Raw genomic sequence first — 51,781 nt, forward strand, 5'->3', positions numbered from 1 at the left:
AGCGCGGGGCGCGGCTTTGATGAAAGGTCAGCGCCGGAATTCGTTTCCCACCACTCACCCGAGGAATAACGAATTGCGAAGTCGTGGACCCGAGCCACAGAACGGTACCTCAGATATCGGAAAGCTCGAATTCCGGCGTGCGGAGGTACCGGAGCCGAACGGCCCCCGGGGCCGGGCGGCGGAACCGTCCACCGGCCCCGGCCACGCTTCCCCCGCTTTTGAGCGTCACGGTCGGCACCACCCGAGACTCAGAGCCGTTGCTGCTGTCCCCTGCCTGCACCGGACCACGGTGCCGCACGCGAAGCGAGCTCAGCCACGGAGGCCGGCTCCCACGATCTGGTGGTTGTCGACGGCGACACGCCCGCCGCTGCCAGCTGCTTGTCCCGTACGCACCGTGGCGTGTCAGCCGGGGTTCGCGTGGTGGTTGAGCTCTAGTGACACATAAGAGCGTTCCGCGCCGAAACCGGCTCTGACCTGCGGTGATGCGAAACCGTTTGTTCTAGGTTTCCAGAACAAACGCGTCCCGGGTGTTCTGGAGATCCAGAACAAACATCGGTCACGCCTGACGGTACGTCAGGTAACTGTGAGCCACTGTTTGTTCTGCCCCTCCAGAACAAGCCGGTTTACCTAGTGCTACCGTGCTGCTCGAAACGTTGATCATCTCTGGAGGACTGTGCTGATGGAACAGCTGCCGATCGTCCGCCCCGGCGAGCGCGTGGTTGCGCGGTCGGACGGCAAGGGCGGCTTGATCCTGGGCGTGGAGAAGATCAAGGGCCGGGAGTTCGCCGCGAGCGCGGAGTGCAGCGGCTACGTGCTGGACGCCCGGCTGCTGATGGACGTGCTCGGCAGCCTGAAGATGCCCGGCTCCTGGTTCCAGGTCTGGTGCAAGCTCGTGGCGCTGCAGAACGCCAACCGCGCCGACGACCAGACCCGTGCCGCCGCCCGCGGCTTCGTGAAGACGAACCAGCGCGACCTCCAGGCGCGGTGCAACTTGTCGGCGGCCTCGGTGAACGAGGCGTCGCAGTTCTTCGCGCACATCGGCTGGATGCGCACCGCCAAGCGCGGGGTTCTCCAGCTGAACCCGTGGCTGACGGTCGCCGGCACCTCCGGCGAGCAGGAGAAGTGGCAGGCGCTGTGGAACGGCGCGGAGGGCCCGGCCTGCATCATCCCGCACGCCGACTACCCCACCGAGTGGCGCCAGGCGCGGGAGGCGGAGAAGAAGGCCGCAGAGGCCGCCCGCCGCAAGGAGAAGGTCGTCACGCTCCGGCAGCGTCGGCCCGTGCGCAAGGCGAGCGCATGACCTCGCGCGGCATATCCTCGATACAGCGTCGACCTGATCGAAAGTGGTGAGGCTCCGTGAGCAGCTCTTACGTCCCCAGCCCTCCCACAGAGGCACCCGTCATGATCTCCCGTGACGTCCTGCGCCTCCTGGCCCTGGTCGACGTCTCCACCGCCGGCCGCCGCGTCCTGGACCAGCTGCTGTACCTCAGCGACCCGGAGACCGGCACCGCCGCGATCAGCCAGAACGAGATGTGCTCCGAGCTGGGCGCCAGCAAGCCCACCGTGAACCGCGGCTTCAAGGAGCTCCGCGAGTGCGGACTCGCCTGGAGCCTGGAAGACGGTCTCTACCAGCTCCACCCGCTACTCACCGGCGGCGCGGTCTCCTCCCCCGTCATGCCGGTCCCGGAGATCCGAGCCGCCGAACCCGAACGCTTCACCGAGCAGCGACGGGCCCGGTTCGCCGCGCAGACAGCCAACCTCGCCGCCACCGGCTGAACACCCCACCGAGGGCCCTCACCGGCCCTCCAGCGGCCTCCTGGCCCCGCGAAGACCCCAAGGCGCTGCACCCCTGGTGTAGCGCCTTCTTCATGCCCGCCCGCGATCAAGCCGGTAGCACTGGCTAAACCGGGTTGTTCTGGTGCAGCAGAACAAACGCCGGGGCGCTCCGTGCAGCAGCGGCCACCGCGAGTCGAGCGCTCGGTAGCACTAGGTGAACCGGGTTGTTCTGGTTTTCCAGAACAACCCGTGGTCCGGTGCAGCAGGGAGCAGCAGCGCCCGCTGCTACTGGGAGGCCAGCCTTGCTGCACGAGCAGCACCCGTGTGCCGTCTGGACTGTGCGAGACCGCGCTGCACGCCGAGCCCGCCTTGCAGCAGCCGAGCAGCACGACCAGGAGCACGAGCAGCACCAGGAGCAGCGGGCCGGTGCAGCGAGCAGCGGGCCGGTGCAGCGAGCAGCGGCTTCTTAGCTGGTCAGACCTCGATGTACGCGACGACGACCACGGTGCGCAAAGCCGTGACCCAGTACAGCAGGCGCACGCTCTCGACTTCGTCGGTGTACTGGCGCAGCTGGGGGCCGGCGGAGTCGCCGGGCAGCGCCTCGCCGATGTCGGGGTTGACGGAGACGACGACCAGGGCGCGGTCGAGGGCGTGGATCTCCGCCTCGCTGGTGATGTTCTCCAGCTGCTTGGCGGCGGAGTCGGAGAAGGCGATCCGGGCGCGGCGCGGGCCGTGCTGCGGGGCCATCAGGCGACGGCCGGCCTCTGTGCGGCGAGCCGGGCGAGGTGGGCCTCGCGCAGCTCCTCCCACGGCGTGCAGTCCTCCACCGAGGGCAGGCCGTTGGTGGCGATGTCCTCCAGGACGGCGGCGAGCTGGTCGGCGTTCTCGCGGGTCTTCGCCGCGTACGCACGGACCGCGTCGGCGGCCGCGGGCTCCAGCTGCTGCCGGGCGTGGTCGGCGGTGGCCGGCTGTTCGCTCATCGAGGGCTCCAGGGGGCAGAACTGGCGTCTGCTCCAACGGTATCGGCCGCTCCGGGCCCTGGGGACCACTCCGGACGAACCGGCTCGTACGAGGACGCGGACCCAGGCCAGGGAGACCCATCTCCCGGCCCGCTACCCGATGACACAGATCAGCTGAACAGTGACACAGTGAGCGTGTCCACCTGGGAAAACAGGGGGTCGATGACACAGATCGGCCCACTGTTCAGGCAGGCGAAGGATCAGACCCGGATGCGCACCGTAGTCGCTCCGGGAACGGTGTCACGCTGATCGGCGAGTGGCCCGAATCCAGGGGTCGGGCCCGTGATTCCGGGCCGAACCGCCAGCGTGACACCCCAACGTGACACCCGGATCGGGGCACGTGACACCGGCGAGCGTGACAGCGTGACAGCCACCCTCGGTGATCACAGGCGCGCCGGAGCGGACCGTGCGAATGCTGCGCTACGACCGGACACGGGCAAGGAACACAGCGAGGGCACCAGCGGCCTCGGGTTCGGTGGTGGCGAGCCGGGCCGCGAACGCCAGCTGGTCGACGTCGACGCCGGGGACCAGACGGGCCAGTTCGGCGAGCAGCGCGGCGTGCGCGAGGACCGGCGGGGTGAGAAGACCGGCGGCGGCCTCGCGGGCGGCCGGGTCGCGGTAGTGCCCGAGGTGCGCGGCGAGGGCGTGCGCGAGCCAGGCGTCGACGTCGGCCTGGACGTACCCGCCGGCTCGCCGGGTGAGTTCGTCGCGGACAGCTTCGTCGCCCTCGCGGGGCTCGGTCTGCTCCAGCGTGCCGAGCTCGCGCAGCGCCAGGAGCTCATCGGCGCGGGCCGCGATCCGGGCGGCCTCGCGGTGCTCGGCTTCCCGGGCGGCGGCGGCCGCGGCTTCGGCGGCAAGCTCGGCTCGGACGACGTCGTCGGCCTCCGGGTCGTAGACGGTGCCCGGCGCCGCGTCGGCGAGCAGCTGCGCGATGCGCTCCCACTCCGCGAGCTCCGCAGGGCCGCGGACGTCGTCCGCCAGGTCCTCGTGCCTGGAGTCCTGCCGGGCGTCGAACCGGGCGTCCTCGAGGGCCGCCGCGACGGCGCCGGCGTCCATGCCCTTCGCCCGTCGCCGTACGACGCGGCGGCCGATGCGGGCGGGGTCGACCGGCTCCCGGGGCGCGGCGACGCGCGGGGCGAGCGGACGGCGCGCAGTGCGCCGGGGCGGCCAGGGCGTGGTCATCATCGGCCTCGTATTCGTGATGCGGGATTCGGGGCGGGCCGCCGCCAGAGCGCTGTACGGCGGCCCGCCGGATTATTTATAGCAGGCCCGGAATTTGACCGGGTCAGAATAGGAACTCGATGGCCTGGACGTGCGTGAAATCTGCGCGCAGGCCATCGGCGCGGGTGCCCCATTCCGTGAAATACGACTCGGTGATGGCCTCCGCGACGATCGGATGCAGATCCTCCTCCGTCGCTCCGGCTTCCTGTAGCTCCAGGATCTGCTTCGCGTAGGTGGGTGAGATCGGGGTGGTGATGGTGCGTATGCGGCCGTCGTCGGAGCTGCCTGTGCAGGTGAATCCGAAGTACGCGGTCACCTCCACCATCATCCCGCTGGAGGTGGACGCCTGTTCGCGTGCCTGTGCCCTGACCTGCGGTTGCCACTCGGATTCGGTCTCCTCCACCAAGGTCGCCTGGAGGCGCTTCTGTGGCTTCTTCAGCTTCCCGGCGCGGTAGCGCTCGATCGTGCGCGTCGAGGTGCCCACGCGCTCCGCCAGGCTCCTGGCCGACCCCTTCATCCGCGTGAGGAGGAATTTCACCTGTGCATTTGCGGACTTCGGCGCGGGCCGGGTGAACACCTTCCGCTTCGCCCGCGCGAGGGCCTCCAGGATCTTGCCCCGGCTCGGGGCCGACTGCTGCTGCTCGTGCTCGCTCATACCTCCTAGGGATCACGGATCACCTGTGGACAGACTCCGGGCACCGCGGCTTCAAGTCGCCTGCCAGTGAGGGGCGTTAGGCCGGAGGCCGGGTGGGGGAGGGTTGCGGTGACAAGGGGAGGAACGCCGTGGGGAAGCGGAACGGGGCGCGCAAGGGCGCCCGACGGTCAGGGAATCCGGCACGCCGCGAGGCGGAGCGCCTGTTCTCGGGGGACGTGATGGGCGAGCGCATGTACGCCGCCTCATCCCCCAACGCCGGGGTCGCGGTGCAGCCGGGCGAGATCATCCCCGTGGACGTCCCGGCCTTGCCGGACGGCGTGATGCTCCGGGACGCCGAACCGTCCGACGCGGCGGCGTTAGAGCCCGTGATGCGGCTGGCCGACCCGGACAACCCCGATGGCTCCTGGCGGCAGCTTCCCACCGCGATCCGCCAGAGCCTGGAGGCCGACAAGTACACCCGCGTCCGCGCGGTGCAGGAGACCGAATCCGGCGCGCTGGTCGGCGGCACGATGACGCTGCCGGCGGCGTGGGCGTTCACCCACCCCATGCTCATGGGGTCGCCCAACGCGCACATCATCGCCGGACTGGTCGCCACCCTGGACTCCCTCGCGGTGGTCGAAGCGTGGCGCGGCAAGGGCATCGCCCGCGCCCTGGTCGCCGACGTGGAGCGCGCGGCCGGCGCCCACGAGAAGGGGAAGTTCGGCGCGGCCATCCTGTACGTCACGCACGAGCCGGAGCTGACGGACTTCTACGCCGGGCTCGGCTTCACCCTCTCCCCCGACGGCATCGGCATCCCCACACCGGCCGGCTTCATCTGCCACGGCCCGATCAAGGGCTTCCGCTTCTCGGTGAAGCCGCTGCGCACCGGCGTCCAGATGCAGCCCATGCCGACCCCCTACGGGCGGCAGCTGGTCATCCGTGGCGTCCTGCCCGGCCCCGCGCACTGAGCCGGTGACCCGGGCGAGCCGCCCTCGTTGAGCACGGCATCGCGTGCATGACCATCCGACCCCCGCGGATGCGCGAGCGAGCCCGGACCAATCGGTCCGGGCTCGCGGGCTGTTCGGGGCGTGGCTGCTACAGGTCGAACTCGAGGTGTTCGACGTCGGTGAACCGGACCTCCTCCAGGCTTCCGGCGCGGCGGCCGCCGTCCTGGAAGTAGACCTCCTTGAGCGCTTCGGCGGCGATCTCCCGCAGGCGGTCGTCGCTGGCACCCTGCTCCTGGGCCTCGAAGAGGCGGGCGGCATAGCGGGGCGGCAAGGCGACGGTCAGGTGCCGGATGCGGTCCTGGTCCGTCGACCCGATCGGCGCGGTGTAGCCCATGCGGGCGCGGGCGTCGATGACGATGCCGCCGGTCGTCGCCGCCTTCGCCTTGGCCTTCGCCCGGATCTGCGGCTGCCACCGCTTGGTCACCTCGCGCTCCAGGCGCGCGGCGAGGTCGGCGCGCGGCTTCTTGGCCTTGCCCGCCACGTACCGCTCCACCTGCCGCTGGGACATGCCGAGCAGTTCGGCGACCGCCTTCGTGCCACCGAGCTGCTTGACCATGTACCGCATCTGCGGGCCCGCGGACTTGGGCGCGGGGCGGGTGAACGCCTTCTGCACCGCCTTGTCCAGGCCGTCCCCGAACATGCTCATCGCCTGCGTACTCCCCTACTCGCCGTTGTCGACGTCGGTGACGGTGCCGTCCTTGATGTACCGGGCGAGGTTGAGCTCCGGCGCGTTGAACCGCTCGCGGACCTCTTCGCCCCACAGGACGTCCTGGGTGCCCTCGTGCTTGACCAGGCCCGGGTTGATGCCGAGCTTGAACCCGCCGGGCAGCGGCTTGCCCTCCCGGTAGGGCAGGAAGTCCAGCGGGCTCGGTCCGTTCGCGGCGTAGACGACGCAGTCGGACAGGATCGCGATGGGGTACTGGCCGGTGAAGGCGGCGTGCTTGACGATCTTGCGGTGCAGGTTGATCCGGGTGCGGGAGATGACCGCCGCCCGGATGTCGGGCCGCCACGTCGGCCGGGAGAGCGCGCGCCACGGCTCGCCCGGCCGCCAGCCCTCGCCCCGAGGCCGCTCGCGCAGCTTGCCCAGGCCGCCCTTCACCGTCGCCTTGACCGCCGAGACGACGATCGCCAGCTCCGGGTCACGGGCCTTGTAGCCGTCCATCGCCGCGAGGAAGTCGGCCGGGGCCAGGTCGGCGTCGACGCCGAGGTCGGCCATCGTGGCGAGGAACGCGTCGCGCAGCCGGTTGTACCAGCCGTCCAGGTAGCGGCCGTTGTCGTAGCGCACCCATGCCTCCAGCGGGCGCACCTCGTAGCCGAGCTCCACCGCGTACGCCACGGTGGGCGTCGCGTACCAGGCCGGGCCCTCGGGCCGCTCGCCCTTCGGCGTGAACGGGCTCGGCAGCAGGCTGCCGTCCAGCTCCACCCACTCCTTGCCGACCTTCACGCGGGACAGGTCCACGTGGCTCAGGTCGACCAGCCACGAGCCGGGCAGCTTCGGGTCGAACGCGGGAGCCTTGACGTACGTCGCCTCACCGAGCCCGACATTCAAGCCGTTGGCTCCGGCCGCGAAGGCCATGTTGACGTCGATGCCGACCAGGTGGCGCAGGGTGCACTCCGCGTCGGTCATCGGCCGCGCCCAGTCGTACGCCTCCTCGAACAGCTTCTCCGCCGGTCCGCGCACGTGGAACCGGGGCAGGTCTTTGAGGACCGGGTGGCCGTCGGGGACCTCGCACGGCGGCCAGTTCATCGGGTCGATGGCGTCCTTGCCCAGTGAGCCGGGGGTCTTGTCGTCGGCCTGGCGCAGGACGCCGGTCTCCTCATCGCGGACGGCGTAGGTCGGCGGGTGCAGGGCGGTCATCAGCTCCAGGCCGGTGACAGCGGTGGAACCGCGCGGCGTCATCACCCGCGACGCGTACGCGCCCAGGACCCGGGCGAGCTCCGCCGGCGGAAGCTGCGCAGCGTCGCCCCAGTGCCGGGTGTCCAGCGCGTTCCACGACGGGATACACAGCTGCACACACTGGCGGTCCGAGCCCTTGGCCGGGCGGTAGATCCGCGCCCACGGCCCGAAGCCCCTCTTCGTGAGCTGCCAGTCGGCGCGGGTCAGCTGCTTGATGACCTTGTGGCCCTCCGGGATCCGCCCCGCGTGCCGCTCCTCCTCGGTGAGGGCGACGGGCAGGCCGTAGCGCTCCAGGGCGGCCTCGGTGAGCACGATCAGCGGGTCGGCGGGCTTGCCCGGTCCGGACAGCTTCGGCTGCCCGAGCTTCGCCTCCTTGAGCGTCCAGTCGATCAGGGACGGCAAGGACTTGGCGGGCACCTCCAGGACCAGGCCGCCGACGCAGTACGCCAGGACCTTCCCGTCCTCGATGTCCAGAACCGCCAGCGGCCCGTTCTCAAACCGCGGGTCGGTGCCGCCCGCCGGGGTTCCGGCCGGGGCCGCCTTCTTCGCACCGGGGCGGCGCGACGTCGACGTGCTCCTGGTGGTGCTCGCCGGGCGGGTCGCGGCGGCCGGAGCAGCGGCGGCAGGGGCCGGGGCGGGGGTCTGGGTGTTCTCGGTTGCAGTCATGACCGCAGCCTCGGACGCCTCCTCTGTGGACAGAGGACGGGCTTCCGTCGGGGCGGGGGCGCTGGTGAACGTGGCGGGCACCGGGGCCGGGTAGAGCTCCGCGAGCTGCTTGAGCAGTCGCGCGTACGCCTCACGCTCCGGGCCGCGCGGCTCGGTCGGCTTCTTGGTCGACTCCCAGGCGGACACCGTGGCCCGGCGGACCTTCAGCGCGCCGGCGACGTCGTCCAGCGTCAGGCCGTGCGCGACCCGCAGCCGCTTGCGCTCCTCCGCCGACGGCAGGGCGGAGCGGGACGCGACCAGCGCGTCGACCGCGTCGAACATCTCGGACATGGAACACCTCCTGACCCACACTCTACCCCATGAACCGTAAGGTTCGCGTACATCTACCGTACAAACACCGTACGAACCCTCTTGAGGGTGAGGCGACGTTTCATGCTGACGTCCGCAGCGGGGCCCGCTGAGGCGTCACCGCCGCCACCGTCCCGGCCTCCCTCGCCGCACGCTCCGCACGGGCCCGGCGCAGAGCCGCGGCGCGCGAGACGTCGGCCTGGCGGCGGCGCTCGGTGCGGGCCTGCTCGATCGGGGCCGGCGCATCGTCCGCGACGGCATCGGGCTCGGGGAACGCACGGCGGGACAGCTCCCGCATCGCAGCGGTCTGCCGCTCCACCGCCTCCGCGATGTGCGGGTCCACCCGCGACGGCGGCACCGCCTCCTGGTGCGCGGCGAGCGCGCGGCGGTAGCCGCCCGAGGCGGTCTCCCGGGTACGCGGCGGCCCGGCGGGCGCGGCCACGGGCTCCGGGCCGGAGTCGGCCGGCTCGGTCACCGCCACCGTGCCGGGCGCCAAGATCCGCAGGGACCGGACGACCGTCCGGCCCGCCGACTGGTTGGCGGCCGCGATGATGCGGGTCTGCTCCAGCCGGGCCTTCGTCGCCCAGGCCGCCGACTCCGGACACACCGTGAGCTGCCCGGCGTCGGCGTCGTACGACACGGCGGCGACGTGCCCGGCGAGCTCGGGGGCGATGGCCGCCCACCGCTCCCGCAGCGTCGCGCCGGCGGCCGGGAGCTCCCACGCGCGCTCGGTGACCAGCGCGCCGATCGCAGCCCCCAGGCCCATCGGCTCGCGCCCGTCCCGTCGAACCGCACGGACCGGCCGCGGCTTCGCCTTCGCCTTCTGGCCGCCGCCGTTGGCGCGCGCCGCCTCCATCGCGGCCCGCAGCGCGACCCGGGCCAGGTCGACGCCGGACACCTCGCTGCCGCTCATGCCTGCCCCCACGGGGTGTAGCCGAGGTTCAGGTGACCGAGGCCCGAAAGGCGCTGCACGGTCGCGACGAACGACCTGGTGAACAGGCGCTGCGCGGAGTGCTCGCCGTACCGGGCGATGTGGTCGTGGACGATCTGGTGGTCGTGCGCGGCGCGGGTGCGCCAGTCGAGTACCTGCTCGCGGGTCAGGTCCTCGAGGACCAGCTCCTGGTCGTCGTCGACGTCCGCGACCTCCGGGCCCGGGACCACGGCGGCCGGACGGGGCGCGGGCAGCACGACCGGGGCCACCGGCACGGCCGGGACCTGGTCCTCGGGCTGCGCGGCCGCGGCTTCGGCACGGGCCTGAGCTGCGGCGGCCTGCCGGGCGCGGACCTGGTCCCACTCGTGCACCTGCGCCCACGCCCTGGCCGTCACGTCCTGGTGCAGCTGCTTGGCGGTGGCCGCCCGCCGCTCCGCCTCCGAGGCGCCGGGCATCGCGGCGTCGACGGCGGCCGCGACCGCGCGGCGCTGGTCCCGGCGGTCGGCCTGCTTCTCCTCGCACCGGGGGCAGTCCTGCCCGGAGTCGAGCAGCACCCGGTCGTCGCACCGCACGTCGCCGCACTGCTGACGCTGCGGCAGACCGACGCCGATCAGCCAGCCCACCGGGTCCTTGATCGGCCCGGCCAGCCGCATCTGGTCGGCCAGACGCCGGGCGAGCCGGTCGGCGAGGACCTGCGGCGCGTCCGCGCGGCCGGCGAACCCGACCACCCTGCCCAGCTCGCTGCGCGCGGCGGCCTCCACCAGGCGGCGGCCGGCCGGACGCTCCAGCCGCGCCCACACCAGGTCCACCGGCGCCAGAACGGCCCGCAGATCCTCCGGCGGCAGAGGCACCCTCCCCCGCTGCTGCCTGCCCTGACCCGCACCGTCCACGACCCGCACCGCACCGTCGGCCACCGGCCCGCGGCCGGGCTTCTCGCTGATCATCGACGGGGACTTCTCCTGCTGTTCCCCGCGGAGCGGGCCGCCGTCCTCGCGCACGCACGCGCGGTCCGGCAGACCGTGGTTCCCACCACGGCCTTCGCCGGAAAAGCCACCAGAGAGCGCAAGAGAACCCCCAGGAGTAACCCCAGAAGCGTGGAGAGCGTGGTGCTGTGCAGTTGCGGTGAGGTCTGCCGATCCGGCCACCCCGCCCTGTCCGGCGCCCTCGATCCCAGTCGTCACAAGGGTCTCGCCCGTCTCGTCGGACTCAAGATCTCCGGATGCAGTACCGGCGAGGTCTGAAATCAGGGCCTTGGCGACCCGGCGGGCCTCCCGCACGGCCACACCGTGGGCCTTCGCGACCGGCACCAGGCGCACCCGCGACTGCGCGTTCAGGCCCGAGCTGGTCTCCTTGCGCACCACGTCCGCGACGCCGTGCTCCTGGAGGCGCTTGAGCACCTTCGCCCCGGCCGCCGCCGTGCAGCCCAGCAGCCGCGCGACCGTCGCCGCCGGACGCCCACGGCCGGTGTCCACCGACCCGGGGCACAGCTGCAGCCAGCCCGCCGAACCCGCCGTCAGCACCATCAACAGCAGCCCGAGCCGATCCGTCGCAGCACCCCGGCCCGTACGACCGGCGAGCAGCCCGGCCGGGACCGGCGCCTTGTCCTTCGGAGCCCACCCCGGACCGAACAGCACCTCGCACAGGCTCAGCAGCACCGCCAGCTCGGAGCGCGACAGCGCCAGCGGGTGCCGCCGGTCGCCGGCCTTCTGCGCCCGGTACATCGGGATCACCCAGCACTCCAGGCCCGTCGCGTGCCCGAAGGCGTTCGTCGCGACGTTCGAGCCGAGGAACCCGGCAGCGCGCAGCTCGGGCAGCACCGTGTGCGCGACGGTCGACTGCGACACCCCCAGCCACCGACCGAGCTCCGCCGCCCAGATCGACGTCTCGAAGTCCTTGCGCACATCCGCCTTCGCGGTCAGCACGACCGACGCCAGCCGCGCGCCGTCCGACGCACCGGCCAGCGCCGGGGACGCCACCAACGCGCGCACCGCCGCGAGCAGCCGGGCCCGCATCGTCTTCGACAGCTGGAGCGGGTTACCCAGCTCCAGCCGTGCGACCGGACCGGCCTGCGCCGGAACCGACCGCAGCCGACGACGCGACGCCCCGCCGGCGAACTCCGTGCGCGGGCGCGGGAGCACGGCGGCCGACGCCGCCGCGGCGCTCATCGGCCCACCCGAACGGACGAGAAAGAGATCATCTCGGCAGCCTTGCGCAGGTTGCCTGTGGACAGAGTCCGAGCAGCGGCGAAACCCCTGCTCCCTCCCGCCCGGCGGGCAGGAACTTCGGATCGCGTCCCGCCCCACGGGACGGAGCTCCGGAGCACCGCGGCGGCCGGCGCCGCCAGGAGGACATGGGCCCCCCTCTTGGTATAGGTGTCGCGGACCGGGGGGCGTGTGACACTCCACCCCGAAGAATCTTCGTGATTAATGCCGTGAACAGGGCAAACGGGGTGAGCGAATCCCGTCACGCGGGAAAGGCGGGGGGCTCGAACCAGGCTGAATCGGACACGGTCGAGCTGACAGAAGACACCGATCTCGTGCACTATGGCGGGGACACCAACCTTCATATGGATCGCCCGACCGCGACCAGGCCCCTGCCAAGGGACCCGACCACGGCCGAACGGTTCGTCGGATGGACACCAACCGGGCCCCCGAGCCCGACGGCCTGCCAAGGCCGCCGAACGCGGAGAACCGGACGGACACACATCTGGTGGCTCAACAGAGGCCCCCTGCCAAAGGGGCTCCTGGAGAGCCGGGGTGGCCCGCTTGCCAAAGCGGACCGGGTGGAGCAACCCGCTTGCCAAAGCGGGGTGGTGCTGAATGGAAGAGACCCAGCTCGATGAGCTGGAGCCCAGAACCGGGGCCAACCGGGATCTGAGCGCCGACCTGGACGGTGTGTCCGGTCGGAAGACGGGCCGCGCGAGGCCAGTGGATGCCACTCCACCTGTCGGCGCGCGCGGCCGATGGCCGCTAGGTCATGGCCGACCCCCTCGAATGCGAGAGCGGAGTCGGCGCATATCCAAAGGCGAGTCCGATGGTGTGATCGCAGAAGAGGAACGGCGCAGATGCGCGTGCAGTTCCGCAGACGCGGGTACTCTTCATCCCGCGATCACCTCCCATCAGGTGTCGCCCAAACGGAGCTTCGCCCCGTTCGAGAGCCCTGGGACCCTGCACGGTCCTGGGGCTTTCGCCGTTTCCGATGATCCACAGCCTAGCCCTAGAACCGGACAGAGCTGTCGGACGAATTCGAGCAACGTCCGAGCTGCCAGGAATGTTGAACTCGCCTGCCGGGAGGCGCGCAAGGAAATCCCCGTCAGGCGGGAAGCCCGGCGGGACAGTGTTGTCAGCCACCAGTTCTCCCTGGTCAGCGGGTAGTGACGTGGTGAGTGTGGCACGCGACTTGCCGCGGCGTCTGGTGACATTCGCCGGTGACATTTGGATGTCACCGGCGAATGTCACCCCCTCTGGCATTGCAACGATCGGCAGCACGCCGCAGGAAGACACAGCACCGTCGATAGGCCCGCCACCGTCCGGAATGGCCGTCACGCGAGCCTGCCCAGATGGGAGTTGACCGCCTTGGCGGCTCCAGCAAGTTCGGGGAGCTCCACCACGGTCACCCCGGCCTGCACCAACTGCTCGTAACCGACGCAGTCGTCGACGAACAGACTGGGCTCGCGCCAGGCGATGACAACGCGCGGAATTCCGGCCGCAAGGATCCGCTGAGCGCACGGGGTGCGCGGCGAGCGCCGCTGGGAGCAGGGCTCCAGCGTGCTGTAGATGGTCGCCTCGGTGAGGCGCGGGTCGCCCTGGGGAAGCTGAGCGAGGGCGACCTCCTCCGCGTGCTCGTGAGGGTCGGTCGCGCGGGAGTAGCCGGCAGCCAGCTCGGTGCCGTCCGCGCCGACGATGACCGCGCCGACCGAGTAGGCGCCTGTAGCTGGAGGGCACAGCGCGGCGAGGTCGATCGCACGCCTTATCCAGCGCAGGTCCTGGTCTCGGCCGGGCGCGTACATCAGCCGCGCTCCTTCGGCGCGTAGCGGATGAGCACGACATCGTCGATCGCGCGGACCTCCAGCACTCGCATCCGGGCGGTCGATCCGCCGGGGTAGTCGGCGGCGCCGAGGAAGCGGGCCGCCTCCGGCTGCCCGACCAGCAGAGGGGCGATGGCGAGGTGCACCTCGTCGGCGAGGTTTTGCGCCATGAGCTGGGTGTGGATCGTGCCGCCGCCCTCCACCATCAGCTGGCGGATGCCGCGGCGCCCGAGCTCATCGAGGACCAGGCCCCAGTCGAGGTCCGGCCCGACACTGACGACGTCGGCGAGGTCTCCGAGCGTCGCGCGGACCTTCTCCACCGCGTCGTCCACGGTGATGACGAGCTTGTCGCCGCCGAAGTGCCAGAACTTGAGGTCAGCGGAGAGGTCACCGGACTTGGTGACCGTGACCTTGAGCGGGTACTCCGGCTTGCCGTCGGCCACACGCTGCGCGCGCCGCTCATCGCTGTTCACCAGGAGGCGCGGGTTGTCCCGGCGCATGGTGTTAGCGCCGATCAGGATGGCGTCGGACTCCGCGCGGACCTGGTCGACGCGGTCGAAGTCCGGGGCGTTGGAAAGGCGCAGCCGCTCGGGGCTGGTGTCGTCCAGATAGCCGTCGACCGACATGGCGGCGGACAGCACGACGTACGGGCGGGCAGTCATCTGCTCAGGCTTCCGTTTCAGTCTCGTGGAAGAGGGTGGAGTCGAAGGCGGCGCGGAACTCGGAGACGACCGGTTCGCGCCGCCAGGGGATCAGGGCCTTGTCGAGGCGGGTGAGCTCGTTGGTGATGCGGCCGGAGCCGGTGTCTTCCGCCACGGTGAGCGCGTGCATCCCGATGGTGGCGGCCTGCTCCGGGGCGTGGGCGCCGGCCAGCGCGACGGCCTGCCGCGCCATGTAGACGCCGCGGTCGCGGTGGTATCCGTCGGGCATCAGTCGGATGGCGTCGGCGAACGCGTCCGCGGCCTGGTCGTGCTTGCCGAGGGCCTCCAGGCCCTGGGCGCGGTGGATCTCTACGTATGACGCGTTCAGCCAAACGCCCCAGGGCGTCGGGTCGGCGGCGGCGCCATCGAGGGCGTTGCGGACGTCGTCGATCGCCCGCGCGCTCTCGTCAGCGTCACCGCGCAGGGCGTGCCCGTACGCCTCGTACGTGCGGGCGACGGCGGCGAGCCGGCTGCGCGGCCGCGCCATCCGCTGGGCGGCTTCGGCGAGGTCGACCACGTCGACCAGGTCCCCGGTGTCGCCAGCCAGTTGGGCCTTGCGGGCCATGACGTACGTGCTGAGGTCGCCGTCGCCGACGGTCTGCGACCACTGCATCGCTCGGTCCAGCCAGTACGACGCGGCTTTCGGATTGCCCAGGTCCTGGTAGAGCCAGGAGAGGAGCTCGCCGTACTGGGTCTGCAACTCCATGAGGTCATGCCGGTCGACACCCTTGGCGTCACGTCGGAGCACCTGGATGACCTCGATGTGGTCACGGACCGCGCTGACTGCCCGGTGCGGCCCGAGCAGGTTGTCGGTGTCGATCAGCACACGGCGGGTGCGGCGCAGGTGCTCCACCGGTGTCGAGCCGTACGCCGATGCTGCACGTGCCTTGCGGACCAGCCCTGGTACGGAGCCCGAAGTCGCAGATGCCGGCGAACCGACACCGACCGCCGCAACGGCTCCCAGCCCCACCCCCGCGCGCAGCAGCGCACGCCGATCCAGAGCCACCCAAACCACCGACCCATCAGCTAGACGACACGGGACAGAGATCCCTTCACCGTCCGACGCTGCCTGGTCCGGTAAGGCCAGGGCCAGATCCACAGAGGACTTGGCCACATGAACCGATGGATTGGCCACATGGCCACGGTCGTCGTCGAGGCTCTCCCACAGCCGGAACAGCATGCCGTTCGCGCCCAGCTCGCGGTCGAGCAGTGCGGCCTGCGCACGGTCAGCCTTCCGCTCTGCGCGCTCGAATCGTGCCAGGTGGCTGTGGTCGATCCTGGCTCGCTCGGCCAGGCCCCGCAGGCTCAGGCCGCGTGTCTTTCGCAGCTCGCGCAGCTGGTATCCCCAGTTGTGCAACGGCGAGACCCACGGGGTCAGCTCGTTCGCCTTCTGCGCCATCCCGCCCCAATCCCTGTGGCCAGTGTGGCCAGTTCACTCGGCCACATGTCAGATCTGGAACTCGCGTCTCCCCCGCAACTAGAACCGACTTGAGCAGTCGAGCCCGGTCAGGGGGTGTGGTCAGTGGTCGTCGTCAGGTTCTCCGTCGTCGTCAGCGAGTCGAGCGCTCGCATGGCGGCGGATCGAGTAGCCGATCTCGAATTCTTCGGCGCTCATCCTGGTGTCGTTGAGCTCAACCACCCTGCCGTCGGGGCTCGTTGCGACTCGCACGACGCGCAGGAGCGGAACGCCTACGTCGGCCGGAAGGTTCAGCGCCTCCGCCTCTTCGGGGGAGGGCATGCGAGCCGAGACACCCTCGCTCCAGCGCAGCGGACGGTGTCCCATCTCCTCCAGGCGGTCGTAGATGCCGCCGGGACCGGTGTCGGCCTCCGCGAGCTGGGTGCCGCGGGCGATGTCGGCAGGGAGGTAGCTGGTCGCCAGTTGCTTCGGCTTCCTCGTCTCGGGGTCGCCCATCACTCGGTCTCGGATCAGGACCTCAGCACCGGTGTCGAGCCCCATGAGGCCGGCCAAGTCGACGGGGATCACGCCCCAGCGGATGGTCGGGGCCTCCAGCGCCGCCCAAGTCTGGGCGGTCTGGTCGAAGAAGTAGCCGATCTCATCGCGGAACACCTGCCGCGACCGGGTGATGCGCCGCTTCTCCGGACGCTCGCGCACGATGGTGCCTCTGCGGCGCACCGCGACGACCAGGCCCTCCTGCTCCAGAAGGGTGATTGCGCTTCGCACCGTCTGGTAGCCGGCGCCGTACTGGTCCTGAAGTTCGGTCAGCATCGGCAGCTTGTCGCCCGGCAGGTACCGCCCCTCGCTGATCTGCTGCCGCAGGTCAGCGGCGATCTCGCGGTACGAGACGGGCATCGGAGCCACCTTTCGGAGTGCTGCTCGGATCTGATTCTAGGGCTAGCTCTATCAGGCAGCGATGGGCGAGCACAAGCGATCGACACGAATAGAGCTATCGCTATTGACTCGGGGCGGCTCCATGGTCTCTACTAGTCGATAGCGATAGCCCTAACGCTCCGTTGAGCAGGGGTTACGCCCCTCAGCACCACCGCAAGACCGCAGTAGTCGTCCGCCCCTCGGGGCGGCCGGAGTAGCCCTCCTCAGCTCGCTGGGATCCGAGGGCGCGAGAGCACCATCGAACTCCTCCGGAGCCTGACGGCCGCGACAACTGCGTGCACGTCGCAGCGCTGTGCGCTGTCTGTCCTGCGGGACGCCGGCCTCGTGCCGTGCGGCCCGGAGGGCGGAGAGAGCATCGCGACCCGCGCCCCCGCCACTCCGTCCGTGAGGAGTTCAGATGTCTGCTTCGACCCTTGAGCGCACCGCCCGCCCCCGCCGGAGCCGGACCCGCTCCCGCACCGTCAACTCCCGCCCGGCGCTGGCCCTCTCCACTCTCAAGCCCCACCAGTACGACCTGCGCCCGGCCTGCGCGTCGCTGGTCTGCCCCGACTGCGAGACGTGGGTGCCGATCACCGGCCTCCAGACCAAGAAGCCCAAGGTCGTGCCGCACGACACCGGCCGCGCAGGCAAGGACGCGGCCGTCCGCTGCCGCCTGGGCAGCAACCGCCTGGTCACGGTCAACGTCACGGTCCGGAAGTGGCAGGAGCGACTGGAGGACGGTCACGCGGAGACCGGCCACCGCCGGAAGACCACCGTGCTGCGCAAGCCGAAGACCGCGGTCGCCCCGGCCGTCAGCCAGATCGCCGCGCAGAAGCAGACGCCGGCGGATGACGAGCCCGGCGACGGCCGCCCCCTGTGGCTGCTGCGCGAGATGAAGTGGGCGTCGACCGAGTCGGCGGTCCGCGACGCCGACACCCGCCGCGCGCAGCTGCCCGACGGCGATGCGCCGCTCGGTGCGCCGCCGGTGCCGCTCACGACGCTGCACCCCAAGCGCCGCGCGAGCTGACCCCGCTCCGGACGAACGACCAAGGCCCCGGCCACCCCGCAGAGGGGAGGCCGGGGCCTTGGCTGCTCGTACAAGCAGTCAGCTCCCCAAGTGGGGAGTGATCGCGACAGCCCTTGGGATTGCGGCCCGGGGACTGTCCAGGACCTGACTCGGAGGACCTGATGCAGCTCAGCATGACACGCACCACGGCGCAGCCGCGGGCCGGGATCATCGACGACATCGAGCGCGAGGACGACTCCAAGGGCTACGAGCCCGAGGACGCCGCCCGCGTCGACGTCGCCCTGGTCCTCGTTCTCAACCTCGCTGCGGTGCAGACCGGTTGGGCGGTGGCGGCATGACCGACGCCGAACGCGAGGCGCTCTCGCAGAAGAACCGGGAGCAGAACCAGCGGTCGGAGAGGCACCAGAAATGAGCGCCCGACCGACCGACGACCTGTTCGTCCGCTACATGAAGGCTTTCGAGGACTCCACCGAGCACACCGGCGGCTGCCCGGCCTGCCAGGGCGAGACGCCGTGTGCTGAGGGGGTGCCGATCCACGATCGGTTCGCTCGCCTCCAGGACGCCTACAACGCACGCCAGAAGCAGCAGCGCTGATCCCCGGCCCTGCCCGTCGTCCCCGCGCCGTCCCGGCCGGGGCCGGCGGAGAGCGCCGGGAGTTCCCGCCCGCTCCGGCCGTCCGGCCGTCGACACAGAACAGCCCCAGGGTGGCCGCCCCGGGGCTGTCTCTCGCACTGGACCTTCTGGGAGGCCCTGATGAATCGCACCTCCATCGTACGCACCCCGTACTACGGCGCCGTCTCCACCGCTGCCGCGCCCGAGCGTCCCCGCGCGGCCTGCGCTGATGAGGACCCGGAGCTGTTCTTCCCGATCGGGGACAGCGGCCCGGCCCTGCTCCAGGAGGAAGAGGCCAAGGCTGTCTGCCGTCGCTGCCCGCTGATGGAGTCCTGCCTCCAGGGCGCGCTGGAGCGCGGTGAGGCCGCCGGGGTGTGGGGCGGGCTGTCCGAGAAGGAGCGCCGCTCCCTCAAGCGCCGCGCCGCCCGCAACCGCGCTGCCTGACCCGTTCTGGCGGCTGCCTGATCCGCCCGCACCGACCGCTGCACCACGGCGGCCGGGACGGGCGGTGACGGGGAGCCGGACAGCGCGAGTAGTCCACGCGCGGGAGCCAAGGGCAACTCCCCTCCCGCCTCGCAGCGCACCACCACGCCGCTCGCCCGCATGCCGGGCCGCCGGCCTTTCCCACGGCTCCGCCCGGGAACGACCTCGAGCTTGCTGCTCTCCACTGGAGGACCGATGGCGCACACCATCCCGCTCAAGACACCGCTGGACGACACCGGCCTGCCCCACCGCGCGACTCCGGCCAGCCCGGCGGATACCGCCCCGGCCGATGCCTCGCGGTACTACCACCCGCACTTCGTGGACGCCCGGCCCGCTCCGGACGGCGGCAGCATCGCCTTCCGCTTCAGGGCCTTCACCGGCTTCGAGTCGCAGCCGGAGATGCCGGCCGCCGCGTACGACGACCCGGCGATGAACTGGGAGCTGCGCGACCAGCTGCGCGACCAGTACACCGCCGCCCGCGTGCTCTGGTCCCAGTCCCGACTGCGCCGCCAGGCCACGCCGCTGCTACACAAGGCGGCGCCGCTCTGGTCGGCGTGGACGGCGGCTCGGGACGAACTGGTCGCCACCTTCGCGCAGTTCTGGAGTACCGGAGATGGACACTGGCGGGCGCAGCTGATGCGCCTGACGGACGCGGAGCGCGCCGCGAGTGAGGCCGCTGACGCTTTCGACGGTGTCGCTCTCCAACTCGCTCAGGCCGCCGCCGACCAGGTCGACGTCGCCGGGTGGGACGAAGCGCTGCCGCTGGCGAAGGTCGCGGGGGAGCTCGGGTACGACGCGTCGGACTGGAAGATCCACCACGTCGACGACTACACCCACCCGCTCCCGCAGTACCGCATCGTCCGGGACGGCGTCGACCGCTGGGGTCGCGCCACCCCGCTGGCCGCTTCGGCGACGCAGCTGATCGAGGAGCAGCGGGAGCGGCTGCGCGAGGTCGCCACCCTCGCCGGTGACACCGACCCGGCCCGCCGCGCGCTCGTCTGACCCTGCCACGGGCCACTGCTTCGCGCCCGCCCGGCGGGAGCCGCATCGAGTTTCGAGTCCGCCCCGTGACGCTTCGCGAGACCGGTCGCCCGCCCCCCGGGCCGCCGGCCTTTTCGTGCGCGCGGAGCGGGTAGAGCCGGTGCCAGTTTCGTGATCAACCGACCGCACCGACCCCCGCTTCGGGAACGCGCCGCCGCGTTTCGGGAGCAGCCCCCGCCGTTTCGCGCACGCCCTGAACGCCCCCTCGGAGGCCCCACATGACGATCACCGACTGGCCGCGCACCGCGGCTGAACCCGACCCCGACACGAGCGCACCGGCCGCCGTTTCGGGAACACCTCAGCCGGTTTCGCGGACGACCGGCACCGTTTCGGATGCGCCGGAGTTCGTTTCGGATACGGAAAGCGGAACCGGAACGGGCCGCTCCCCGGCGAAGCTGACCGGTACCCAGAAGTGGACCACCGGAGCGATCGTCATCGCCGCGCTCGCCCTCGCGGGCATCGGCCTGTACCTGTCCTTCGAGCACGTCGCGGACTTCGCGTTCAAGGAGCTCCGCTTCGGCTCGCTGGGCAAGGGCCAGCTGTTCGCGGTCGGCGTCGACGTCGGCATCATGGTGATGATCGCGGTCGACCTGCTGATGGCCTGGCTCAAGCGCCCCATCAGCTGGATTCGTTATCCGGTGTGGCTGCTGACGGCCGCGACGGTCGTCCTCAACGCGGCGTCCGGTGCCCCGGAGGGCGCCTGGAAGCTGATCGACTACGTCGCGGCCGGCGCGCACGGCGTCGTGCCGGTCCTCTTCATCACCGTGGTGGAGCTGGGCCGTGACGCCATCGACCGCGTTGTCCGGCCTGAGCAGGCCGAACGGGACTCGATCCCGTTGCTGCGGTGGATCCTCGCCCCGATCGCGACGGCCCGGATCTTCCGCCGGATGCGGCTGTGGGGCGTCACCTCCTACCCGGAGATGATCCGCCGTGACCAGCAGCTCATCGCGTACGAGCAGTGGCTCAAGCGCAAGTACAAGGGCGACATCTCCAAGGCGTCCGAGGATGAGCTGCTGCCGATGAAGATGGCGCCGTACGGCTACACCGTCGACCAGGCCCTGGCGATGCCCGATGAGCAGGAACAGGCAGCTCAGGAGCGTGCGGAGGAAGCCGAGCGTCGCCGCCTGGACGCGGAGACGCGCAGCGAGGTCGCCAAGGCGGAGTCCGAAGCCGAGCGGCTGCGCGCCAAGGGCAAGGTGGAGTTGGTCCAGGCGGAGGTCGACGGCCAGACCGGCCAGGCCCGCGCCTACGCCCGAGCCCAGGTCAGCGCCGCAGAGCGGGCCGCCGCGCTGGAGAAGGAGGCGCTGGACAACGCGGTGGTCGCCGAAGCCCGAGCACGTGAGGCGGAGGCGGAGCGCAAGGAGTCCGACGAGCGCGAGGCCAGGGCCGCTGCTGATCTTCGGGCGGCGGAACTGGAGCGGCAGGCAGCCGAGAAGCGGAAGGAAGCTGCGGAGGCCGACCGGGTCGCTGCGGCGGAGGCTCAGGCGATCGAGACCCAGACCATCGCCGAAGCCCGCAAGGCCGCTGCCGAAGCGAACCGGCGTGCTGCCGAAACGGAGAAGGCTGCTGCCGAAACGCGGCGGGCCGCTGCCGAAGCCGACCGCAAGAAGGCTGAGGAGGAGCGCCTCCAGGAGGTCGCTCTCGCCGACGCCGCGCGTGCCAAGCGGGAGGCCGCCGAAGCCGAGCGGGCTGCTGCCGAAACGCGGCGGGCTGCTGCCGAAGTCGAGCAGCGCGCGGTCGAAGCCGAGGACGTCGCGAAGCTCAAGCCGCGCGAGCGGGCGGTCCGCCGGGTCGCCCGGATGATCCTCGTGGCCGGCGGCGACGCCGACCGGCTGCCGCTGGCCGACATCCAGCACGAGCTGGCGGTCACCTCGCCCGGTACGGCCTCGGAGTACCGCCAGGAGGCAGCCGAGCTGCTCGCCGGCGGCTACCGCCCCTGATCCACCGTCCGGCACACACCAGTGAGGGCCAGCCCGCGGGATTCGGGCTGGCCCTCGCTGCGACTGCCGGAAGCAGTCACAGCCCCCACAAGTACACCAGGAGGGAATCCCCGCCGTGAACAGCGAAAACGACCCGAACTACTCCCCTCTGCGCGACGTTGCGCAGAGCCCGGAGGCAACCGCCCGGTACCTGGCCGACGTTCAGCGGGTCCTGCTGGACATCGGCAAGAACCTGGAGACCCTCGCGCACGAGACCCGCGTGCACCTGCGCGACACGCACGTGGAGGGCGACCGCTGGTACCACGCCAGGCTGCGCGCGATGCCCGTGGAAAAGGCCCTCGGGCAGGTCCTCAAGAACCTGAACAACCTCACTGAGGGCCTGGAAAAGAGCGCCTATAAGCGCCGTGCCCACGATGAGGCCGTTGTGAATACGGCCAAGGACAGGAAGGAAAAGGAGCTGGAAAGGCAGCGGAAGAAGAACCCGCCGAGCCTCCAGGCCGCACCCAATCCGCCCCAGCAGGGTGCGCAGACCCAGAATTCCGGGTATGGTGGCCCCACGTCGATTTACGACCTCGGTAGGAGGGAGTCGGCGTGACGCGCCCCCTCAGCAGCATTGAACGCTCCATTCAAGGGCGGAACAGCTGGCTGCAGGAAGAAGAGCGCAAGGCGATCGAAAGTCGCGGGGAAGTCGGCCGGATGGAATTCTGGCTCCGCGTTACTCGGTCCGAAATCTCCAAGGAAATCAAGGCCGGACGCGGCGACGTCATCGCCGCATTCACGCTGGTCTGCCGCCTCTTCAAGCTCGTGCTGGAGAAGCGGCAGGCGGGCGACCCGCGGCTGTTCGACCACCTCATGCAGTACGCGGACACCGTCCTGAAGCAGCACGGCCCGCGTAGCTGAGCGTCACCCACGAAGGCCCCGCCGGGCTCCGGCGGGGCCTCGCGCGCGTAAAGCGTGCACACGTGCACGTGCACGCGCGTGCACACGAGACCCCACTGTCTGTCAAGTCCCCTGGAAGGGAGGTGCCCTGTGTCCGACGAGTCCGACGACACCGGCGGCGGAACCCTGGTCCACGGCCCGTGGAGCGGCGATTCCACGTACTCGCTGCCGCCGACCCCGGATTTCATCGACACCATTCCGCCGCCGGAAGACATTCCGGCCGCTCCCCCGGAGACCCCGGAGGAAACGACGATGGAGCTGCCGACGATTCCGGCTGCTCCGGACCCGGCAATGGCGCTGCGCTCGGACGGGATTTCCCCGCCCGAAGCAGACGATGACGCGGATATCGAATTCGAAGGCGAATACGTTCAGCCGCGTTCTCTCGCTGACCGTCTCGGTGACTGGCTGGAATTCCGGCTGGAAACGGCGCGGGCCAATCACGAAAGCGAAGCGCCTTTCCGTGAGGCTGAAATAGCACGGAAGGCGGCGCTGCTGGAGGGCCGCACCGCGCAGGAAGTCGCGATGATGGAGCAGAACGGAAAGCTCCACGCCGCGATGATGAAAGCGAAGGGCGACAAGGCGGCGGCGCGCGGAAAGGCCGACGCCGACCGCACGAAGTCGTCCAGCTCCGGCCTGGGGGCGGACAAGGGCCGCTCGAAGGCCGGCGGCGGGGGCGGGTCCTCGCGCGGCGGGGGCGGCAGCGGTCCGTCCCGCAACAACTCCGGCGCCGGGCCGAACCGGTCCGGCGGTTCGCGCGGCTCCAACTCCGGCGGCCCCGGCGGCCGTTCGGGGACCGGATCGACCGGGGGCGCCGGAGGCGGCAAGGGCGGCACGAAGGGCCCCCAGTCGGGCTCTGGCGGCCGCGCAGCCGGTTCCGGGCGCAGCGGTCAGTCCGGGGGGTCGAAAGGCGCTCAGACGGGCTCTGGCGGCTCCGGCCGGAACGGCAACTCCCGGGGTGACGGCGCCAGTCAGGCGTCCGGCGCCCGTGCCGAGCGGGCCCGCGGCCGCCAGGAGCGCGCCGGGGTCCGGCAGGCCGGGCGGCAGGAACGGCGCACCGCCGGGCACGCCGCCGGTGTCGCGGACCGGAGCAAGGACCGCGACCAGGCCCGCGCCCAGCAGCAGCAGGCGTGGGAGGACCGCCGGGCCAGGAAGGCGCAGCGGGCTGAGGCTCGGAAGGCGAAGCGGGAAGCCGCGGCGTCGGCCGACCCGGGCCGCACCACGCTGGGCAAGGCCGTCGGCGAGGAAGCACAGCGCCGCTGGGACAAGCGCCGCGCCGACGCGAAAGCCGCCGCGGACGCGAAGGACGCCAAGGCGGCCGGCACCGAGAAGGTGAGCCTGACCAAGGATAAGGACTCCAAGGCCAAGGGCACCGACGGCAAGGACGCCAAGACCACCAAGGACGCCCCCGACGGGGCCTCCAGCGCCGCGAAGGACGGCAAGGCGGGTGATACGCCGGGCACCGACTCAACGGCCGGTGACGGGGCGTCTGACGGCGCGAAGAAGCGGCGGCGGTTCCGGCGTCGGCGCACTGGCAGCACGGGCCGGGCCGGACGACGCGGACGTACCCGCCGCACCGGCCGCACCGGCCGGACGGGACGCGGTCGTACGGGCCGCACGGGTCGTACCGGTCGGCGTGGCCGTCCGGCGGACAGCCCGTTCGGCGCGGAGGACTCCACCCCGACGGTGGAGTGGCCCGACCGTCCCACCCGCCCGCCGCGCGCCGACGCCAAGGGCGGGGACGACATCGTCGACGCGGACATCGTCCCCGACGAGCCCGCGGCCATGACGACCGGCGTGCGGGGCCTGCCGCCCGCGCCGGAGCGGCACACCGCACGGCCCGGCACCAGTCGGCCGACCAGCACGGAAGGGAGCAGCGTGAGCAGCTCGGAGGTCAGCAGGCCGTCCGGCGGGGGTGGCCTCGCCGCCCAGCACCGCACGGACATCACGTTCGACGAGTACCTGATGGAGATGGCGAACATCGCCATCCAGGCCGCCTCCGACCAGGAGCGGGCCGAAGCCCTCGCGGAGGCCCTCGACAAGGTCGCCGACGCCCTGCGGGACATGGCCACCGACCTGATCGGCGACCACAACGTCACCACCGAGGTCACCGAGCTCATCTCGGACCTGGCCGACGCCGCGGCCCGCATGAAGCAGCAGGCCGAACGGTGCGCGACCGAGTGCGGGTTGGCCCTGGAGGCCGCCAAGCTCGCGGCCTCGATGGTCGCCCGCATCTACGGCCAGGACATGGCTGCCAAGGAAGACGCGGGCCTCAAGTACGTGTCGGCCGCCGCCCACCACGACTAGGAACAGGGAGGAAACCCGCTGATGAGTAGCGATCTCGCACCCCGCCCGAGCAGCGCGGCGCCCGCCGTGGCCGACGGCGACAACCGCTACAAGGCCGTCCAGGCCAAGCTCGACACCCTCGGCCAGGCGCTCGACGACGCCGGGCTCGGCCTCGAGGAGCTCATGCGCAGCATCATGAGGAACGCCAAGCGCGCTGAGGACGCGGCCCGCGACGTCGGCAACGCCGAACTCGACCCGAAGTTCGTGGAGCTGACCAGCAACGTCAGCGTCGCCCTCGGGGGCGCCGGGGTGCAGGTCAAGAAGCTGCACGACACCGCGCAGGAGACCGCCGACCTCACCTACGAGACCAAGCGCACCCACTCGAAGCTGTACGGCGCGCTGGACGACATCCGCTCCAACCGGCGCGAGAAGACGCCCCGGCCCGGGTTCTTCAACCGCTGACCGCTCCCCTCACTCACCCCTCACACGGGCGGCCCCGCACCACGCGGGGCCGCCCGTGCTCATTCGCCGAAGGAGAAGCCGGTGACCACGCCGCGCAGCGTCGCGCTCGAACGCCTCGCCTACACCCTCGCCGCGCCCGTGCTGGCCGTGGCTCCGAACCTCTACCCCGACAGCCCCGTCAACCAGGTCGTGCAGCTCGCCGGCGCGGCCGGGATCGGCGGCTGGTTCCTCGCCGCCAAGAGCGATGAGCCCGGCGCCGGACGCAAGATCCTGCGCTGGTCCCCGCTGGTCCTGGCCGCCGCCGTCGACGTCGCCGCTGGGCACACCACCGGCTTCGGCCCGTACTGGCTGGACGGGCTGCTCGCCGCCGGATGGGCGGCGGCCGGCTACCTGGTGATGCCGTTCTCCCGGCACACCCGCCGCCGCCACCGCCCCGCCCTCGCCGCTCCGGCCCCGCAGCCGGCGCCCGCCGAAGTCCTTGAGGAGTCGGTGGCGCAGCCGGACGACGGAGCCGACCTGCTCACCCGCGACGCCCGGGTGCTGTGGGAGCAGGCCGGGATGCCCGGCCGCACCCACATCGTCAAGGCCACCCGGCACCCCGGCCAGCAGCACGACATGACGATCCTGCTGCGCGCCTCGGAGACCGGACGGCCGATCACCGGCCTGTCGGAGGCCGCGGTCGCCGCGCCGTTCGGCGTGCACTCCAGCGACGTCGTCCTGGCGGAGGTCGCCATCCAGCCCGGCCGCCAGGGCGGCCCCGGCTGGATGGAGGCCCACATCACCCCCGACGCCAACCAGCGGCGCCGCACCAAGCCGACCGACCAGGAACGCTGGACGGACAAGGTTGGCGGGCCCAAGGGCGGCGCCCCCGGCTCCGAGCTGGTCCACAAGACCCGCGACGACGAACGCGGCGTCACCTTCTACCGGGCGAAGATGGCCGACCCCACCGAGACCCCGCGCATCGACCTCGCCAAGGTCTGCCGCGCGCTGAAGCTGCCCGAGGACGACTCCTGCGTGTTCGTCCTCATCGACGGCGCGGAGTTCCTGATCAGCGCGTTCGATGAGCCGCCGCTGTCGCAGATCTTCTCCGCCACCCGCGAGCTGCTCACCCCGGACGCCAAGGGCATGTACGTGTGCGGGTTCACCATCACCGGCCAGCCGGTGAAGACGATGGTGTACCAGCACGACAAGAACGCCCCGGCGCACGGCCTGACCCTCGGGGTCAGCCGGTCCGGCAAGACGCAGTTCTTCGCGATCCACATGGCCGCGCAGTCCCTGGACGGCCAGGTGGTCTGGCTGGGCACCGTCCGCAAGGACGAGAAGACCACCGTGCTCGGTCGCTACATCGACCGGCAGGGCTCGAACGCGCTGTGGATGGCCCGTTCGCTGCGGGCAGCGAAGGCGCTGTGCGAGATCCGCGCCGATATGCCCTGGCCGCACGACGGCCAGCCGCACGACTACAAGCCCGGCGACCCGCGCTGCCCGTACCGGCAGCTGAACGTGTACGGGGATGAGTTCATGACCGCGGCGCAGGACGCGGACTTCGGCGAGTTCATCCAGAAGGACGGCGAGGACCTCACGGTCACCGGCCTGAAGTACGGCATCGGCTTCAACCCGGCCGGACAGTCGCCGTTCGCGCACAACGGGTTCTCCACGGAGATGAAGGACAACCTGCGGCAGAACTCGAGGCCGGTCATCTTCAACATGGGTTCGCCCGGCGCCACCCGCAAGGCGGCGGAGGGCACCATGGAGAACGCCTACGACGTGCCGACCATCCCGGCCCGCTACTCCCGCACCGAGGGTTCCGCGATCGAGCGGGCCATGCGCGGCGAGGCCGACCCGGAGAACGGCGTCAGCACGGGCGGCGTCGCGGTCATCGTCCTCGACAACGGCCGCGCCGTTCTCATGCGGTCGCTGTACGCGGACTTCGACACCGACCTGTCCGAGCTGTTCCCCGACGAGGTCAACCGGCTCACCGACCACGAGATCAGCGAGCTGGAGAAGCGCGGCCTGTGGTTCGACTGGAACGAGCCCGTGAGGCCCGGCGAGTTCTGGCCCGAGCCCGACGAGGACGACGACGGCGAGGGCCGCTCCCGCCGGCGCGGCGGAGGCGGCGGCAAGGGCGGCGGCGGGCGCGGCTCCAAGGGCGGCGGTCGCCGCTCCGAGCAGGTCGCCTCTCCCCGCCAGGCGCTGGAGGCCATCAAGAGCCTCACCGACGCCTGATCACCCCCACCCATCCCCGGGGCCGGCCAGCCCGAGCACGGCCGGCCCCACCCGACCCCTTGTGAAGGAGCACCACCACCGTGGCCCTGTCCATCTCCGCCGCCGTGCTGCTGGGCATCATCGTCGTCGTCCTGGTCAAGGGCGGCTACGTCCGCGTCGGCTCCGCGCTGGCCTGCACGCTGTTCGGCTTCACCCTCGCCGCGACCGGCCTGGCCCCGACCATCAACAGCGGCCTGGTCTCGCTCGCCGGACTGATCTCCAGCTTCTGACTACGCCTCGGTCCACGGGGGGTCGGGCGTGTAGTTGAGCCCCTCGCAGAAGCGGCAGTCCCACTCCGCGGGGACCTCCCACTTGTCGACCCAGAAGCCGACCTGCTTGCCGACGAAGAAGTTGTCCCCGCCGCACCACCCGCACTCGAAGACGAACTCCACCCGATTCCCTCCACCGCGCCTGTCGGATCGAGGATGCCCGGGGCGCCGGTGCGGTGACTACCCACCCGTCAGCCCCAACTCACCCGCTGCACAACGCCGGAGGGCGCCGCCGGACACGACTCCGGCGACGCCCTCCGCCGTTGCGCGCGGCCACTCCCCCACGCGCCCTCCCGGCCATCACGGCCAGGAGGGCGCGCCCCTTCCCGCGTGATCGGAGACCCCCGATGGACCCCCTGAACACCACCCAGTCCGGCATGCCCGAGTCCGAGGCCGCGGCCGAAGCCCGCCGCCTGCTCGACGAATGGGCGAGCAAGCCCGTACGCCACCACCCCACCTCGTTCCGCGACGACACCGAGACGCCGGCCTTCGGCACCGCCCCGCCCGTGAAGCAGGAGGACCACCGGATCGTCCCGGCCTGGGCGGCCGGGATCGCGGTGGCCTCCATCGGCGTGGGCGCCGGGGTCACCGGCATCGGCTGCGGTGCCTGGCTCGTGCTCCAGGGCCTGGCCTCCGTCACGTTGAACAGCGTCCTCATGGTCACCCTGCCCTTCGCGGGCCTGGCCATGGCCGCCACCGCCATCGGCGGCGCGATCAGCAAGGCCCGCGCGGCCGTCACCAAGAACGTCTTCGAGGGTCCGGTCACCCACCACACCGAGATCCACAACAACAGCACCACGCGCGGCGCGTTCTTCGCCCGCACCCGCAACGAGATCCGCTGACCGGCTCCGGCCAGCGCGCACCGCCCACTCACCGATCCCTTCGCCGAAGGAGCAGCTACGCCATGCCCAACAACGACAAGCCGGTCAACGGCCAGGAAACCCCGTCCTTCCTCGACGTGCTCAACCAGCTGCCGCCCGTGCCGCCGGCCCCCGAACTGGACGGCAAGCCCGGCGCCCGGCGGCTCGCCCGGCTGCGCGCCGCGTGGAAGGAGTCCTGGGAAGAGGGCGGCTTCCTCTACCAGCGGTGGGAAGAGGTCTTCCAGGCCCGGCACGCCAGCTGGCACGAGGTCGCCAACTGGATCAAGGCCGCCGCGCTGTTCGGCGGGCTCAGCCTCATCGTGCTGATGCTGGACGCCGCCGGCGACATCGCCTCCGCCACCCTCAAGGGCCTGTCCACCGTCCCGGCCACCAGCGCCGGTGACGGCAGCGGCCTGTGGGGCACGGTCGACCACCCCGTCCGCGTCTTCCTCGCCGACCAGGCCGCGCACCTGTCCGTCGCCCCGGCCGCCCTGTACGCGTTCTGGCAACTGACCGGGCTGCTCGGTCTGGTCGGCGGGTTCTTCGGCAACGCCGGAGCCCGCATCGCCTGGCTGCTGTTCGGGATCGGCAGCCTCGCCATGATCTGGTCCACCGCCCCGGCCGGAGGCCGCGCCGCCGCCACCGGGCTCGCCGCCCTCATGTGGGCACTGGCCAGCATCTTCGCCCTGCGCGGCTTGACCCTGCGGCCCATCGTCCACAACCACCCGCCGCAGTACCAGTTCAACCCCGCGATCCACCTGCACGCCACCATCCCCGCCCCCACCCCGGCGGGCGACGACCTCGGTCCCGACAACATCCACCCGCTCCAGCGCTGACCAGCGCCGCCCCGTCCACACCACCACCGCGCACCGAAGGGAACCTGATGAAGCCGCAGCTGGAGCAGACCGAGTTCTGGGTCGGCACCTTCCACGGGAGCCACGACGGCCTCCCCGCCAAGGTCACCGCGACCCGCGACGACACCCGCCCCGAGCCGTACACCTGGACGTGCACGTGCGGCGCGTCCCGCTCCTTCCCCACCGAGCACGACGTGTTCCCCACCGCCTGGCGGCACACCCACCCGACCCGCTTCGACCGGCTGCGGTCGTGGGCCGCCCGCCTCTTCCGCACCGCCCGCTGACCTGACGCTCTGCCTGGCCCTCGCCCGCCCCGCCTCCGGGGCCGGCGAGGACCGGACAGGCCGCCCGGCCGCACGCACCACCCCACCCCGAGCGAGAAGGAGACCCCGTTTTGGCTGCGAAAGCCCCGGCCGTCATAGGAGTGCTCACCGAGCCCCCGGCGCCGACCTGGTGGAAGGTCAACCGCCACAAGGTCTTCGGTGTCACCGGGCTGCTGATCGGCTACCTGGTCGGCACCCACCTGCACGGCGCCCCGGCGCAGCAGCCGGAGACGCCCCGGCCGGGCCACACCACGCCCGCGCCAGCGACGCCCGGTGAGCACTCCACGCACACGGCCCACGGCCTCGCCGCATAACCCAGCCGCACCACCACTGCACCCCGCCGACACCAGCACGACGTCGGCGGGGTGCAGCGCTGTTCACCGACGACTGGAGGAACTGCTCGTGCTCATTCCCCGCCCGCGCCGCCGGATCGGCCGGCCCCGCCCGCAGCGTCCCGGCCCCCGCTACCCGCACCGCCCCGACCGGCTGCCCGGCGCCTGGAGCAGGTGATGCCGCGCCCGAGGAAGAAGCGCCGCCGCCGCGAGGTGACCCGGGTGCCGCGCAGTGACGCGGCGCTGCCCGAGTACGACCGCAGCACGGTGCCCGAAGGCTTGGTCACCCGCAGGCAGTTACGAGAGATGGGGCTGAGCCCCGGCGGCAACGAGGGCCCGGTCGCGATCCTGCGCTGCAGGCTGTGCGCGACCCGCCCGCAGTGGTCCTGCCGTCACCCCACCCGCGGCTACCTGCTCCGCGTCGACCTGGCGGTGCCCAAGCGGGTGCCGACGCTCGCTCAGGAGTGGGCCCTCGATCAGGCGATGGCAGCTCGGCAGACCTGTGGCCAGTGCGGGAGGCGGTTCTACATCTGCCTCTCGAAGAAACTCGGCTGCTGCCTGGAGTGCTTCGACGGCACGCCCGTCGACCCCAGCAGCCTCATGACCCTCCCGGCCCCGGACGTTCACCGGCTGGCCGCGTGAGCCAGCCCCGTCCCGACCGCACAGGCCGGGACGGGGCCCGCACAACCGGGCGGCCGCAGCACCGGCAAAGGCCGGCCGCCCGCTCCCTCACCCCTTCGAGCTCAGGAGAGATCCAGCATGCAGCATCGTCCCGCCGTCTTCGCCGCCCTTCTCGGACTCACCCGCGCCGGGAGCGCGATCGGAGACTTCTGGGTGCAGTCGGACTTCTGCGCCCGCGTGAAGGGCGCCTCCGACGACCACCCGGTCACCTACGTCGACCCGGACACCGAGGAGAAGACCACCCACGGCACGGCCGACGGCCGTAAGGCGTGCCTGACGCACTGCCTGACCTACACGGCCACGCAGGCGATCGTCGCCGGGGCCGGCGCCCGCGCACTCGGCATCAAGGTCCACCCGGCCGCCGCCGCGGCCGCGCTCGCCATCTCCTTCACGACCCACTACGCCGCGGACCGCCGCGTCCCGGGCAAGGGCCTGCTGGAGAAGATCGCCACCAAGACCGGCAAGGGCGGCTTCTACAAGCTCGCCGACTTCGGCATGAACGGCGCCTTCCACCTCGACTCCGCCTGGCACCACGGCTGGGAGACCGTCGCCGCCGTGGTCGCCACCACCAAGGCCACCACCCGGTGACCGGCCGCCCCCGCACCCGCCTTGACCGGGTGCGCGCCTCGGTCGGCATCGCCCAGCTCGCCCTCCAGCAGATCGAGGACGACCTGAGCGCCGACGACGTCGACGGCCAGGAGCTCGCCGCGATCCTGCGCGAGCTCCAGGAGGACGTCAACGTCCCCGGCGGCCTCATCCCGATGCTCGCGCAGCTGGTCACCACCGCCGCCCGCAGGGCGGAGCAGATCGAGCCAGACCGCGACGGCGACGCCTCCTGCCCCCTGCACGAGGCCGCCGCCCTGCTCACCGACAACGCCGGGCAGCGCCTGAACTGGGCTGCCCGCTCCCTCGACCCGCAAGGAGACGACGCATGACCTCGGTGCTGTACCCGGACCTGCCCGAGAACGGGCTGATCGTGCTGATCGGTGCCTCCGGCGCGGGCAAGTCGACGCTGGCCCGCACCTGGCCGGCCTCCCAGGTCCTCTCCCTCGACGCCCTGCGCGGCACGGTCAGCGACGACCCCGGCGACCAGAGCGCGACCGGCGACGCCGCCGACGTCCTCAAGCTGATCCTGGAACGCCGGATGGCCCGCAAGCTCAACACGGTCATCGACGCGACCAACGTCGAACAGTCCGTGCGGGTGGAACTGGTGATGGCCGCCAAGCGGCACGGCATGCCGACCGTCGCGGTCGTCGTCGCCACGCCGCTGCCGGTGTGCCTGGAGCGGCAGGGCCCGCGGTCGGACAACCGGCGCGTGCCCGAGGACGTCGTCCGCTCCCAGCACCAGGCCATGGTCCACTCCCACCAGCGGCTCACCGCCGAAGGCTTCAACACGGTCGTCTTCGCCGACGCCCTGTACCGCCTGGAGCCGTTCCTGAAGCGGCTCTCGCGGGTGAGGGAGGCCGAACTCGGGCGCGACGGCAGCGACGGCCTGGGCGACCTGTGGCTGGCCCGCCGCTTCTTCGGCCCGGAGATCCTGCCGTTGTGGCGGTGGCGGCCGGGCTCGGACCTGGTGACCGGCCGGGACCGCGTCGCGGAGATCCGCCTCGGGCAGCAGTACCTCACCCTGGCGCTGCGCGAAGACGTCGACGGCGAGGGCGACTTCGGCTTCGACGTCCTGCTGCCCTGCCCCTTTGACCCGGAGTGCGCCGGGCAGGCGTGGGCGCCGGCCTACTCGGTCACCGACCTGCACAAGGCGCTGACCGGCCACATGGACAGCGACCCGGACATCGTCTGCACCGTCCACGGCGGCCTTGACGACGTCGACCAAGAGGCCGACGACCACGACCTCCAGGGCGACGACCCCGAGGGCCGCGCCGACCTGGAGGCGCAGTACGCGGACGCGGTCGCGTGATCCGCGCGGTGTGACGGGCGCTCCGTGCCGCCCCGGCCTCCAGCACGACGGAGGCCGGGGCGGTCGCGGTGGTCCCTCACCACCGAGCACAGAGAGGAGCTGGACGTCATGTACCTGCGGATCTACGAGGTCGACGTCCCGATACACGACACCACCGACCCGGCCCGGCGCGGCGTGCACGTCTTCACCGGCGTCGCCGACTCCCCCGCCGCGGCCCTGCGTCGCGCCCATGAGGTGTACGACGCCGCGCTCGCCGCGCACACGGCCGGACTCGAGATCCCCGGCAAGCAGCCGGACAGCTGGGGAGCGCGCGGGCTTCGGCCCGGCTGGCAGATGGAGTGGCCCGCCGCGAAGGCCGGCCTCTGGAACAACCCCGTCAGCTGGACCACCCGCAGCGACTTCGCGCTGTAGCTCCGCCCCGGGACAGCCGCTCTGCTTGGCGGCTTCGTCGGCTGCCCCGGGCCCATCCATCCCGTACGAGACGAGACGGAGAACCCAAGTATGTCGTCCCTCCTGCGCGTTCAGGGCCAGATCGGCCAGCGCACCCTCTTACTGACGACCGCCGCCGTGCCGTTGACCGGCTGGGCTGTCCACGCGGTCACGCTGCACCGGCAGCTCGCCGCGACCCGCCGCGACCCGCTGACCGGCCTGCTGCGCCGCGACTCCTACACCGCCCGCGCGCGCCGGCTCCTGGCCCGCCACGACGACCTCGCCGTGGTCATGGTCGACCAGGACCACTTCAAGGCCGTGAACGACGACTTCGGGCACCCGGCCGGGGACGCCGTCCTGGCCGCGACCGCCGCCCGGCTCACCGCGTGGGCGGGCCCGCGCGCGTCCGTCGGCCGCTTCGGAGGCGATGAGTTCGCCGTCGTCGTCCAGGTGACCGCCGCGCGCCTGGAGCAGCGCCTCGCGCAGCTGGTCCGGATGCTGCACACGCCGGTCGTCCTGGACGACGGCCGCACCGTCGACGTCGCCGCCTCGGTCGGCGCCGCGACCCCGGCCGTGATCGGCACCCGCGACCTGAGCCTGTTGCAGCGGGCCGCCGACGCCGCCCTGTACGACGGCAAGCACTCCGGCCGCGCCCACCTCGCCACCGCCGCGCACACCACGCTTCCGTCCGTCAACGGCCGCCGGGCCGGACGGCCGGGCACAGCAGTCTGGGGGCGAGCGGCATGAGCACCGGAACCCTTCCGCCGGCGGGCGACTGGATCCGCGGAATCAGCGTCAGGCAGCCGTGGACCACCGCCATCGTCGCCGGGGCCAAGACGATCGAGAACCGCCCGCAGCCCTGGTCCTGGCGTGGCCTGGTGCTGCTGCACTCGGGCCTGCAGATCGACCGGCCCGCCCTGCGCGTGCCGCTGGTCGCCCGTACGATCCGCGGCCGCGACCTGCCAACCGGCGCCGTGATCGGCGTCGCCCGGCTGACCGGCTGCCACCAGGACCCGGACGGCTCCCCGCCCTGCACCGAGTGGGCGGAGCCCGGCCTGTGGCACCTCGAGCTCGCCGACGTCCAGGAGCTCGCCCTGCCGATCCCCGCACGCGGACAGCTCGGGCCATGGAAGCCCACCGAGGACCTGGTCGCGCAGGTGCGTCAGCAGCTGCCCGACCTGCGTCCGTGAGCACCCGCCGTCGACCCGCACCCGCACCGCCCGAGCCGCCCGCCGTGCCGGTCCAACTCCTGGACTGGCACGACGGCAGGCACTTCGCCTGGCCCGAGCGGTGCGTGCTGTGCCGGAAGACCACTCCGCTGAGGTCCCACGACGGAGAGGCCGTGCACAAGACGTGCGCGGAGCTCTGGAACGCGGCGCATCCCGGCGAGACCCGGTTCGTCTCCGACCCGCCCAAGAGCGGCAAGAGCAAGGACCACGCCTGAACATCCCCTCCAGACGGAGGCCCCCATGAGCAGCACCGAACGCGACGTCGACCACGCCCTCGCCTACCCCGAGCCGCCCGCCTCCCCGCTGTGGCACCGCCACGGCGCGCAGGCCCGCCCGCTCACCCCCGAACAGCAGCGGCGCAACCGCGAGCTGCTGGACATCGCGCAGCGCACCACCCGACCCCGCTCCCCTCGCCCCACCGAGACCCTGGCGGAGGCCAGCTGATGGACACCAAGCACTGCGCCGTCGACGGCTGGGTCGACGCGATACCCGGCCCCGGCCCGCGCGGCACCGTCTCCTTCGACCTGGTCGTCCGGCCCGTCGACATCGACGCGCTTGACGCCGACGCACCCGACACGGTCGTCACCTGCACCAGCGGTGACCCCCGGATCACCCACGAGCTGCTGAACGGCATCCAGCCCGGCGACCTGCTGCGCGCGACCGGCACCCTGGTCCAGCCGCCGGCGCCCGGCGAGCCCGCCCGGCTCACCGTCGACGCCCTGGAGGTCCTGGACACCGCGCTGGTCCCGGTCCTGCGGGAGATGGTGCTCGACAGGTACGGCGACTACGTCGTCATCTTCGACGCCGACACCGACGCCGTGCCCGTCTTCACCGCGCACGGACGGTGGGTGGGTCTGGCGGACAACCCCGACGCCATCGCCACCCTCATCGACATCCACGAGCGCGTGAACGGCGGCGACGCCTGATGGCCACCACCACCGAGCAGGCCCGGACCGTCCTGGAGCGGTTCCCCGCCGGAGCTCCCCGCGGCTCCTGGCCGGCCGAAGAGTTCGCCGCCGCCCAGCGCGCCCAGGGCACACCGGCGCAGGTCGTGATGGACCTGCCCAGCGACCAGTTCCTCGTGGTCACCGACACCACCACCCAGTAGCACCACCCCGGAGCGCCGCGCCCCGCCCTTCCCGGCCGGGCGCGGCGCTCCGTGTGTTCCCGCCCCTCACCACCGAGCAGGAGGCTCTCCCTTGCGCTCGATCCGTCTGACCTCGTTCGGCTACCTGCACCTGCCCACCGGCCCGGACGGCTTGCCCGTCCCGCCCGTCGCCGACCGGGTCGAAGACGTCCGCGACCGGCTCCGCGACCCGGCCGCCGCCCGCAACATCCTCGACCTCGACGGCCTCAACCCCCGCGTCCAGGACGTCGTCCTGAACACGCCCGGCGCCCGCGAGCTGCTCGCCAACCTCGCCGATTACGCCGACCTGCCCGCCGGCCCCAGTCGCATCGCCATCGGCTGCGCAGGAGGTAGGCACAGGGCATCCGGACTCACCGAACTCCTGGCCCGCGAACTTCGCGCCCGCGGCCGCGAAGTCGTAGTCGAGCACCTGCACGTCCATCTGCCGCGCGTCCTCAAGACGCCCGCCGGCGCCCGCACCGAGAAGGAGACCGCCCGATGATCCGTCGCTTCCGTCGCTGCGGCCACGGCCCCGGCGCCCTCACCCCCGAGGACCAGGCCGTCGTCGACCAGTTCCGCGCGATGCTCGCCGCCGTACGCGCCCCCGAGCCCTGGACGCCCGGCCGCTCCCAGGACATCGCCGTGCGCGTCGGCCCGTTCATCGAGCGCGCCCACACCCGGCCCGGCGACGACCACGGCACCGAGATGATCGCCGTGGCCCTGGTCCACCCCGACACCCCGCACGCCGCGGCCTACCGCCACGGCCGTCAGCTCGGCTACGCCGACCGAGGCTGGCTGCGCTGCGAGACGAGCGCCATCCTCGGTCTCTGGCAGCCGGCCTACGCGATGCTCACCCACGCCGCCGCGAACCTGCCCCTCCCCGACGACGTCGGCATGGGCCCCGCCCACTACGGCGTCCACGTCGAAGCCCGCCGCGCCGACGGCACCGGCTACACGCTGCTGCGCCTCGGGCCCTACACCCAGACCTGGCTGGCCTCCCGCGACGCCGACCGCCTCAACACCGAGCTGGAAGGCCGCGCCGCACTCGTCATCCCCGGCTTCACCGTCACCGCGAAGGACGCCGTGTTCCACGTCAGCGACCACGACAGCTACGCCGACCCGCACGGTGCCGACGTCACCGCGCTCCTGGCCGACGCCCTCGCGGGGGTGAGCGCATGACCTCGGCCCTGTACGAGATCGAGACCAGCGAGGGCGACGACGGAACCATGCACCCCGTCGAACAGCTCTGGACGCCCGGCGAGGACGCGGTGGAGAACGGCTTCCTCGCCCACTCCGGCCTGTACGTCACCGGGATCGACGACCCGACCGACGACCACCTCTATCCGGTCGCGTTCCTCGTGCTCGGGCACCAGAAGTGGGCCGCCGCCATCGAGGCCGCCGCCGCGTACATGGCCCGGATCCACGGCTGGCGGAACCTGCACCTGTACCCCGGCGATGACCCTGCGGTCCTCATCCCCCGCATCCCGCGCGCCGTCCACACCCACGGCGTCTTCTTACGACACCCGCACCCGGACCACGGCTGCGGATGCGAGTGGGATGACACCTGGCGCATGGTCTGGACACCCGCCACCGAACCCGGCGCCATCCCCATCACCGCACTCCGGCACCCGGCCGCGCCGGTGACCGCCGCCGGCATCCCTGACCCCGACCAAGGCGCGCCCGCGAACTGGGCCCCCTGACGCTCGTTCCACCTCGAAGCCCCGTTCCCTGGCCCTGCGCCGGGGGGCGGGGCTTTTTGCGTTTCCGGGCCCGGATGCGTCAACTCCGCACCCTCCAGCACCCGATGGATCACGCACCCAGACCTGGACTCCCCAATAGGGGAGTGATGCCCGCAAGCCAGTCCTGGCAAGGGTTGAGGGTGTGCCAAGATGCCACTGCCGCGCACGGTGCGGTCCACACATGAGCAACGAGGAAGGGCACCCCGTGCTGAATCCAAGCGGAGCGACACAGGCGATCGAACCGCCCGAGGGCGCCACAGCCGTCGGCACCGGCAAAGGTGGCGTCGGCAAGTCGACCGTCGCCGCGCACCTCGCCGGCGAATCCGCCGCCGCTGGACACCGCACCCTTCTCATCTGCGTGACAGGCCAGGACGACGACGACCTCGGCATCAAGCGCTACGGCCGCGGAGTGCAGCCGCAAGGAGTCACAGCCCTGGACGGCGAGGGCTTGTACCGGGCCATCCACGACCGCGTTCCGCTCCAGCCGATCCGCGAGGTCCGGCCCAACCTGGACGTGCTCCCTGGCGGACCCCGGGTCGCCGACATCGCGAACGTCCTGATGCTGCGCCTCATGCAGGAAGGGCCGGGCGTCGTGCTGAGCCTCGCTCGCTCCCTCGCCCCGATCGCCCCGCTGTACGACCGGATCATCTTCGACAGCGCCCCCGAGCAAGACGCCCTTGAGCAGCTGGTGCTCGCCGCCGCCCGCACGCTGATCGTGCCCACGCGCTCCGACGAGTCCTCCATCAAGGGCATGGAGCGCATCAGCAAGAACTTCAAGGTCGTCAAGCAGCAGGTGAACCCCTACCTCCAGATGGCCGGGGCCTTCCTCTACGGCTCGAACCCCTCCGCCACGCTGATGCACAGCTCCGTACGCGAAGACATCCGTGCGACCTTGGGCGAGGGCACGCCGATCCTGGAGACGATCGTCGGCTACCGGGAGGTCCCGGCCCGCAACGCCCGCAAGAAGGGACTGCTGTTCGGCGAGTACGCCGAACTGCTCCCAAACTCCGCGAGCCCGTACGACGTGAAGGCCGGCCGCGCGAAGGCGGAGGACGTCGTCCCAGACACGATCATCCCGCTCTCCAAGGAGATGCGGTCGCTGACCACCGAGATCTTCGAGCACCACAGGAGGGTTGCCTGATGGCTGGCCTGTTCGACGTCGACACCACCCAAGCCCCGCAGCAGCAGGCGGGAGGTCTCTTCGGCGGCGGCCTGCCCGCCGCAGCCGCCGGAGCCAGCGTCGTGGTTCAGCCGCTCCCCGGCACCACCCTTGCCTCCATCCCGGCGCCCTACCAGCCCCACGGCACAGACGAACTCTCCGACCAGGAGCGCCAGGACCTCGAGGTCTGCAAGGCCGGCGTCGACAACCTGCACCAGGCGTTCTGGATCGCAGGCAAGGCGCTCGAGACGATGAGCACGGCCGAACTGCACCGCGAAGAGAACCCCAACTTCGCGGAGTGGATCTGGGAGAACTGGGAGATCTCCGAGTCCCAGCTCTACCGGCTCATTGACGAATGGCGCGTTGGCGAGGCGCTCGCCAACCTCGGGCACAAGCCGCTGGAGTACCACGTTCGGAAGATGACCGAGCTGCGTCGTCAGACCAGCGACAAGGTGGCGATCACGGTCTACGACACCATCGTCCGGTGCCGGCCGCGCGTCACGGGCGAACTGGTGGAGAAGGTGGTCACCGACCTCGGTTTCCTCGCGAAGGACGTGGACGCCGCCGACGTCGGTCGCCGGGTCCGCGAACTCCTGGCGACGCCGGAGGGGGAGACCGGCACTGAGTCGAAGGGCGATGACGTCCCCGACATCAGCTCGCTCGGGAAGGACTCCCCAACTGGGGAGTCCAGCCGGAAGCCCAGTAATAGCAAGGCCGATCCCCTCGCCGAGAAGGACATCGAGCGCCTGCAGAACACCCTCGCGTCCCTCCAGGAAGCGGCGAAGAAGATCAACAAGGCGGCGGCACGACGGGCCGTCGAAGCGCAGCCCGACGTCGCCGCTCCACTCATTCAGGAGATCGGCTCGCTGCTCCAGCAGATCGACAGGGCTGTAGCCATCAGGCTCCCGAAGGCGGAGTGACCCGAAGCTGACCGGCTTCACCGGACACGCCAGCGGCCCACCACCTCCCCGGTGGTGGGCCGCTGGCGTACACAGTCAGTCCTGGAACTCCGTGCTTCGCACCCCGTAGAACGACGGGTTGGCCGGTCGCACGGCGGACTGCTCCAGCGTGTCGGCGAGCTTCACGAAGCCCTCGCTGCGCCGGACCACGGCGAGGAACTTGCCCAGCGCGTCCTTGTCCTCCCAGAGTTCCTGCGCGGTGCTGATGATCAGCGACTTCAGGTGCTCCGACTCGCCCACGCTCTCGTCTGCTGCCACGGCTTTCCCCTCCTGGTCATCGGAGCGGTCAGCCAACCAACCGATGTCGGCTGCCCGCAACACCGCATCGGTTTCACGCGGGAAAGTGGCCGAAGATCTCGGGTCAGGGGCCGGAGAGGATGTCGTGGGTGCCGATCCGGCGCCAGACGATGTGCTGCTCGCCGTGGACTATCTCCGGGCCGTACTGCCACGTTGCGCGGCCGTTGCCGTCCCAGGTGAGTTCGAAGACGCCGGGTGTGCGCCGTACGCCTTTGATGCGAAGGCCGGCGCGGAACGGGCGCCCGGTGCGGAGGTCGTCGACGAAGGCGGTGACGGCGTGGCGGAAGGCGCGGCGCTGTTCGGGGGTGAGGCGGTGGTGATCGGCAGTGAAGCGGGGCAGGGCCTCGTAGGTGGGCACGGCGAACTCCTCCAGGACGCACGAAGCCCCCGGCCGGTCGGCCGGGGGCGGTGGTGGCTGGTCGTGTTGAAGGGCGTCGGTGACGCGGTGCGCTCAGCGGTGGTGGGTGGTGATGCGGTGGTGCGCGTTGGATGGCGTTGGAGTCGGCTGGAGTCGGATTTCGGGTCGGGTGGCGCTGATGTGGTCGGCGCGCAGCATTCGCACGGCCCGGGTCAGTTGCCGTAGCGGGCGTCCATCAGGTCGGCCCACTGCTGTGCGCGGGGCATGTCGTTGGCGCAGTAGGCGCAGTAGGGCACCGTGTCGGTCCGGGTGGGGTACGGCGTGTTCGAGCGGACTTCGACGGCCGTGCGCAGCGTGAGCGGGCGGCGGCACAGCGGGCAGAGGTCTCCGTGGAGCAGTTCCGTTTTCATGCGGCGGACTGTGCACAGGGCGACGGCTTACCGTCTCGGGCTGGCCGGACGGCCCGCCTGGCGGGCGCTGCGGTAAAGATCTGGTGATGGCCTCCCGCCCGGCGGGAAGGACCAGGGATCGCGCTTTTTCGCAGGTCAACGCCGGGGTTCCATGGGCCGGTGATCAGCAAAGCGGAGGTTCGCCCGGGGAACGGGTGGCGCTATCTCTTCCGTGGCGTGATGGTCGGCGACGGCCGCCGCGCCGCGGGTACGCCGCTGCGCGCCGCCCAGGACGAAGCCGGTGTCCCGCCCGGCGTCTGGAAGGGCCGGGGCCTGGCAGCGGTCGGCCTCACGGCCGGGGACGTGGTGACCGAGCGGCAGGCCGAACTGCTCCTGGGGGAAGGCCGGCACCCGGACGCCGACCGGATCGAGCGCGAGCGCCTGGAGGCGGGCGACGATCCGGCGAAGGCGAGGCGGGCGACCGTGCTGGGCAGGCCCATCGAGCACAACCGCTCGTCGAAGACCGAGAAGGCCAAGGAGCGGACGCCCTGGCTGGCCATGGACCTGGTGTTCCGGGCACCGTCGACGGCACACATCGCGTGGGCGCTCGGAGATGACGACACCCGGCTGGTGCTGGAGCTGTGCCAGGACATCGCCAGGGACAAGACGCTGGCGTGGTTTGAGGATTCGGTCGCGGAGATCCGCTGGAAGAGCGGCGGCAAGATCCGCAAGCCGGTCAGGGACGGGCTGATCGTCGCGGTGTTCCGGCACTACGAGTCGAGAGCTGCCGAGTCGAAGCCGCTGCTCCACGATCACGCGGTGGTGTCGATCCGCGCCCGGCGGCCGGACGACAAGGGGACGTGGGGCAACCTGTCGGCGGACTCCCTGATGGCCCACATCGTCGCCGCCGACACCCTCTACACCCTCTACTTCATGGAGGAGGTGTCCGCCCGGCTCGGGTGGGCGTGGGAGCCGCGCGAGGTGACGCCCGGCCGTCGGCCGGTCATGGAGATCGCCGGGATCGACCAGCGGCTCATCGGCTGGCAGTCCACCCGCCGCCAGCAGATCGAGGACGCGCTGTCCGTCCTGGTGGCCGACTACGAAGAACGGCAGGGGCACCCGCCGGGGGAGCAGGCCGCCTACGCGCTGGGCTGTCAGGCCGCCGACCAGACGCGCCCGCCGAAGCGCACGGTGATGCTGTCGCTGACCGAGCTGCGCGAGCGATGGCGCGCCTCAGCGATACGGGCGTTCGGCGCCTGCACCATCTACCGGCTCGCACAGCGCGCGCGAGCGGCGGCCGCGGCGGTGTGGGCGCGGGTGCGGCCGGTGGTCGACGTCGCCCTGGCCGCCGTCGACACCGTCGCCGTGGTGTACGTGATGCGCGGCGCCTTCAAGCGCCGGCACCTGCTCGCCGAAGCCCGCCGCCACCTCTCCTACGCCCTGCGCGGCCGACCTCACCAGCCCGGCCTGGACGACCAGATCGTGCAGGCGGTCGTCGACGACTACACCCGCCCCGTCGGGCGTGGCCTGAAGATGACCGCCGACCTACGCGCCCTGTACCCGAGCGACACCGAGGACCAGGCCGTGCTCCGCCCGCTGACCCGCAGGCGCACCGCGCCCCAGTACGAGCGGGCCCGCCTCGCCGCCGGCGCCCTGGCCGCCCGGGTCCGCGCCGCCCGCCGTGCGGAGCGCCTGGGCTCCCGCCCCCTGCCGTACGCCGTCGCCGTGCCCGCTGCCTCGAGGTCGCACCCGCAGCCGTTCCGCACCGGAGGGAAGGACGGCCGCCTCCAGGAGCCGGAGACCGGCGTGGTCACGGTGGAGCAGACGCGCCAGACCTTGGAAGCCGCCGCCGCGCAGGTGGCCGCCACGATCCAGGACAGCCGGCGGGCGCGCGAGGCCACCCACGGCCCCCGACCGCAGCCCGCCCCGGCGACGGCCCCGCCGCCACACACCCAGCAGCCCGGCATCCACCACACGCCGGGCCGGACCACAGGAGGAGTCACGTGAGCACCCCCGACGAACAGCCCAACCCCGAAGACGCCCTCGCCCGCGCCCGTGCCGCCCGCGCGGAGATGGCCGCCGCGCTCGAAGAGGACCAGGAGCCCGAGCCCGATGAGCCCCTGGGGTGGCAGCCGCTCTGGAAGCGGCCCCGGAAGCCGAAGTCGAAGGCGGCGAAGAAGGTGGAGCTGCGCAAGCAGAGGCGGCGGCTCCAGGACGCCGCCAAGCGTCGCCTCGCCGCGGGGAACTCGCGCCGGCCCCGCTCCCGGCAGAGCCGGATCGGCAACGCGGCCGCGCGCCGCGATGCCCGCGCCCTGTCCCGGGTGCGGCACTCCAGTGCCTGGCTGTGGTGACGATGCCGGGCATCGTCCACCGAGTGGAGCCCACGATGTTCTGCATCCGGTGGCGATGCACGACATCGGGTGGGCTCCACTCAGTGGACTCCACCCGATGGGCTCCACCGAGTGGACTCCACTCCGGTGCGCCGGATGACGATGGACGCCACCGTGGTGCGCACCGCGATGGTGCGCCACCGTGTCCGGCACCGCACCACCCCGCCGATGCCCGGCACGCTCGCGCGCGCTGGTGCGCCGCACTCGATGCTCCGCACCGCACCGGCGCGCCTGCCGCCGCCGACCCCTTGTCCGGGTGCGGCCGGCCGCACGCGACCCCCTTGTCCGGCTCCGCTACACCCCCTTGTCCAGCTCTGCTACCGCGACGTTTCCCCTTGACATAGCCGGTTTCGGCTTGCGATCAGGTCGCGGTCAAGGGGGTGTGTGATAGGGGAGCGCGCCCGGTGTGGTGCGGTGATGCCGGGGAGCCACACCGCTGTGGCGCCCGGCGGTGCGGTGCGGTGGAAGCGGTGCGGTGCGGTGGTGCCGGTGGAGCGCACCACGGTGGTGCGGATGTGCGCCGGGGATGAGCGCCGGACCGCACCACCGTCGTCCCGAGGGTGCGGCTACGCGGTGGTGCGGTGCGCCGGGTGCGCCTCCATCGCCTGCTTCATCCCCGCGGCCTCCAGCTGGCGCAGGACGTCGGCGACGTCGCTGTGGTCCTCGGTGAGGATGTTCTCGGTGAAGCGGGTGATGGTGTCGGCGATGCCCGGCGCACCGGCCAGGCACACGCTGTGGCACAGGAGCTCCAGCAGCAGGCGCCCGAGCGCGGCGGCGAGGAAGGAGTGGGCGCACGGCTCCCCGTCGTGGTCGTCCTCGGCGGTGATGGGGATGAAGATGCGCGCGGCGACGTCCAGGAGCAGCCGGTGCAGCTCCGGGCCCGTGTCGTCGGCGACCGCGCAGGCGGTGTCGATGTCGCCGGCCTGCATCGCCCGGATGTAGGCGAAGGCGTCGGCGACGTCGGCCGGCTCCATCGGGGCGAGCGGCGCGGTGACGGTGTTCTCGGGCATGGGTGGCTCCCTCTTCGTCGGGCCGCCCCGCTGATCGCGGCGGCCTCGAAGACACCCTCGAACTGCGGCCCTGTGGACAGAGTCCGGCCGCTGACGGGGGAGAACTCTCCCCCCTCCGTTTTGATCACGATGCGGTCACGACGGAGGGGTTTTCCCAGACCGGCGTCACACGGAGCCCGAATTCCACACCTGTACGAGGTGAATGGCGGGATAGGCCCGCCCCACCCTCCAGGAGCACCCTGTGGCGAGCACCGCAGACGAGCCCGAGCAGACCCCTGACCAGGCCGGAGAAGCCCCCTCCGTGGACCCCTCCATCACCCCCTCCGCGCCCCGTCGCCAACGACCGGGAGTTTCCGCAGGTCAGGCCCAACGGACAGGGGGCCGCCGAAGGTCCGACAACCCTCATGTACCGAGGAAGCCACAGCACAGGAGGACTTCGACCGGGCCTCGACGCCGGGAGCTCCTGCAAGCACTGGGGATCTTCCAGAGGGCTACGCCCGATCAGTTGTGGAAGCTGACCCGTCCAGACAACCGGCACGACAAGCTCACGCGGGACAACCTCCTGGATCTGGAGGACCACCACCTGGTGAGGATCGAGTCGGTGCAGGAGGACCAGCGGCAGGTGTGGGTGCTGACCAAGCGAGGACACGGCGAGGCGAAGGACCTGCTGGAGCCGAAGGGCATACGGGTCTCGGTGCTGCGCAAGCAGGAGTACGACCCGGACACCGGGGAGCTGCTCGGCACCGGCTACGACGACCACGCCGCGGCGGTCACCTCAACGGCCGCCGAACTCCACCGCGCCGGGATCGGCCACCGGCTCGGCTTCCAGACCGAGATCGGGCACCGACTCGGCAACAGCTACGTGCAACGGGCGGACCTGGTGGTCCGAGCGCCGGAGGCCGGGGTGCCGGTACTGCTGCTGGAGATCGACCGCCGTACCGAGGACGCGCACGACCTGGTCGCCAAGCTGCGCCGGTACTGGGAGTGGGGCCGGCTGCTGCCGAAGGACGCGGACAAGCACACCGTGGACCTGGTCCGCTCCCGGCCGGACGCGATCGACCACGTCGACCACGAGAAGCGGCTGTGGCGCCGCGTCTACCCGCCGACCGGCCGGGAGGGCCTGGTCCCGGTGGCGTTCGTGTTCGCGGACACCACCGAGGCGAAGGTCGCCAACACCGTGAAGGTGCTCGAGGAAGCCGGCCGCCTCTACTGGGCACCGCGCCGGTACCGGACCCTCCACCGGGGGATCACGGCGAAGGACTACGGCCAGGCGGTGCCCGTCGTCGTCACCACCCTGGAGAAGCTCCAGGAGCACGGCGCGGACGCGGCGGTGTGGCGGCGGCTGGGACGCAAGGGCGAGCAGACGCTGACGGCCGCGCTGGACAACCCCGACGGCGACGTCCTCTTCCGCGACCAGGAGGCCCGCGCCGACGCGGAGGAGGAGCAGCGCCGCGTCGCTGAGCGGGAGGCGCAGCGCCCCGTGTGCAAGCGGTGCGGGCAGAAGTTCACCGACCAGCGCTGGGAGGAGACCACCGCGCACAGGACGGCCTGGAACGCCGGGGACGTGTCCGTGTGCGGCACCTGCCACGCCGACGACGTCGCCCGCGAGGAAGCCGCCGCCGAAGCCGCCCGCCCCCAGGCCGCCGCACCGCCGGAGCCGGAGGACGACCCCGAGCCGGACCGGGGCCGCGGCTGGTTCCGCCGGCGAGCCTGACCGCACGAGCCCGCTGTGCGGTCGGCAGCCTCCAGGCCGCACAGCGGGACCGACCCCGAAGTCACCGCACCACAGCGCGGGACGGACAGGCCCATCCGACGGCGGCAGCCCGCCGGAGGCCCTACACAAGCCCCATGAGACGCAGCCGAGAAGAAACCGCACCCCAGGATCTGCCGGGCGACCTGTGGCACGCCCTGGCCCAGCTCCACCACAGCCATCCCGACCCCGTGGGTCGTGTCGGGCCGCTCGCCCGCCCGGCCGGGCTGCTGGCCTTCACCGCGGCCGCCGACACCATCCTCGCGGCCCGGGTGCAGCTGACCGGCGCGGAGACGATGCGCCAGGTGAACGAGACGCTCCGCGCGATGACCGGTGACCTGCCCCACGCTCACTTCACCGGACCCGGCGTCGCCCTGGAGCTCACCCTCAGCAGACGCCAGGAGCTCCCGGTCCACGCGGCACATATCGCCGGACTCACCCGACTCTTCCGGCACGCCTCCGGCACCATCGGTGCCCGAAGCACCCCGGGCGGTGGCCGCTGTTTCCACTGCGACGGGACCGGGCTCGCCCGACCCTTGTGGGAGCCGGCCGCCGGGCACGCCTGAGAATCGGCCCGCCACAAGAACGCTCGCGCCCCGGGCCGCCCTTCTGGACGGAGCGGGACGCGGGCGGGCGGAAGGAACTGAGGCTTACGCCGGTACGGGCGCCGGTGCCGGGCGCAGCGATGCGAGCGGGGAGCGCCGGCCTTTCTCCACTGCGCGCAGCTGCTCCCAGTCGACTTCGGGGTGGGCGGGGATGACCGCGTCGATGGATGCCGTGGTGTAGAGCGCGACGTCGACGGCCCCGGCCCGGCTGGTGCCGAAGCGGACCTCGATCGACTGCGGGGAGCGGACCCAACCGAGCCGCACCATGTGGTCGAAGTCGGCACGGCGCACCCGGAGCCGGGCAGCGGCCTGCTCCGGTCCGAGCGGGGTGTCGGCGGCGACCAGGTCCGCCAGGTCCTCGCGGCGGCAGACCTCCGCGACCTGGTCGGGGTGATGCAGCGTCCCCTCGGGGTTCGCGCTCAGGTCGACCAGCAGGCCGCGGTCGACGAACCGGCGCACCACGAACGCCGTCACGTTCGCCTTCTCGCCGATCACGTTCGGGGTGCCGAGCGCGTCGGCGATCCGGTCCGCCGCCGCGCCACCGCCAATCGGCGGGGAAGACATGGCGGCCCGGATGGCGTCGGCGTCCAGCGCCTCCACAGCGGTCCGCGACCACTGCCAGGAGGAGGCGTCCGGGTCGGGGATGAGGCCGGTGTACCGGGCCCACCGGAAGGCCGCTGCGGGCACCTTCAGGCGCTTGGCGGCCTGGCTCGCGTCGTACTCGGTTCGTCGCATGAGATCACCTCTCGCTCGTTCGCCGGAAGCGGCGGACAGAACATGACAGAACACGCGAAAACCTGTCAATACCCCTTGGAAACAGGCAAGTTGGACGCACACCGCTAGGACTGCGCCCGCGTACGCGAAGGAAATTCACCCGCCCGGATGCCGCTGCCGAACGGCCCGGACGGTCGCGGTCGGGGCGACCAGGGACCCCCGACCATGAGGCCGACCACGGCAGGCCTGCCCCCGACCACGGCTCTGGGGCGGGGAGTGTCGGAAGTGACACGCAATTCGAACAAGCGATCTAATGCCGGTATGGACGTGACCGACTTCCCCGACGACCTGGTGCAGACGCAAGCCGCCTGGAACGCCACCTACGACGCGCTCGCCGCACACCGCCCCCGCGACACCACCGCCCTGCGCCGCCGCCTGCTTCGCCTGTCCGTACGGCTGTGGTGGCACCCCTACTGGGAGACCGTCGCCTCGGTGCCGGCGGCACGGTCCGAGCTGCGCCACCTCGCCCGCGCCCATGGAGCCGTCCGGGCCGCGTGACCGGTCGCCCCGGTCGACCAGGAGCACGAGGTTGCGCCAAGGGTTGCGCCTATCTGTTGCGCTGGATGTTGCGCCAAGGGGTGCGCTAGGTGTTGCGCGGCCCGCAGGACTGTCCCCGTGTCCGTGCAGGTCACCACGCCGTTTTGCCGTGGTCGGCCTGCTGACATCCCCGTTGCGGCTGCTCTGCCCATGTCCCTTGGCTGGAGTGAAGGAGGAAGGGACGGGCGGGACGGGCGGCGCGGCCGCGGCCGGGGATCGGGGCGCGCTCAGCCGGTTGCGCGTCGGCCGGGGCCGCCGCGCCTTGCCGCCGTCAGCCCGGCAGCGGAGGCCGGGACGGAAGTCGCCGGCGCCCCGGTGCTGTCCTTCCGGTGCCGAGCCCCACCAAGGGGTGAGGCGGGAGAGTCCCGCCGGATGGAGGTACCGCTGTGATCGTCCGACTCCTGGGTGGCCCGCTCGCCGGTCGTGTACTCACGACCACCAATGCCCCGTGGGCCGGAGGTTGGCTCACGGCCGGTGACGCCGACTGGGGCCTGTACGTCCCGGTGCACCGAGACCCGGCGACCGGCATCGTCCTGGCGGAGGCCCGGGTGACCATCCGGCGCCGCCGGTAGCCGGCCCCCGGGCATCTGCTGCAACACCCGAGCCGCGTTGCACACCTGACCTGCGGAGACGGGCCTGGATGCCCGTCCGGGACCGCTGTTGCACCACCGTGTTGCAGAGACCTCACGCACGAGACCCCGGGACCATCACGGCCCCGGGGTCTCGCACAATCCGGCTCAGCGCCGGACCGTCATGCCCAGTCGATGCCCAGCTTCCGCAGCGCGCCCAGCTGCTCCGCGCTGAGCTTGTCGCGCCGGGACTTGGTGTTCGAGACCCACACGCCCAGTTTCACGGCCACCGGCTCCGCCTCGCCGTCGACCGCGATTTCCTCGCTGTGGCCGCGCGGCACTGGCCGGTCCGCACCTTCCCGCTCCACCCACTGCGCAAGGGCCTCCAGGCCGCGCTGGAACGCCTGTTGCGCCTTGCTCGGGCCCTTCGCCGCACGGGGCGCCGCCGGGGCGGGAGACGGGGCCACAGGGGCGCTGATGCCGAGCGCGGTCAGCCGCTCCTGCTGCTCGGGCAGGAGCTGCGCCCAAGTGCCCGGTTCCTGCTGCCGCCACCGCCACTTGCCCACGTCGTCGCCGTCGAAGACGACGCCCGGCGCGATGTAGGGCAGGACGCCGTCGGCGTCGACCAGGTCGGCGAGCACCCGGTAGTGGCGCTGCCAGTCCAGCGGCCACGGGCAGTCCCAGTCCGGGTCGATCTCCGTCAGCTGCGCCGCGCGCACGGCGGCCCGCTCCGGGTCCTTGCCCAGACCGTTCTTCGCGCCCTTCCTGCGGAGGTTGGCCATGTACTGCCCGACGGGCACCATCGCCTCGCCCTCGCCCCACACCGCGTCCTGACGCGGCGCGAGGTGCCCGGTGGCCCGCCGGTACGACCGGAGCGCGGCGAGCTTGGCCTCCCACGCTTCCTCGCCCGGCTCCCAGAGCATCCCGGCCTCCGGCGCGTCCAGGAGGACCTTGCGCCGGTCCTCCAGCTCACCCGCCCGCAGCGCCTTGCGCTGCTGGTGCACCCACCGCCCGAGGGGGAAGTCCTTCGTGACGCCGACCTCGACCTCAACGTCATAGGGCACGGCGTAGACGCCGGTGATCTCGTTCTCCGCCCGCCAGCGCAGCAGGGCCTGATAGCCCTCCAGCCACACCAGCGACTCCGGCCGGTACACCCGGGTCCGCAGGAATGCCGCGATCGTCGCCGCGTCGCGCGGGCTGGAGAAGTGCAGCAGCGCGGACTCGGCAGCAGCGTCGGTGTCGTCCTGCTCCTGGTCGTCGCCCTCGCTCTCGCCGCCAGCCCCGACGATCCGCCCGTCCTCATCGCGCTGGACGTGGACCTTGCGCTTGCCGCTCGTGAGGGCGCGGGAGGCGAGCTGCTCGACCAGGCGCTCATCATGCGAGCGCAGGCCCTGGAGCACGGCTACGAGGGGCCGGAAGCTGGCGCTGGCGACCATGTCGGTCGGGTCCTCGTTCGGCTCCAGGAACACCGGGACGATGATCCTGGCGACCTTGGTGGAGCCGTCCTTGTTGAGTCGGAGCGCGCGGCCGATGTTCTGCACGATCTCCACCTGGGAGCCACGGGTGTCGGCGAAGCAGACGGCCTCCACACCCCGCTCGCCCGTGATGTCCACGCCTTCCCCGAGCACGCGAACGCTGGCGAGGAAGGCGCGGTGCACCCGGCGTCCGGCCGCGTCGATGCCGTTGGCGAACTGGCGGATCTTCTCGCGCCGTTCGGCGACGGTGTGGTCGCCGCACAGCCACGCCGACCAGACGCGGTCCGGCGGGACGTGGCGGCCGGCCTCGAGTTCGTAGAACTCCGCGTCGATGGAGGACTTCGGCAGTTTGTCGGCGGCGGCCAGGTCGTCGTCGGTGGCGTCGTTGACGTACAGCTCGGCTGCCGTCTCCGGGAGCTTGTCCGCGAACGCGGCGGCCTCCTCCACCTTCTGGTGGAACGTCATGACCGTACGGAGGTTGTACGCGGCAGCGTGCTCCAGGAGCGCGGTCTGCAGGAGCGCCAGGCGCCGGCCGCGCCGCGCCTCCTCCGACTCCCCCAGAACGGGGGAGGGGTCGCGGATCTCCAGGACGTCGATCTCGAACCCAGCGAGGATCTCCCGCTCGATCGCCTCCGAGAGTCCGAGCTCCGCGAGCCACGCGCCGTACGTGCCCTCCGGGTCGTCGGCCATGGTCGCGATCTCCGCCTCCTGGCCGTCCGCGCCCTTCTGCGGCCGGGCAGCGGCGAGGATGCGCGGGGTCGCGGTCAGGTAGAGCCGGAAGTCCGCCGGGATGCGTGCGTTGTCGTGGATCGCCGCCCACGGCCGCCCAAGATCACCGGCGGTGCCGTGGGCCTCATCCACGATCGCGAGGTGGAAGCCGTCCATGCGCTGGCCATAGAGGCGGTCTCCGCCCGCCAGAGCGGCCTCCAGCGGCCCGCGAACCTTCCGCTGGCCCTCGGGTGCGTCGATGTCCTCGCGGTCCACGAGAGAGGCGTACGTGGCGAACACGACCACGGGCCCGTGCCCGGCCCACAGGGCGAGTTGGATCGGGTTGGTGGTGGTCCGCACGCCCAGCTCCTTCAGCACCGGGTCGTTCTCCAGCGAGCACACCGCGACCATCGGGGCCCGGTGGCCCACCAGCCGCCACGCCTGAGCGGTCTGCGCAAGCAGGTCCAGGGTGGGCACGGTCACGAGGATCCGGCCGTCCGCGAACGACTCCAGCGCGCACGCAGCAGCCGTGATCGTCTTGCCCGAGCCGGTCGCTGACACGATCGTGCCCCGGGCACCCTGCGGGGGCACAGATGACCTTGCAGGGAATCCCACCCACCTGCGAAACGCGGAGCGCTGATCTACCTGGTGTTCCTTGAGCTGAATCGCTGACATTTCCTTGCCTCCCCGAGCGGTCAGTTCCTGTGGTTTTTCAGAGGGCCACGTGCGGAATGCAGGCCGCGCCCAAGTCGTTCCAGATCGACGCATCCGCCTTGTGCCAGCCGCCCGGCTTTCCGTCCTTGAAGGGCGGCTTGTCGTCCGGGTCGTAGTGACCGGCATCGAGCGTGCAGACCACGACGTCCCCGTCCGCGTTCCGCGTCCGAGCCGTGCACAGACCGCCGGCCTCACCCAGCGCCTCCAGCACCCGCCGCCGCGCCGTGGTGTGCGGGTGGGTGCCCGGCAGCACGCTCTCCCGGACGAACCTCTCCAGCCGAACCAGGTCGGCCCGCTCACGCTGCCTCACGTCCGCGATGTGTACGGCCAGTTCAGCGGCCCCGGACGACCGGCCGCCGCGCCGGGACCACTCCCGGTCCGCGATGCCCACCAGGGCCTCGCTCACGGCCGTCACGCCGTCATCCCAGCCGTCCGCGAAGACCTCGCCCCGAGAGGCCGGCGCCATGCCGCCCAGCTCCACCACCTGGCACTGCGCCCCGGCGACCGCCCCGGCCTCCAGCGCGGCCACCAGGTCGTCCGCCTCGCTCGCGGGTACGCCCTGCGCCTCCAGGAGCGCGAACACCTTTAACCGGGCGTTGACGCCTGCCGTCTGGTACTGCGTCACCCGGCGCAGAGAATCGCTGCTCAGCGCGGGATCGGGTCCGGTAGATTCGTGGTGACCGGTCATCTGTGGTCGTTCCTTTCGGAATTTGGGGGAGTTCCCG

General features: G+C 71.8%; 61 protein-coding genes. 41 read left to right on the forward strand and 20 right to left on the reverse strand.

Annotated elements, in window-relative coordinates; translation table 11 throughout:
- The first annotated feature begins 679 nt into the window (after positions 1-679).
- Together ACZ7FF_RS40995 and ACZ7FF_RS41000 are read left to right on the forward strand one after the other, a co-directional pair.
- The gene (locus ACZ7FF_RS40995) at positions 680-1,300 is read left to right on the forward strand and encodes a hypothetical protein (RefSeq protein WP_402200650.1); all 621 of its coding nucleotides are present in this window, start codon (positions 680-682) and stop codon (positions 1,298-1,300) included.
- Positions 1,301-1,401: 101 nt separating this feature from the next.
- Positions 1,402-1,776 (forward strand): helix-turn-helix domain-containing protein, encoded by a 375-nt coding sequence (locus tag ACZ7FF_RS41000; RefSeq protein ID WP_402200648.1) that lies wholly within the window; start codon positions 1,402-1,404, stop codon positions 1,774-1,776.
- Positions 1,777-2,250: 474 nt separating this feature from the next.
- Here ACZ7FF_RS41000 and ACZ7FF_RS41005 read toward each other — a convergent pair whose 3' ends face one another.
- The 4 genes from ACZ7FF_RS41005 to tpg (ACZ7FF_RS41020) all read right to left on the reverse strand — a co-directional run bounded on the left by ACZ7FF_RS41005 (position 2,251) and on the right by tpg (ACZ7FF_RS41020) (position 4,671).
- Positions 2,251-2,523 (reverse strand): hypothetical protein, encoded by a 273-nt coding sequence (locus ACZ7FF_RS41005; protein ID WP_470819376.1) that lies wholly within the window; start codon positions 2,521-2,523, stop codon positions 2,251-2,253.
- The gene (locus tag ACZ7FF_RS41010; RefSeq protein WP_470819378.1) at positions 2,523-2,756 is read right to left on the reverse strand and encodes a hypothetical protein; all 234 of its coding nucleotides are present in this window, start codon (positions 2,754-2,756) and stop codon (positions 2,523-2,525) included. Before ACZ7FF_RS41010 ends, ACZ7FF_RS41005 begins: the two co-directional genes overlap by 1 nt.
- 459 nt (positions 2,757-3,215) lie before the next feature.
- Positions 3,216-3,977, reverse strand: coding sequence for a hypothetical protein (locus ACZ7FF_RS41015; RefSeq protein WP_470819447.1), 762 nt, complete (start codon positions 3,975-3,977; stop codon positions 3,216-3,218).
- 103 nt (positions 3,978-4,080) lie between these two features.
- Complete coding sequence (gene tpg, locus ACZ7FF_RS41020; RefSeq protein ID WP_470819380.1) at positions 4,081-4,671, reverse strand: telomere-protecting terminal protein Tpg; 591 nt, start codon at positions 4,669-4,671, stop codon at positions 4,081-4,083.
- Positions 4,672-4,799: 128 nt separating this feature from the next.
- Here tpg (ACZ7FF_RS41020) and ACZ7FF_RS41025 point away from each other — a divergent pair, with 128 nt between their 5' ends.
- The gene (locus ACZ7FF_RS41025) at positions 4,800-5,618 is read left to right on the forward strand and encodes a GNAT family N-acetyltransferase (protein ID WP_402200641.1); all 819 of its coding nucleotides are present in this window, start codon (positions 4,800-4,802) and stop codon (positions 5,616-5,618) included.
- Between the two features lie 127 nt (positions 5,619-5,745).
- Here the strand turns inward: ACZ7FF_RS41025 and tpg (ACZ7FF_RS41030) are convergent, their stop codons facing one another.
- From tpg (ACZ7FF_RS41030) to ACZ7FF_RS41065, 8 genes are all read right to left on the reverse strand, one after another.
- On the reverse strand, positions 5,746-6,303 hold the full coding sequence (gene tpg, locus ACZ7FF_RS41030; RefSeq protein ID WP_402200640.1) for a telomere-protecting terminal protein Tpg: 558 nt from the start codon (positions 6,301-6,303) through the stop codon (positions 5,746-5,748).
- Positions 6,304-6,318: 15 nt separating this feature from the next.
- Positions 6,319-8,550 (reverse strand): telomere-associated protein Tap, encoded by a 2,232-nt coding sequence (gene tap / locus ACZ7FF_RS41035; RefSeq protein WP_470819383.1) that lies wholly within the window; start codon positions 8,548-8,550, stop codon positions 6,319-6,321.
- A gap of 100 nt (positions 8,551-8,650) precedes the next feature.
- A complete protein-coding gene (locus tag ACZ7FF_RS41040) occupies positions 8,651-9,481 on the reverse strand; it encodes a DciA family protein (protein ID WP_470819385.1) in 831 nt (276 codons plus the stop codon).
- The gene (locus ACZ7FF_RS41045; RefSeq protein ID WP_470819387.1) at positions 9,478-11,664 is read right to left on the reverse strand and encodes a hypothetical protein; all 2,187 of its coding nucleotides are present in this window, start codon (positions 11,662-11,664) and stop codon (positions 9,478-9,480) included. Before ACZ7FF_RS41045 ends, ACZ7FF_RS41040 begins: the two co-directional genes overlap by 4 nt.
- Positions 11,665-13,040: 1,376 nt before the next feature.
- The gene (locus tag ACZ7FF_RS41050; protein ID WP_470819389.1) at positions 13,041-13,508 is read right to left on the reverse strand and encodes a cytidine/deoxycytidylate deaminase family protein; all 468 of its coding nucleotides are present in this window, start codon (positions 13,506-13,508) and stop codon (positions 13,041-13,043) included.
- Positions 13,508-14,188 carry a RibD family protein gene (locus ACZ7FF_RS41055; protein WP_470819391.1) on the reverse strand — a complete coding sequence of 227 codons (681 nt, stop codon included), beginning with the start codon at positions 14,186-14,188 and terminating at the stop codon, positions 13,508-13,510. The genes ACZ7FF_RS41050 and ACZ7FF_RS41055 overlap by 1 nt, the downstream gene beginning before the upstream one ends.
- Positions 14,189-14,192: 4 nt before the next feature.
- Positions 14,193-15,626, reverse strand: a complete 1,434-nt coding sequence (locus ACZ7FF_RS41060; RefSeq protein WP_470819393.1) for a helix-turn-helix domain-containing protein — start codon at positions 15,624-15,626, stop codon at positions 14,193-14,195.
- Positions 15,627-15,746: 120 nt separating this feature from the next.
- Entirely contained in the window at positions 15,747-16,538 is a 792-nt protein-coding gene (locus ACZ7FF_RS41065) for a GntR family transcriptional regulator (protein ID WP_470819395.1), read from the reverse strand.
- Positions 16,539-16,974: 436 nt separating this feature from the next.
- Between ACZ7FF_RS41065 and ACZ7FF_RS41070 the strand changes: the two genes are divergently transcribed.
- The 12 genes from ACZ7FF_RS41070 to ACZ7FF_RS41125 all read left to right on the forward strand — a co-directional run bounded on the left by ACZ7FF_RS41070 (position 16,975) and on the right by ACZ7FF_RS41125 (position 27,835).
- Positions 16,975-17,583 carry a hypothetical protein gene (locus tag ACZ7FF_RS41070; RefSeq protein ID WP_470819396.1) on the forward strand — a complete coding sequence of 203 codons (609 nt, stop codon included), beginning with the start codon at positions 16,975-16,977 and terminating at the stop codon, positions 17,581-17,583.
- A gap of 173 nt (positions 17,584-17,756) precedes the next feature.
- Entirely contained in the window at positions 17,757-17,921 is a 165-nt protein-coding gene (locus ACZ7FF_RS41075; protein WP_470819397.1) for a hypothetical protein, read from the forward strand.
- Positions 17,922-17,991: 70 nt separating this feature from the next.
- Complete coding sequence (locus ACZ7FF_RS41080; protein WP_402200625.1) at positions 17,992-18,177, forward strand: hypothetical protein; 186 nt, start codon at positions 17,992-17,994, stop codon at positions 18,175-18,177.
- Positions 18,178-18,336: 159 nt separating this feature from the next.
- Positions 18,337-18,639: a WhiB family transcriptional regulator gene (locus ACZ7FF_RS41085; protein WP_224222533.1), complete on the forward strand. Its 303-nt coding sequence runs from the start codon at positions 18,337-18,339 to the stop codon at positions 18,637-18,639.
- A gap of 234 nt (positions 18,640-18,873) precedes the next feature.
- Positions 18,874-19,680, forward strand: a complete 807-nt coding sequence (locus tag ACZ7FF_RS41090; RefSeq protein WP_470819399.1) for a hypothetical protein — start codon at positions 18,874-18,876, stop codon at positions 19,678-19,680.
- Positions 19,681-19,937: 257 nt separating this feature from the next.
- Positions 19,938-21,659, forward strand: coding sequence for a DUF2637 domain-containing protein (locus ACZ7FF_RS41095; protein ID WP_470819401.1), 1,722 nt, complete (start codon positions 19,938-19,940; stop codon positions 21,657-21,659).
- A gap of 115 nt (positions 21,660-21,774) precedes the next feature.
- Entirely contained in the window at positions 21,775-22,254 is a 480-nt protein-coding gene (locus ACZ7FF_RS41100) for a hypothetical protein (RefSeq protein ID WP_402200619.1), read from the forward strand.
- Positions 22,251-22,559 carry a hypothetical protein gene (locus ACZ7FF_RS41105; RefSeq protein WP_470819403.1) on the forward strand — a complete coding sequence of 103 codons (309 nt, stop codon included), beginning with the start codon at positions 22,251-22,253 and terminating at the stop codon, positions 22,557-22,559. Before ACZ7FF_RS41100 ends, ACZ7FF_RS41105 begins: the two co-directional genes overlap by 4 nt.
- A gap of 561 nt (positions 22,560-23,120) precedes the next feature.
- Positions 23,121-24,902, forward strand: coding sequence for an ATP/GTP-binding protein (locus ACZ7FF_RS41110; RefSeq protein ID WP_470819405.1), 1,782 nt, complete (start codon positions 23,121-23,123; stop codon positions 24,900-24,902).
- Positions 24,903-24,923: 21 nt separating this feature from the next.
- Positions 24,924-25,343 carry a conjugal transfer protein TraB gene (locus ACZ7FF_RS41115; RefSeq protein WP_402200613.1) on the forward strand — a complete coding sequence of 140 codons (420 nt, stop codon included), beginning with the start codon at positions 24,924-24,926 and terminating at the stop codon, positions 25,341-25,343.
- A gap of 81 nt (positions 25,344-25,424) precedes the next feature.
- Positions 25,425-27,566 (forward strand): chromosome segregation protein ParM, encoded by a 2,142-nt coding sequence (locus tag ACZ7FF_RS41120; RefSeq protein WP_470819407.1) that lies wholly within the window; start codon positions 25,425-25,427, stop codon positions 27,564-27,566.
- 80 nt (positions 27,567-27,646) lie between these two features.
- A complete protein-coding gene (locus ACZ7FF_RS41125; RefSeq protein ID WP_319770365.1) occupies positions 27,647-27,835 on the forward strand; it encodes a hypothetical protein in 189 nt (62 codons plus the stop codon).
- Here ACZ7FF_RS41125 and ACZ7FF_RS41130 read toward each other — a convergent pair whose 3' ends face one another.
- Positions 27,836-27,997, reverse strand: coding sequence for a hypothetical protein (locus ACZ7FF_RS41130; RefSeq protein WP_365103581.1), 162 nt, complete (start codon positions 27,995-27,997; stop codon positions 27,836-27,838). It lies immediately after the preceding gene.
- Positions 27,998-28,221: 224 nt separating this feature from the next.
- Between ACZ7FF_RS41130 and ACZ7FF_RS41135 the strand changes: the two genes are divergently transcribed.
- From ACZ7FF_RS41135 to ACZ7FF_RS41230, 20 genes are all read left to right on the forward strand, one after another.
- Positions 28,222-28,716: a hypothetical protein gene (locus ACZ7FF_RS41135; protein WP_470819409.1), complete on the forward strand. Its 495-nt coding sequence runs from the start codon at positions 28,222-28,224 to the stop codon at positions 28,714-28,716.
- Between the two features lie 62 nt (positions 28,717-28,778).
- Positions 28,779-29,570, forward strand: a complete 792-nt coding sequence (locus ACZ7FF_RS41140; protein WP_470819410.1) for a hypothetical protein — start codon at positions 28,779-28,781, stop codon at positions 29,568-29,570.
- A 47-nt stretch (positions 29,571-29,617) separates the two neighbouring features.
- Positions 29,618-29,872: a hypothetical protein gene (locus ACZ7FF_RS41145; RefSeq protein WP_470819411.1), complete on the forward strand. Its 255-nt coding sequence runs from the start codon at positions 29,618-29,620 to the stop codon at positions 29,870-29,872.
- Between the two features lie 110 nt (positions 29,873-29,982).
- A complete protein-coding gene (locus ACZ7FF_RS41150) occupies positions 29,983-30,225 on the forward strand; it encodes a hypothetical protein (RefSeq protein ID WP_470819413.1) in 243 nt (80 codons plus the stop codon).
- A 195-nt stretch (positions 30,226-30,420) separates the two neighbouring features.
- Positions 30,421-30,885, forward strand: coding sequence for an RRQRL motif-containing zinc-binding protein (locus ACZ7FF_RS41155; protein ID WP_470819414.1), 465 nt, complete (start codon positions 30,421-30,423; stop codon positions 30,883-30,885).
- Between the two features lie 117 nt (positions 30,886-31,002).
- Positions 31,003-31,512: a hypothetical protein gene (locus tag ACZ7FF_RS41160; RefSeq protein WP_470819416.1), complete on the forward strand. Its 510-nt coding sequence runs from the start codon at positions 31,003-31,005 to the stop codon at positions 31,510-31,512.
- The gene (locus ACZ7FF_RS41165; RefSeq protein WP_470819417.1) at positions 31,509-31,859 is read left to right on the forward strand and encodes a hypothetical protein; all 351 of its coding nucleotides are present in this window, start codon (positions 31,509-31,511) and stop codon (positions 31,857-31,859) included. Before ACZ7FF_RS41160 ends, ACZ7FF_RS41165 begins: the two co-directional genes overlap by 4 nt.
- Positions 31,856-32,839 (forward strand): AAA family ATPase, encoded by a 984-nt coding sequence (locus tag ACZ7FF_RS41170; RefSeq protein WP_470819418.1) that lies wholly within the window; start codon positions 31,856-31,858, stop codon positions 32,837-32,839. The genes ACZ7FF_RS41165 and ACZ7FF_RS41170 overlap by 4 nt, the downstream gene beginning before the upstream one ends.
- A 108-nt stretch (positions 32,840-32,947) precedes the next feature.
- On the forward strand, positions 32,948-33,250 hold the full coding sequence (locus tag ACZ7FF_RS41175; RefSeq protein ID WP_470819420.1) for a hypothetical protein: 303 nt from the start codon (positions 32,948-32,950) through the stop codon (positions 33,248-33,250).
- A 90-nt stretch (positions 33,251-33,340) separates the two neighbouring features.
- On the forward strand, positions 33,341-34,015 hold the full coding sequence (locus ACZ7FF_RS41180; RefSeq protein WP_470819421.1) for a GGDEF domain-containing protein: 675 nt from the start codon (positions 33,341-33,343) through the stop codon (positions 34,013-34,015).
- Positions 34,012-34,458, forward strand: a complete 447-nt coding sequence (locus ACZ7FF_RS41185; RefSeq protein ID WP_470819423.1) for an ASCH domain-containing protein — start codon at positions 34,012-34,014, stop codon at positions 34,456-34,458. The genes ACZ7FF_RS41180 and ACZ7FF_RS41185 overlap by 4 nt, the downstream gene beginning before the upstream one ends.
- Entirely contained in the window at positions 34,455-34,712 is a 258-nt protein-coding gene (locus tag ACZ7FF_RS41190; RefSeq protein ID WP_470819424.1) for a hypothetical protein, read from the forward strand. The genes ACZ7FF_RS41185 and ACZ7FF_RS41190 overlap by 4 nt, the downstream gene beginning before the upstream one ends.
- A gap of 25 nt (positions 34,713-34,737) precedes the next feature.
- The gene (locus ACZ7FF_RS41195; RefSeq protein WP_086751547.1) at positions 34,738-34,941 is read left to right on the forward strand and encodes a hypothetical protein; all 204 of its coding nucleotides are present in this window, start codon (positions 34,738-34,740) and stop codon (positions 34,939-34,941) included.
- Positions 34,941-35,423, forward strand: a complete 483-nt coding sequence (locus tag ACZ7FF_RS41200) for a hypothetical protein (RefSeq protein WP_470819427.1) — start codon at positions 34,941-34,943, stop codon at positions 35,421-35,423. Before ACZ7FF_RS41195 ends, ACZ7FF_RS41200 begins: the two co-directional genes overlap by 1 nt.
- On the forward strand, positions 35,423-35,605 hold the full coding sequence (locus ACZ7FF_RS41205; RefSeq protein WP_470819429.1) for a hypothetical protein: 183 nt from the start codon (positions 35,423-35,425) through the stop codon (positions 35,603-35,605). The genes ACZ7FF_RS41200 and ACZ7FF_RS41205 overlap by 1 nt, the downstream gene beginning before the upstream one ends.
- Before the next feature lie 91 nt (positions 35,606-35,696).
- A complete protein-coding gene (locus ACZ7FF_RS41210; protein WP_470819431.1) occupies positions 35,697-36,125 on the forward strand; it encodes a RapZ C-terminal domain-containing protein in 429 nt (142 codons plus the stop codon).
- Positions 36,122-36,802, forward strand: coding sequence for a hypothetical protein (locus ACZ7FF_RS41215; protein ID WP_470819432.1), 681 nt, complete (start codon positions 36,122-36,124; stop codon positions 36,800-36,802). The genes ACZ7FF_RS41210 and ACZ7FF_RS41215 overlap by 4 nt, the downstream gene beginning before the upstream one ends.
- Positions 36,799-37,323 carry a hypothetical protein gene (locus ACZ7FF_RS41220; protein WP_402200582.1) on the forward strand — a complete coding sequence of 175 codons (525 nt, stop codon included), beginning with the start codon at positions 36,799-36,801 and terminating at the stop codon, positions 37,321-37,323. The genes ACZ7FF_RS41215 and ACZ7FF_RS41220 overlap by 4 nt, the downstream gene beginning before the upstream one ends.
- 220 nt (positions 37,324-37,543) lie before the next feature.
- Complete coding sequence (locus tag ACZ7FF_RS41225; RefSeq protein WP_402200580.1) at positions 37,544-38,503, forward strand: ParA family protein; 960 nt, start codon at positions 37,544-37,546, stop codon at positions 38,501-38,503.
- A complete protein-coding gene (locus ACZ7FF_RS41230) occupies positions 38,503-39,441 on the forward strand; it encodes a hypothetical protein (protein WP_470819434.1) in 939 nt (312 codons plus the stop codon). Before ACZ7FF_RS41225 ends, ACZ7FF_RS41230 begins: the two co-directional genes overlap by 1 nt.
- Before the next feature lie 75 nt (positions 39,442-39,516).
- Here the strand turns inward: ACZ7FF_RS41230 and ACZ7FF_RS41235 are convergent, their stop codons facing one another.
- The 3 genes from ACZ7FF_RS41235 to ACZ7FF_RS41245 form a co-directional block, all read right to left on the reverse strand.
- Positions 39,517-39,738, reverse strand: a complete 222-nt coding sequence (locus tag ACZ7FF_RS41235; protein WP_470819435.1) for a hypothetical protein — start codon at positions 39,736-39,738, stop codon at positions 39,517-39,519.
- Between the two features lie 103 nt (positions 39,739-39,841).
- Positions 39,842-40,135 (reverse strand): hypothetical protein, encoded by a 294-nt coding sequence (locus ACZ7FF_RS41240; RefSeq protein WP_470819437.1) that lies wholly within the window; start codon positions 40,133-40,135, stop codon positions 39,842-39,844.
- Positions 40,136-40,347: 212 nt separating this feature from the next.
- Positions 40,348-40,545 (reverse strand): hypothetical protein, encoded by a 198-nt coding sequence (locus tag ACZ7FF_RS41245; RefSeq protein ID WP_319219747.1) that lies wholly within the window; start codon positions 40,543-40,545, stop codon positions 40,348-40,350.
- A 219-nt stretch (positions 40,546-40,764) separates the two neighbouring features.
- On the opposite strand from ACZ7FF_RS41245, the gene mobF reads away from it, so the two are divergent.
- Positions 40,765-42,531 carry a MobF family relaxase gene (gene mobF, locus ACZ7FF_RS41250; RefSeq protein ID WP_470819449.1) on the forward strand — a complete coding sequence of 589 codons (1,767 nt, stop codon included), beginning with the start codon at positions 40,765-40,767 and terminating at the stop codon, positions 42,529-42,531.
- Positions 42,528-42,875, forward strand: a complete 348-nt coding sequence (locus tag ACZ7FF_RS41255; RefSeq protein ID WP_470819439.1) for a hypothetical protein — start codon at positions 42,528-42,530, stop codon at positions 42,873-42,875. Before mobF ends, ACZ7FF_RS41255 begins: the two co-directional genes overlap by 4 nt.
- Before the next feature lie 605 nt (positions 42,876-43,480).
- Here ACZ7FF_RS41255 and ACZ7FF_RS41260 read toward each other — a convergent pair.
- A complete protein-coding gene (locus tag ACZ7FF_RS41260; RefSeq protein WP_470819441.1) occupies positions 43,481-43,924 on the reverse strand; it encodes a hypothetical protein in 444 nt (147 codons plus the stop codon).
- 505 nt (positions 43,925-44,429) lie between these two features.
- Here ACZ7FF_RS41260 and ACZ7FF_RS41265 point away from each other — a divergent pair.
- Together ACZ7FF_RS41265 and ACZ7FF_RS41270 are read left to right on the forward strand one after the other, a co-directional pair.
- Positions 44,430-45,638 (forward strand): hypothetical protein, encoded by a 1,209-nt coding sequence (locus ACZ7FF_RS41265; RefSeq protein WP_470819442.1) that lies wholly within the window; start codon positions 44,430-44,432, stop codon positions 45,636-45,638.
- Between the two features lie 134 nt (positions 45,639-45,772).
- Positions 45,773-46,240, forward strand: a complete 468-nt coding sequence (locus tag ACZ7FF_RS41270) for a hypothetical protein (RefSeq protein WP_402200568.1) — start codon at positions 45,773-45,775, stop codon at positions 46,238-46,240.
- 84 nt (positions 46,241-46,324) lie between these two features.
- Here the strand turns inward: ACZ7FF_RS41270 and ACZ7FF_RS41275 are convergent, their stop codons facing one another.
- The gene (locus tag ACZ7FF_RS41275; RefSeq protein WP_470819444.1) at positions 46,325-47,014 is read right to left on the reverse strand and encodes a hypothetical protein; all 690 of its coding nucleotides are present in this window, start codon (positions 47,012-47,014) and stop codon (positions 46,325-46,327) included.
- 300 nt (positions 47,015-47,314) lie between these two features.
- On the opposite strand from ACZ7FF_RS41275, the gene ACZ7FF_RS41280 reads away from it, so the two are divergent.
- Positions 47,315-47,551, forward strand: coding sequence for a hypothetical protein (locus ACZ7FF_RS41280; RefSeq protein ID WP_402200565.1), 237 nt, complete (start codon positions 47,315-47,317; stop codon positions 47,549-47,551).
- Between the two features lie 425 nt (positions 47,552-47,976).
- Positions 47,977-48,162, forward strand: coding sequence for a hypothetical protein (locus tag ACZ7FF_RS41285; protein ID WP_402200563.1), 186 nt, complete (start codon positions 47,977-47,979; stop codon positions 48,160-48,162).
- A 179-nt stretch (positions 48,163-48,341) separates the two neighbouring features.
- Here the strand turns inward: ACZ7FF_RS41285 and ACZ7FF_RS41290 are convergent, their stop codons facing one another.
- Together ACZ7FF_RS41290 and ACZ7FF_RS41295 are read right to left on the reverse strand one after the other, a co-directional pair.
- Positions 48,342-51,017, reverse strand: a complete 2,676-nt coding sequence (locus ACZ7FF_RS41290) for a helicase associated domain-containing protein (RefSeq protein WP_470819445.1) — start codon at positions 51,015-51,017, stop codon at positions 48,342-48,344.
- A gap of 37 nt (positions 51,018-51,054) precedes the next feature.
- Positions 51,055-51,744, reverse strand: a complete 690-nt coding sequence (locus tag ACZ7FF_RS41295) for a hypothetical protein (RefSeq protein WP_402200559.1) — start codon at positions 51,742-51,744, stop codon at positions 51,055-51,057.
- Between the last annotated feature and the right edge of the window lie 37 nt (positions 51,745-51,781).

The sequence above is a fragment of the Streptomyces sp. NPDC037126 genome (genome assembly GCF_055605965.1).

What these genes read in the sequence shown, in the direction of transcription:
- ACZ7FF_RS40995 (WP_402200650.1), top strand. Translation starts at nt 680, where the DNA reads ATGGAACAGCTGCCGATCGTCCGCCCCGGCGAGCGCGTGGTTGCGCGG.
- ACZ7FF_RS41000 (WP_402200648.1), top strand. Translation starts at nt 1,402, where the DNA reads ATGATCTCCCGTGACGTCCTGCGCCTCCTGGCCCTGGTCGACGTCTCC.
- ACZ7FF_RS41005 (WP_470819376.1), bottom strand. Translation starts at nt 2,523, where the DNA reads ATGGCCCCGCAGCACGGCCCGCGCCGCGCCCGGATCGCCTTCTCCGAC.
- ACZ7FF_RS41010 (WP_470819378.1), bottom strand. Translation starts at nt 2,756, where the DNA reads ATGAGCGAACAGCCGGCCACCGCCGACCACGCCCGGCAGCAGCTGGAG.
- ACZ7FF_RS41015 (WP_470819447.1), bottom strand. Translation starts at nt 3,977, where the DNA reads ATGACCACGCCCTGGCCGCCCCGGCGCACTGCGCGCCGTCCGCTCGCC.
- tpg (WP_470819380.1), bottom strand. Translation starts at nt 4,671, where the DNA reads ATGAGCGAGCACGAGCAGCAGCAGTCGGCCCCGAGCCGGGGCAAGATC.
- tpg (WP_402200640.1), bottom strand. Translation starts at nt 6,303, where the DNA reads ATGAGCATGTTCGGGGACGGCCTGGACAAGGCGGTGCAGAAGGCGTTC.
- tap (WP_470819383.1), bottom strand. Translation starts at nt 8,550, where the DNA reads ATGTCCGAGATGTTCGACGCGGTCGACGCGCTGGTCGCGTCCCGCTCC.
- ACZ7FF_RS41040 (WP_470819385.1), bottom strand. Translation starts at nt 9,481, where the DNA reads ATGAGCGGCAGCGAGGTGTCCGGCGTCGACCTGGCCCGGGTCGCGCTG.
- ACZ7FF_RS41045 (WP_470819387.1), bottom strand. Translation starts at nt 11,664, where the DNA reads ATGAGCGCCGCGGCGGCGTCGGCCGCCGTGCTCCCGCGCCCGCGCACG.
- ACZ7FF_RS41050 (WP_470819389.1), bottom strand. Translation starts at nt 13,508, where the DNA reads ATGTACGCGCCCGGCCGAGACCAGGACCTGCGCTGGATAAGGCGTGCG.
- ACZ7FF_RS41055 (WP_470819391.1), bottom strand. Translation starts at nt 14,188, where the DNA reads ATGACTGCCCGCCCGTACGTCGTGCTGTCCGCCGCCATGTCGGTCGAC.
- ACZ7FF_RS41060 (WP_470819393.1), bottom strand. Translation starts at nt 15,626, where the DNA reads ATGGCGCAGAAGGCGAACGAGCTGACCCCGTGGGTCTCGCCGTTGCAC.
- ACZ7FF_RS41065 (WP_470819395.1), bottom strand. Translation starts at nt 16,538, where the DNA reads ATGCCCGTCTCGTACCGCGAGATCGCCGCTGACCTGCGGCAGCAGATC.
- ACZ7FF_RS41070 (WP_470819396.1), top strand. Translation starts at nt 16,975, where the DNA reads ATGTCTGCTTCGACCCTTGAGCGCACCGCCCGCCCCCGCCGGAGCCGG.
- ACZ7FF_RS41075 (WP_470819397.1), top strand. Translation starts at nt 17,757, where the DNA reads ATGACACGCACCACGGCGCAGCCGCGGGCCGGGATCATCGACGACATC.
- ACZ7FF_RS41080 (WP_402200625.1), top strand. Translation starts at nt 17,992, where the DNA reads ATGAGCGCCCGACCGACCGACGACCTGTTCGTCCGCTACATGAAGGCT.
- ACZ7FF_RS41085 (WP_224222533.1), top strand. Translation starts at nt 18,337, where the DNA reads ATGAATCGCACCTCCATCGTACGCACCCCGTACTACGGCGCCGTCTCC.
- ACZ7FF_RS41090 (WP_470819399.1), top strand. Translation starts at nt 18,874, where the DNA reads ATGGCGCACACCATCCCGCTCAAGACACCGCTGGACGACACCGGCCTG.
- ACZ7FF_RS41095 (WP_470819401.1), top strand. Translation starts at nt 19,938, where the DNA reads ATGACGATCACCGACTGGCCGCGCACCGCGGCTGAACCCGACCCCGAC.
- ACZ7FF_RS41110 (WP_470819405.1), top strand. Translation starts at nt 23,121, where the DNA reads ATGATGGAGCAGAACGGAAAGCTCCACGCCGCGATGATGAAAGCGAAG.
- ACZ7FF_RS41115 (WP_402200613.1), top strand. Translation starts at nt 24,924, where the DNA reads ATGAGTAGCGATCTCGCACCCCGCCCGAGCAGCGCGGCGCCCGCCGTG.
- ACZ7FF_RS41135 (WP_470819409.1), top strand. Translation starts at nt 28,222, where the DNA reads ATGGACCCCCTGAACACCACCCAGTCCGGCATGCCCGAGTCCGAGGCC.
- ACZ7FF_RS41140 (WP_470819410.1), top strand. Translation starts at nt 28,779, where the DNA reads ATGCCCAACAACGACAAGCCGGTCAACGGCCAGGAAACCCCGTCCTTC.
- ACZ7FF_RS41145 (WP_470819411.1), top strand. Translation starts at nt 29,618, where the DNA reads ATGAAGCCGCAGCTGGAGCAGACCGAGTTCTGGGTCGGCACCTTCCAC.
- ACZ7FF_RS41155 (WP_470819414.1), top strand. Translation starts at nt 30,421, where the DNA reads ATGCCGCGCCCGAGGAAGAAGCGCCGCCGCCGCGAGGTGACCCGGGTG.
- ACZ7FF_RS41160 (WP_470819416.1), top strand. Translation starts at nt 31,003, where the DNA reads ATGCAGCATCGTCCCGCCGTCTTCGCCGCCCTTCTCGGACTCACCCGC.
- ACZ7FF_RS41170 (WP_470819418.1), top strand. Translation starts at nt 31,856, where the DNA reads ATGACCTCGGTGCTGTACCCGGACCTGCCCGAGAACGGGCTGATCGTG.
- ACZ7FF_RS41175 (WP_470819420.1), top strand. Translation starts at nt 32,948, where the DNA reads ATGTACCTGCGGATCTACGAGGTCGACGTCCCGATACACGACACCACC.
- ACZ7FF_RS41180 (WP_470819421.1), top strand. Translation starts at nt 33,341, where the DNA reads ATGTCGTCCCTCCTGCGCGTTCAGGGCCAGATCGGCCAGCGCACCCTC.
- ACZ7FF_RS41185 (WP_470819423.1), top strand. Translation starts at nt 34,012, where the DNA reads ATGAGCACCGGAACCCTTCCGCCGGCGGGCGACTGGATCCGCGGAATC.
- ACZ7FF_RS41195 (WP_086751547.1), top strand. Translation starts at nt 34,738, where the DNA reads ATGAGCAGCACCGAACGCGACGTCGACCACGCCCTCGCCTACCCCGAG.
- ACZ7FF_RS41200 (WP_470819427.1), top strand. Translation starts at nt 34,941, where the DNA reads ATGGACACCAAGCACTGCGCCGTCGACGGCTGGGTCGACGCGATACCC.
- ACZ7FF_RS41205 (WP_470819429.1), top strand. Translation starts at nt 35,423, where the DNA reads ATGGCCACCACCACCGAGCAGGCCCGGACCGTCCTGGAGCGGTTCCCC.
- ACZ7FF_RS41215 (WP_470819432.1), top strand. Translation starts at nt 36,122, where the DNA reads ATGATCCGTCGCTTCCGTCGCTGCGGCCACGGCCCCGGCGCCCTCACC.
- ACZ7FF_RS41220 (WP_402200582.1), top strand. Translation starts at nt 36,799, where the DNA reads ATGACCTCGGCCCTGTACGAGATCGAGACCAGCGAGGGCGACGACGGA.
- ACZ7FF_RS41225 (WP_402200580.1), top strand. Translation starts at nt 37,544, where the DNA reads ATGAGCAACGAGGAAGGGCACCCCGTGCTGAATCCAAGCGGAGCGACA.
- ACZ7FF_RS41230 (WP_470819434.1), top strand. Translation starts at nt 38,503, where the DNA reads ATGGCTGGCCTGTTCGACGTCGACACCACCCAAGCCCCGCAGCAGCAG.
- ACZ7FF_RS41245 (WP_319219747.1), bottom strand. Translation starts at nt 40,545, where the DNA reads ATGAAAACGGAACTGCTCCACGGAGACCTCTGCCCGCTGTGCCGCCGC.
- mobF (WP_470819449.1), top strand. Translation starts at nt 40,765, where the DNA reads ATGGTCGGCGACGGCCGCCGCGCCGCGGGTACGCCGCTGCGCGCCGCC.
- ACZ7FF_RS41260 (WP_470819441.1), bottom strand. Translation starts at nt 43,924, where the DNA reads ATGCCCGAGAACACCGTCACCGCGCCGCTCGCCCCGATGGAGCCGGCC.
- ACZ7FF_RS41270 (WP_402200568.1), top strand. Translation starts at nt 45,773, where the DNA reads ATGAGACGCAGCCGAGAAGAAACCGCACCCCAGGATCTGCCGGGCGAC.
- ACZ7FF_RS41275 (WP_470819444.1), bottom strand. Translation starts at nt 47,014, where the DNA reads ATGCGACGAACCGAGTACGACGCGAGCCAGGCCGCCAAGCGCCTGAAG.
- ACZ7FF_RS41280 (WP_402200565.1), top strand. Translation starts at nt 47,315, where the DNA reads ATGGACGTGACCGACTTCCCCGACGACCTGGTGCAGACGCAAGCCGCC.
- ACZ7FF_RS41290 (WP_470819445.1), bottom strand. Translation starts at nt 51,017, where the DNA reads ATGTCAGCGATTCAGCTCAAGGAACACCAGGTAGATCAGCGCTCCGCG.
- ACZ7FF_RS41295 (WP_402200559.1), bottom strand. Translation starts at nt 51,744, where the DNA reads ATGACCGGTCACCACGAATCTACCGGACCCGATCCCGCGCTGAGCAGC.